This is a genomic window from Bremerella volcania (genome assembly GCF_007748115.1).
GTDB classification, from domain to species: domain Bacteria; phylum Planctomycetota; class Planctomycetia; order Pirellulales; family Pirellulaceae; genus Bremerella; species Bremerella volcania.
In genome coordinates this window covers 1,613,798-1,671,468 of sequence record NZ_CP036289.1, presented here as the reverse complement: position 1 = coordinate 1,671,468, position 57,671 = coordinate 1,613,798, and the positions used below count along the sequence as shown (strand labels likewise).

Sequence of the window (57,671 nt, the reverse complement as noted above, 5' to 3'; positions counted from 1 at the left end):
CGGATGCGCAGTGCTGGCCTGAAGGACGTCTTCTTCAAGCCATTCACTTTTGGTGTCGCAACTTTGTACGTGGGGACGAAATGAGCCTGCCCGTTGTCGTGGCAATCACCGGAGCAAGCGGGGCCGTCTATGCCAAGCGGCTTCTGAATGTGCTGCATCATAGTGGCTACGACGTCCAGCTCTCGATCAGCCCTTCAGGGAAGATCGTCTTGCAGCAGGAAATGGGCATTCGTCTGGAACTCGATAACTTCGATCCCGAAACGCTCGTTCCCCTGACGGTCAACGCCAACGACAAGCGGCTGCTCGAAACGATTGAACTGAACGAGGCCGACAAGCCTGGCGACTTTCAGTACTACCACTACACCAACTTCATGTCTCCCATGGCCAGTGGTTCGGCTCGTTCGGCCGGGATGGTCGTGTGCCCTTGTTCTGGCGGCACGCTGGCTGGCATTGTGGGTGGTACGTGTAACAATCTCATTCAAAGGGCAGCCGAAGTCCATCTGAAAGAACGCCGCAAGCTGATCCTCGTGCCACGAGAGACGCCCCTATCCTTGGGTTACATCGACAACATGAAACGGGCCACCGAAGCAGGGGCCGTCGTCATGCCGGCCATGCCGGGCTGGTATCACGGGGTGAACTCGCTGGACGACTTGATCGATTTCATGGTGGCTCGGATATTGGATCAGTTAGAAATACCACACGCTTTGATGCAACGCTGGGGAGAAGATGCCTGAGCGACTTCGTCACATTCTGGAAATGATCCGCTTCAGCCATACGGTCTTCGCCATGCCGTTTGCCCTATTGGCGACGATCATGGCCTGGTGCCTGCCGGCTCCGGAAGGGGAAACGGTCGCGATTACCTGGCAGGCAGGCCTGGGCATCGTACTGTGCATGGTCTTTGCCCGCAGCGCCGCGATGGCCTTCAACCGGTTGGTTGATCGAAAGATCGACGCCGAGAACCCACGGACCGCCACGCGACACCTGCCAGCCGGCATTCTCTCGGTGCAAAGCGTCGTGCTGTTCACCGTCGGTTGCAGCATCGGATTCGTGGCATCAACACTGTTGTTCTGGCCGAACTGGCTGCCACTGGCATTATCAGTGCCGGTGTTGGCCTTTTTGTGCGGATACAGCTACACGAAGCGGTTCACCTCGCTGGCCCACTATTGGCTTGGTATTTCGTTGATGCTGGCCCCTATCTGTGCCTGGGTGGCGATTCGAGGCGAAGTGGTCCTTTCGCACCCGGCCGATATCCTGCCAGCGTTGATGCTGGGGCTGGGCGTTTTGTTTTGGGTGGCCGGCTTCGACATCATCTATGCCTGCCAGGACGCCGAATTCGATCGCGATGCCAAGCTGCGCAGCGTACCAGCTAAGTTCGGTGTACCAGGAGCTTTACGGATTGCTGCGGTCAGCCATTTGCTGGCCGTGCTGGCATTCGCGGCCCTGCCCTTTACGGCGTCGTCGCTGGGCATCATCTACTGGATAGGCCTGGCCGCCGTCGCCGCACTACTCTTGTATGAACACGCTTTGGTTCGTCCGAATGACTTGTCGAAGGTGAATCTGGCGTTTTTCAATGTGAATACGATCATCGGAATTGGCGTGCTGGCGTTTACCAGCATCGATCTCCTTTGGAACTGACCCACCTTGCGGTAGAACGCTCAAATCGCGACCATAAACGTTAAGAATCGCGCCGGCAGTGCGGTTCCTACAACATCAGATGACTCTCTCCCTTATTACTGAGCCAAGCGACCTGGAATGATTCGAGCAGACAAGATTTCGTTGGATACCATCGGTAAGAAGGTCGAGAATGGCGAACGCCTGAACCTGGACGAAGGGGTGTTCCTGTACCAGGACGACGTTCCGCTGAACGAAGTCGCTGAGTTGGCCAACATGGTACGCGAGCGGAAGAATGGCAACTACGCGTATTACAACATCAATACGCACTTGAACCCGACCAACGTCTGTGTCTATCGCTGCAACTTCTGCGCGTTCCGGGCCGACCTCCGCGACCCACGCGGGTACCTGATGAGCGACGAGCAGATTCTTGCCCGCGGCCAGGAAGCAGTCGACAACGGCTGCACCGAAATGCACATCGTCGGCGGTCTGCATCACCAAAAGAAGTTCGACTGGTACGTCAACGTCGTGAAGATCCTGCACGACGCATTCCCCAAGCTGCACCTCAAAGCTTGGACTGCCGTCGAAATCAACTGGTTCGAGTTCCTCACTAAGAAGTCGGTTCGCGAAGTGCTGGAAGTGCTGCGTGACGCTGGCCTCGGCAGCATGCCAGGCGGCGGTGCCGAAATCTTCCATCGCGAGGTTCGCGATCAGATCTGCGAACACAAGGCCGACACCGGCAAGTGGCACGAAATCCATCGCACCGCGCACGAGATGGGCATTAAGACGAACGCCACGATGCTGTACGGCCACATCGAGAACGCCTATCATCGCGTCGACCACTTGATTCGTCTGCGAGAAACGCAAGACGTCAGCGGCGGTTTCCAAACGTTCATCCCGCTGGCCTTCCACCCCGACAACACCGAACTGGCCGAACTCAAAAAGTTGAAAAAGCCATCGGTGATGATGGACCTGCGAACGATGGCCGTCTCGCGCTTGATGCTGGACAACTTCCCGCACATCAAAGCATATTGGATCATGCTCGGCATCGGTACGGCCCAAACGGCCCTGTCGTACGGAGCTGACGACATCGACGGCACCGTGCGTCACGAACTGATCTACCACGACGCAGGAGCCACCACCCCGGAAGTCATGTCGGTCGAAGACATCCAGCGTCTGATCGTCGAAGCTGGCCGAGAACCGGTCGAACGCGACACCGTCTACAACCGCGTGATCCGCGACCCGCAAAACATGTCCCAGTGGACAACTGGCGAGCCGCTGGAAGTGGGTTAAGTTGACCCCCGATGGAAATTCTTCGCATAATGGATGGAATGCCATCCCGTAAGTTGCGGAGTATCCCCTCGGTGAGTGACCTGCTCGCGATAATTTTCGCCCCCCTGATCGCTTTCTTCGAAGCCTTACTGGGCCTCGTGATCGCCGTCGCGACGCTAATCGCCGAGATCGCCAATTTCTTTTTGGAACTTCTCATCACGGCGCTATTCAAGGGAATCACCTCGGCTCGCGAACGATATCGCCAAGGTCCACGCAAGGCCTCCGAGGTGCCGGGACCGGTGGTAACGGCGATCTTAACCGTGGGATTCTTGGTAGTCGTCGCGGTCGGCTTTACGTTTCTCATTCGAAACGGAATCCAGCACTCTCGGACCGCACGAACTCAGGATCAGGTCGACGCACTGGCCGATGCCTACATCGCCCAATTAGAAAAGGATGACGGAAGAATATTGGTCCCCGGCCCTTCGGACCAGCACGATGCCTGGGATAACGCGATCGTCCTGCAAGAAAATGATTACATCGTCGGTACCCAAGTGGTCGTCCGTTCGAATGGTCCCGACGGCCGGCCCAATTCCGCGGACGATATCTCAGCCGTTCGATACCATAAGACGACGGCGAAAGAAATTCGCGATCAATTCGTCGATAAGGCGGTCAGTGAGTTCGGGAGGTTCTTCAACAAGCAAGAGGAAGTTGAAGACCAGGCCAAAGTAGAAGAGCCGATCAAAAACGGGCCTGCGGACGCGACCGCTACTTCGGACGAGAACGATTCAACCTCCGAGGATGAGAAGAAAGAAGGTTGGAAACTTCCCTCCCTTAAATTCGGCTGGGATAAGAAGGAAGAGTAACCCAGTTTCTGAGCGCATTGGCAATCCGTTTTCGCTACAATCCGCTCCATGTCTTCGTCTCATCCTTAAGTACCCTCGTTCTAACCTGTTGCCATGCTCATCAACGCTTATTGCACGCATCGCAATCCGCCTTCATTGGAATTTCCTCACGAGTTGATCGGAAGCCGCGATCTTTCGGACCCGGAACTTGCCGAGCACTTAAACGGGTTCATCGGCTTCATAATGCAAGGTGGCGAGCGTGAAATGACGCAAACGCTGTATCACGTTTATCGCCATATCGAGCGTGTCCAGAACCACTTGAGCCTGGAAGTGGAAGACGATCACCTCGACGCGTTTGCCGCATGGGCCTGGGAAGCTAATGCGATTGTGTTTCTGCCGGATGGCTCGGTGTGTGATCCCAATGGTAACGTGCTGGTTTCGCCGGAAGATGGCGGCAGTGACCCCGAAGCCCAGGTCCCCTACCCCGACGATGCCCTTAAGCGCAAACAGGCCGTCTCCCAGGATCTGCACGCTTTGAAACTACAGCCGTACGAGGGCTTACCCCCAGTGATCGGCGAGAACGAAGTCGACCTGCGATCGGCGAAAGAGGTGGCCCGCCGGGCTATCGCCCTGATGGCGGTAGCGATTCGTGCGGAAAGTCTAGGCTCTGGCCAGCCCATCCCCGTCGAAGAGATTCGCGAGCGTTTGCCACAAGCATTTGAAGTCTTGTCGCCGGTCGAACAAGACTTCATGAATGCCGATTCGCCTGACCAGCAGTCGATCATCAATCATGCTTGGCGATATGAATGTCTGTACGTCTTGCAGTGGGCGCTGGGACACTTCGACGAGCTTCATTTTCCCTCGGCAATCTGCGACGTGCCGGAAGTGGCTGGCGACATTCTTCAACGCGATCGCGACGAAATGATCGCCGAGGCCCAGCTTCGCCCCGCAAGCGAGATCCTCGACGAGGTCGATCTGCACTTCCGTCTGCACTGGATTGCCCGACAGGCCAGCCAGGAAGGGACGCCACCTCCAGCGGGGCTCGATATCGGCGTGATTCAAGAACGCCGGGTCGCGCTCAACTGGCTGATCCGATTCGAGAACGCCGACTGGGATGACGTCGACTGCCCGACATAAGTGACGTCAGCGACTGGGCGAATGTCGACGCAATCGAGTATCCAACTCTTGAATCTTCTGCTGAATTTCAGGCCGCGAGTCGTGAATCAAATTGTGATTCTCGCTTGGGTCTTCCAGCAAGTCGAAGAACTCGTCGCACCCTTCGTTATGATCATCGCGCACGAGCTTATAGCGATCGGTGCGATAACACCGCAGCGAAGCGGTCGCGTAGTGGATCATGTCGTACTCGGCGTAAACGTCGTTGTTCCAGTCGCCTGGCCGTTCACCCTTGAGTAGCGGCAGGAGGCTACGCCCTTTCAGATTCGGATCTACACTGACGTCTGCAACTTGAGCAAGCGTCGGGAAGACGTCGAGTGCCGTTGCCGTGTTCGATACGATCGTGCCAGGAGCCACCACGCCTGGCCAGCGCACCACGGCCGGAACGCGGAGGGATTCGTCGTATAAGTTAGGGCGATACTTATCGGAGATCACTCGCGTTCCATTGTGGTATTCGCCTGGCGGCTGTTTTTTGGTCGCCCACAGGCCGTTCCCTTTGTGCCAGATGCCATGGTGCCCCATGTTGAACCCATGATCAGACGTGAAGATCACGATCGTATTGTCCGTCAGTTGGTTCTTATCGAGCGTGTCGAGCAGCCGCCCTAGATTTCGATCGACGCCGGACGTACTGGCCAGGTACTCGCGCATCATCTTCTTAATCCGCGTGACGTCGAGACCCGGATAGTCAGGAATCGTCGGATCTAACTCCGCGTATGGCTCCCAATCTTGCGGCGCCACCGGCAACCATTTGCCGTGGGGTGCCCTGGTCGCGAGGCAAAGAAAGAAGGGATGCTCTTTGTTCCGCTGAATGAAACCAATGGCTCGATCGGTCAGGATATCGGTCGTGAGCCCCTCGAACTTGCGAACGACTCCCTCTTCTTCCAGCATGGGGTTCTCAGGCGTCGTGCCACCGCCGGTGAGGCCCATGAAGTAATCGAACCCGTGCCGCGTGGGATGAAACTTCGCGTTGCCTGGCGCGGTCCAGTCCCCCAAGTGCCACTTGCCGACCAGGCCTGTTCGGTAACCGGCTTTCTTCAAGAGTTCCGCGATCGTGATGGTGCTGTCCGGATCCATGCGGACTTCGTGTTTGGGATCGTACAACTTGTGCCCCGGCTGGGGAATGAAATCGGGAATCCCCAATTCGCTGGCATACCGCCCGGTCATGAACGACGCGCGAGCTGGGCTACAGACAGGCGTCGTGCAAAAGAAGTTGCGAAAGACGGCCCCTTCGCTGGCAAGCCGATCCAAGTTGGGCGTCGCGGCAGTGGGCACCTCGCGATATTGCCCCGAACGAACCGCCGAACCAAACGCCCACGGCGCCTGATCGTCGGTCAGTACGATAACAATGTTCGGCTTGGCCGCCGACGCAGAGATCGCGGTCGCGATAGAAAGTAGCACCGCGAGGGCAAAGAACGTTACTTTCGACATGGAAGTAGCTCAACGTATGAAAGCTGCTGGTATCCCAGTAGTATACCAACTCTCGACCGGCACTCAACTTTCCCTGAGCGAGCTATCCCAAGTCGCCAATTTCGAGCGACTTTCCATAGCGAATCATCACCATCCGCTGCAGCTTTTCCCACTTCGCACCAGCGAGATTGGGGTCGCTGTCGGTAATGGAGAACGCATCCTCACGGGCCTTGGCCAGCAGTTCGCCATCGCGCTGTAAGTCGGCGATACGAAGCGGGGGCATGCCATGTTGTTTCCAGCCAAACAGATCGCCAGGGCCGCGAAGCTTGAAGTCGACTTCAGCCAACTCGAACCCATCGGTCGTGCCAGCAAACGCTTCCAGACGCTCGCGCGAGGCGTCGGTCGCGGGATTGGCGAAAACGCAGAGATAACCGGGATGCTTGCCGCGACTGATTCGACCGCGCAGCTGATGGAGTTGGGCCAAGCCAAAGCGTTCGCCACTTTCGATCGTCATCAGCACGGCGTTGGCGACATCGACCCCCACTTCCACCACGGTCGTGGCAATCAAGACGTCGATCTCGTGATTGGCGAAACGCTGCATCACGGCATCCTTTTCCGCTGGCGGCATGCGTCCGTGCAGCATCTCTAAGCGAAACTCTTCCAACTCGCCATTAGCCAGATGCTCGAGCAACTGCTCGACCCCGCCCAGCGTGTCGTCGCGGTTCGTTTCATCGACCAGCGGCGCGATGACGTACCCTTGCCGCCCTTCCCGCAGCTTCTTACGAAAGAAGTCCCACCACTTGGCCCGCTGTTCGTCCTCAGCGATATACGTGCTAACGGATTGCCTCCCTGGCGGGGCATTGCGAATGGTCGAGATATCGAGGTCCCCAAACATCCCTAGCGCCACGGTGCGAGGAATCGGCGTGGCGGTCATCACCAGGTAATGGGGATCGTTGCCGGCACTACGTAGTGCCGCACGTTGTCGGACGCCGAACTTGTGTTGTTCGTCGATGATCACCAAGCCGAGCTTCTGAAAAGTGATTTCCGTCGCGATGATCGCCTGGGTTCCAATTAGCAAGTCGATCTCACCGGCGGCAACATCGGCCAACAGCTTCGCGCGTTCTTTCTCGGTCAACGAGCCTGTCAGCACGCCGATCCGAACTTTCGCATGACTTAATAGCTTGCTCAGCGTACGTGCGTGTTGTTTCGCTAAAACTTCCGTAGGAGCCATCAAGGCTGCCTGAGTCTTGGCGGCCACCGCGGCCAGCATCGCATAGACCGAGACCATCGTCTTGCCGGTACCCACGTCTCCTTGCAGTAAGCGGTTCATGGGAATCGTACGATTCAAGTCATGGCAGATCTCGTGAATTGCTTTGTTCTGATCCTCAGTCAGCTCAAACGGAAGGAGCTTACGAATCCGCTCGTCGATACGAAAGTCAACGGGAATTGGCAGCGCACTCTTGCGTTCGTTCAGTTGGTGCTTTCGCAGCGACATGGCCAGTTGCAGGACGAGCAGTTCCTGGTAGATGAACCGCTTCCGGGCTGCTTCCATCTCTTCACGAGAATGCGGCCGGTGAATCTTGTTCAGGGCATCATGAACGGAAAGCAACTCGTGCTGTTTCAGGAACGAGTCGGGCAGTACCTCTTCCAGGTCGCTTCCATGTGTGTCGAGCGCCGTATGTACCATCTTCCGCATGAGGCCTTGGCGAATTCCTTCGGTTAGCGGGTAGATCGGCAGCAGCTTGCCCCCTTCGGGATGCTCACCTGGCTCAACGATATCGACCACCGGATGGGCCATTTCCCAGCGGTTCCCTTGCAGGCGTGGTCGGCCCGAGACGATCACGTGCTGCCCAACCTGAAAGCGTTTTCGCAGAAAGCACTGATTGAACCAAACGCCGCGCACGTACGACTGGTTATCGCGGACCAGAACCCCCAGGACGCTTCGACCAGGGCCAGTTCCGCGGAAGTCGACGTCTTCAATCACCCCGGTAATCGACGCCGGTTCGTCTTCCTTCAAATCATCGGCCGGAACGATCTCGAGCAGGTCTTGATAGTCGCGCGGAAAGAAAAAGATGAGATCGAGCGCCGTGTAAAGTTGCAGCTTCGCCAGTCGCTCGGCACGCTGCGGCCCGACCCCTTTCAGGAACTGAACCGGCGTTCGAAGACGCTGCAGCGGAGTCGATGCGCGGCTATCTGACATTCCTTCCTCACCAGGGCGATCCGTCGGGGTTATCGATAGGGCTGGTAGGCCGCGACGGCCAATTCATCGCAGCGATCGTTTTCTGGGTGGCCACTGTGGCCGGCAACCCGCGTGTATTTGACGCGATGTTTCTGCAACTGTTCGTCCAACTGTTTCCACAGGTCGTCATTCTTGACCGGCTTCCACTGTTTGCCTTCTTTGCGCTGCCAGTTGTTCTTCTTCCACTTCGGCATCCACTCGGTCATTCCCTTACCGACGTAGACGCTATCGGTAAACAGTTCGATGCTGCACGCTCGGCTGAGAGTTTGCAGACCTTGGATGACGGCCATCAATTCCATGCGGTTGTTGGTCGTCTCGCGTTCGCCGCCTGACTTCTCCATCTCTTTACCGGTCGATGGATGTTTCAAGATAAACGCCCAGCCGCCAGGGCCAGGGTTACCGCTGCACGCTCCGTCCGTGTAAAGAAGAACCTCAGGCTCGAAGGTGGCCGCCATGCACTGCTCCCAATAGATCGTTCGCTAAACGAGCGATTATGTCCCGGGACGCGTTCGGGATAAAGCCCCACCTGGAAGATGATCAGTTTCTCGTGGTCGAATCGATCGTTTCGGGCGTTTCGATCTGGCGAGACCCTTGAATGCGAACAAAGTCACCATGCTTAGCCTTGGTAATCTCGTCAATCCGCGACGTAAACGAATCTTCGCGAACGTCGGGACGATCTTCGATCACCCACGGGATGTCGACGAAAAAAGTGCTCCCCTTGCCCAGTTCGCTCTCGGCTCGCACGGTTCCGCCGAGCAGTTGGCATAGCTCGCGGACGATCGACAAGCCGAGGCCGGTTCCGGAGTACTCGCGGGTCAGCGTATCTCCTTGCGACACGGTCCCTTGGCGGAACTTCTCGAAGATGATTTCGCGGTCCTCTTCCGCGATGCCCACGCCAGTGTCACTTACGGAAAGCTCAAGACGATTGTTGATGCGATTCGCTTTGACGACGATGCGGCCCCCTTCCGGCGTAAACTTGATCGCGTTGGAAAGCAGGTTCGTCAAGATCTGCTGGAACTTGGATTGGTCCTGAAGCGCCGGCTCTTCGTTGGGATCAACATGGCAGGTCAGGTCGATGTTCTTTTCTTCCGTCAACGAGCGGACCATGTCGCAGGCACCACTGACCACCGAAGCGACCGAGAACTGCGACGGGCGAACTTCCATGCGTCCACTTTCGACCTTCGCCAGATCGAGAATATCGTTGATCATATCCAGCAGCAAACGTCCCGACTTCTGAATGTTTTCGACGTAGCGTTTCTGCTTGTCGTTCAAACTATCGATACCACGCAGCACGTCCGAGAAACCCAAGATGCTATTGAGTGGCGTCCGCAGTTCGTGGCTCATGCTGGCCAGGAAGTCACTCTTCAGGCAGTTCATTTCGTAAAGCTGCATATTGGCCTGAGCCAATTGATCGACCTTGCCGTCCAGATCTCGGTTGACGTAGGTCAACTTGTTTTGCGCATCGATCAAGTGAGCCAGCATCCGGTTGAACGACGTAGCCAGATCTTCAAATTCGTCACCGGTGTAAATCTCGGCCCGCACATCCATGTGCCCTTGGCTCACCTCGTCGCTCACGTCCCGCAAGTGCGTCAGTGGTTTCACGATGATGTACCGCACGATCAAGTAAAGTGCGATCATCGAAAGTGCCACCGTGATGATCGCCGTGGCCAACAGGTAAGCGCGGTTCTTCGTCAAGGCGATCTGCGTGATCTCGTCATCCTTGACGATCTTGATCACGTTGAACGGAAGTTCATTTTCCAATGGAAACCCGGTGGTCGAGACGGCCAGTTCCAGGTTCGTATTGTGGCACGCGACCGTGCAGTTTCGCTTCCAGTAGATGGGCTGGTAGTAAATGTACTTCTGACGCTGGGCATCGTAGAAAGCTTCCGACGCTGGTGAATAGGCGATCGTGTCTTCGTCATTGTCGGCATCCCCGCGGCCTAGCTCGACGAACTCGTCGGTCGTCTCCTGGGTGCTGATGCCAGGCGTGCTGAGGAACTTCTCGAGGATGTCCTTGTCGCGGGTTTGTTGAATCTCTTTCAATCGCCGCAGAATCTCGGCTTCCTCCTCGTTGGCTGGCAGCAGGATCCGCTCGTCCGGCCGACTGGTCGCCGCCAACTTGCGGTCGGCGGGGTCCAGCGTCATGACTTCCCAGTCGTACTTCATGTACTCCAGTTCGAGGCCTGTATCGCGAACGTGCTCGTCCCACCCTTCCGGGTTCTTCTGGGCCTGGGCATCGTGCTTCCAGTGGATCTTCATCAGCACGGCATCAACCAGGTGCCGGCCGGTACTCAGGTTATTGTTATGCACCAACTGTTCGGTCGATTGCCCATACCACCAGAAGCTGCCAGTAATCAGCAGCAGCAGGCACGTTCCGTATAGAAAGCGGCACTTTCGTTCGAGATTCGTCTCGCCGAGAACGCGCTTGATGGAACGATACGACATAACTAGTTTTCAGTGTTCAGTTTTCAGTGTTCAGCCAGAACACTTCTGGAAACGATTACCTTTGAATTCTAGGACTTTCCTACTTCTGAAACTACCCAGATTTCCTCCGTTGGCTTACATCATGTCGATCGGATCGACGTCGGCAATCCACAAAACATCGTCCGGAACGACCACCTTTTCGCGAACTCGGAGCACCGCGGCCCGCATCAGCAGTCGATCGAAACTATGTAGCAGCAAGTGATAGCGATAATTGCCTCGCAGTTTTTCAATAGGTGCCGGAGCCGGCCCCTGCTGCGAAATGTCCCCCCCCTGCTCTTGGGCGAAACGAGCCAGCTCTTCGGAAACCTGCTGCATGAACAGTTCGACCGCTGGCTGCGTCGGACCGCGAGCAATGATCCGAACCATATGCGCAAAAGGCGTCATTTGAAAGTCGCGTCGAAATGGCAGCTCTCGCTCGGCAAACAAGGCATAGTCATGCCGCGTCGCCGCTTCAATCGCCGGATGATCGGGGCTCAACGTTTGCACCAGCACTTCTCCCCCCAGGTCGCCTCGACCGGTTCGCCCCGCAACCTGGGTGATCAACTGAAAAGTCCGCTCGCCGGCGCGGACGTCGGGAAAGTGCAGTGCCGTGTCCGCATTGATCACTCCCACCAGCGTCACGTTGGGAAAGTCCAAACCCTTTGCGATCATCTGCGTACCGACCAGGATCTTCACTTCGCGATTGCGAAACCGCTCGAGCGCCGCTTCGTGCGAGCCAGGCTTCTTCATCGTGTCGGAGTCCATCCGAATGATCGGGTACGATCCAAACTTCGACTTCACTTCCTGTTCGAGCTTCTGCGTACCGATGCCGGAAAATCGAATCCCGCTATAGCGACACGTGGGCACGGGACAGACGCGCGGTGCCGAACTACGGTAGTCGCAGTAATGGCAAACGGTGCTGCCGTCGGTAATGTGATGTGTTAGCGGAATCTCGCAGTGAGGACACTCCACAAGGTGACCGCACGCCGGACATTGAATGTGCGTGCTGTGCCCTCGACGGTTGAGCAGCAGAATGATTTGCCCGTCCTGCTCGAGCGTTCGCTTCATCGAGTGATAAAGCTGACGGCTGATCGCCCCGCGAAAGCTGGTCGTCTTGTCGTAGCGCATGTCGACCGTGCGCACCGCCGGTAGAGGTCGATTACCGATGCGGTGCGGCATCGAGATCAACTCGTATTCACCTTGTTGAGCACGGTAGTAGGTCTCGAGCGACGGGGTCGCCGTCCCCAGAATCAGCGGGATCTTCTCGTATTCGGCCCGCTTGGCGGCAACTTCCCGGGCATGGTACCGAGGCACCGAGTCTTGCTTGAACGAGCTGTCGTGCTCTTCATCCAGGATGATCATCCCCAACTGTGGCGTCGGCGCGAACACGGCACTGCGTGCCCCGACCACTACGTTGACGATCCCGGACGCAATGCGTTTCCACTGCCAGTGCCGCTCGACGTCGCTCATATGGCTGTGCAGCACGGCAATCCGATCGAACCGTGAAGCGAATCGCTGTTTGGTCTGCGGGGTGAGACTGATTTCCGGAACCAGAACGATCGCCTGCTTCCCTTGATCGATCACGTGCTGAATGGCCTGGATGTAGACCTCAGTCTTCCCGCTGCCGGTGACGCCGTGCAGCAGGATCGGCTTCGGCTGGGGTGCATCGACCTGTGCGAGGATCGTCTTCAGGGCTGCCGTTTGGACCTCATTCAACGTCTTGGACGGTTCGCGTTCGATGTCGAGGTCATCAAAGTGGGCATGACTCACCCGGCGAACTTCCGAAGTAACGAGCTTCTTTTTGCGAAGACCGGTAATGGGTGCCTGGGTGCAGCGGCACTTATCGGCCAGGTCTCCCGGAGTCATCGGCTTGCTGGAAGCAGCCAGCGTCGTCAGCACGTGAAGCTGCTTCTCAGGCAGTTTAATCGTGGCGATGCGAACAGCGACTTCTCGGGGAACACTCAGCAGCGTCACTTCGCGTGTGCCGGCATTGCCGCGGACGGCCGCCGGGATGACGGCATCGAGAACCTGCCCCCAACTGGCGAGGTAATACTCGGCCATCCATTGGGTCATCTTCAGCATCTGCGAGGAGAGAAGCGTCTGCTGATCAAGAGCCGACAGCACGTACTTCAGCTTGCGGGTGCCGTACTCCTTCCGCTCGACGGCCACGCAGTACGCCATCACGCGGCGATTGGATCGACCAAGCGGGACATAAACCCTGCGGCCAGGCAAGATTTCGCCAACCAACGCATCAGGAACCAGGTAATCGAACGTTTGCTCTGGCCCGGTCGACATCACGACCTGCGCCACCAGCCCCGTTTGAGCGTCGTCTTGCTCCCAGGGGGTCGACTCGTCGCCGAAAAGTCCTTTTTGATTCTTCACAAAATCCCGAAATGCTGGCGGTCGAAGCGATGATTCTGGCCAATCGTGCCCAGGACCGATACGATAGCAGTTTGAAGGCGACCTTCCCACCACGCCGTTCCATCGGCCAGCAGCGAAAGGGGGAGACCCATGCGACTGGGAATTTACGGGGGTTCATTTTCTCCCATTCACAACGGCCATTTGCTTCTCGCAGAGTCTTGCCGCGAACAGTGCGCGTTGGATGAAGTCTGGTTCTTGCCGGCCGCCACCAATCCGCTCAAACAAGATGGCGTGCTCGCCTCGGATGCCCATCGCGTGGCGATGATCGAACTGGCGATTGCTGGAAACCATGCGTTCAAATGCAGCCCCCTCGAACTCGAACGTGGCGGTCTCAGTTATACCGTCGAGACGCTTCGTGACTTGCAGAAAATCGTTCCCCAGGCCGAGTTGTTCCTGCTGGTGGGTGGTGACTCGTTCGCGTCTCTCTTTCATTGGCACAAGATCGAAGAAATCTGCGAGTTGGCGACCATTTGCACGGTGGGCCGGCCTGGCAGCGACCTAAACGACTGGGGTCGCCTGCCGGAAGTTCTTAGTGACGATCAGATGGCTCATATCAAGCAGCACTTCGTCGAAATGCCGCTGATCGGCCTTTCGGCCACCGACATCCGAGCACGGATCGCTAGCGGCAGATCAATCCGCTATATGGTGCCTCGTAGTGTCGAGAAGTACATCGAAACGCAGCGCGTCTTCCATAAGCAAGTAGCGCCAGCCTAGATCGTTTTTACGCAGCCCGGCGGCGACCGAGCACCTGACCTAGTTGCGGCGTCAGGGGAGCTTGCTCTAAGGCGGGATCACTCTTGAGCGCTTCCAGAACCTGGTCGAGCTGTTCCATCGAGGACAAGCTCAGGTCAAGAAAGATCCACCGTTTACCGGCGATTTCGCAAACGCCGCCCCCTTGGCCGTCGAGCCATTCACGGCGAATCTGGTAACCGAGTTCCTTGGCGGTAGCGATGGCCTGGTCGAGTAGATCGAGGGTGTGCATCCTTGCGAACTCCGATGATCTAGGTAATTTGCATGAGCAACCATAAAGGTTGCCGATTGTTATGGCGCAAATTGTAGCGGTCAAAGGGGGATCGACGATAGACATATTACGGGCCAGTGCGACAAGGCCAACGATTTCGTCGAAAGGATTCTGCGATTTCGAATCGTGCCAGCTGCTAGCTCGTCCGCTCACCAGTCGCGATTAAACACGGAAGCAGGGTCAAGGATGAACCATTCGCAATCCCCCTCGGATGCTTCGCTGATTGAACGTCAAGCGAAGGAAATTGAAATCTTGAAGCGTCGCCTGCTTGAAGCGCAGAAACTGACCGCGATGGGGGAACTCGTCAGCACCACGACTCACGAATTCAACAACGTGCTGATGGCGGTGATCAACTATGCCCGGATGGGGCTGCGTCACAAGGACGAACAAACCCGCAACAACTGTTTTGAAAAGATCGCCGCCGCCGGGGACCGAGCCGCCAAGATCACCACCGGCGTGCTGGCCATGGCCAAAAACCGCGGAGACCGGATGGAGCCGACTGACCTGTCGAAGATCGTCGACGACACGATCGTGCTACTCGAGCGCGAGCTTCGCAAGTATCGCATCGAACTCGAATTCCAAAACGAAAATGCTCCCCTGGCGATGGCCAACGGCAACCAGATTCAACAGGTACTGTTGAACCTGATGATCAATGCTCGCCAAGCCATGCCCCAAGGGGGACGTCTGATTCTGAAGCTGTCGTACGACCAGGCGAACCACACCGTCGACCTATTGGTACGCGATCACGGCACCGGCATCCCCGCCGATCAATTGCCGCACATCTTCGACGCGTTCTACACGACCAAGACCGGTCCCGATGAAACGGGCAAAGGGGGAACGGGAATCGGTTTGGCCGCATGCCGTGACATCATCGAAGCCCATCACGGTAAGATCCGCGTGCAAAGCACCGTCGGGATGGGAACGGCCTTCACGATCCGAATTCCGGCCGCCGCCGCGAACCCAAGTGCGACCTCGACTGTCTCCAGCGGCGTACCGATCGCAGGCAGCGAAATGCTTCCCACGTCGCCTGTCCGGCACTAGGCAAGATTCCTGCTTCACGGCAAGTTCATGAAAATCGGACTTGTCACAAACGAAATCGCGCACATAATAAGCGATATGAACAGCTGGCAGTTTACTTTTGGATTCTACTTTCCTTACTTTCCGAGTAGGGCCGAGGATTCTGTGTAAACTGCGAACTGCAAAACGCGAGAACTCCAAAGCCCTGAATCGGAAAGCGATTCAGGGCTTTTTTTGTTTCCATTGCCAACTTTACGACTGACACCTCACCAAACTAAGCCTGGGAAGAGAAAGCAATGATCATCGTTATGAAACGGGAAGCCACCGGCGAAATGATTCAACACGCCGCCGAAAAAGTCGAGAAATTAGGGCTCAAAGCCCATGTTATCCAAGGGACCGAAAGAACCGTGATCGCCGCGATTGGCGACAAACGCGAAGAAATGCGTGAGTCGTTCGAGACCGTCGCAGGCGTCTCTAAGGTCGTGCCGATCCTGGCCCCCTATAAGGTCGCCAGCCGAGAAGTGAAGCCGGAGCCAACGCTGGTCAAAGCAGGCAGTTTGGAAGTCGGCAACGGCAAGTGCGGCGTCATCGCGGGTCCTTGCAGCGTGGAGAGCGAAGACCAGATTGTCGAGACTGCCAAGGCGGTCAAAGCCGCTGGTGCCACGGCGCTGCGTGGGGGGGCGTTCAAGCCACGTACCAGCCCTTACTCGTTCCAGGGACTGAAGGAAGAAGGCCTGAAGATGCTGGCCACGGCCCGCGAAGAAACAGGCCTGGCAGTGGTAACGGAGGTAGTCGCCTCGGAAGACGTCCAACTGGTGGCCAAGTACGCCGATGTGCTGCAGATCGGTGCCCGGAACATGCAAAATTACCGCCTGCTGGAAGAAGTCGGCAGAGTCGATCGGGCCGTGCTGCTCAAACGCGGACCATCGGCCACCATCGACGAACTACTGCTGGCCGCCGAATACATTCTTAACGAAGGGAACAGCCGAGTCATGCTATGCGAACGCGGGATTCGGACCTTCGAGTCACACACGCGTTTCACGCTTCCTTTGGCGACGGTAACCTACCTGCATCAGAAGACGCATTTGCCGGTGGTCATCGACCCGAGCCACGGCACCGGCCATGCTGCCCTGGTCCCCGATATGTGTGTTGCCGCCGTGGCGATCGGCGCCGACGGGATCATCGTGGAAGTGCACCCCGAGCCCGATGAAGCCATGAGCGACGGCTACCAATCGCTTGATTTGCCCACCTTCGCCGAAACGATGAAACGTTGCCGCGCCGTGGCCAATGCCGTGGGAATCCAATGCGGGGCCGACGTCTAAGCCCTGGAGGCGTTCAAGCTTGAAACCCAAGGAAGATCTCCGCGTCAGTTAGAGATCTTCCGCTGCAAAGCGAACTGCAATCGCTGGTGATCGTCTTTTGACAAAAGTGCCAACAGACGCTTGCTGACGGGATCATACTGCAGATCGCCGTAGCCTGTTTTCCGAAGATCGGTCAACTCGCGTTTGGCATTGTTGATCAGTGCGGCGGCTTCCGACTTACCCAACTGAAGCTTGCTGACGTCGTAGAACTCCAACCATGGCATGATCGGAGTGCTACGCTCGCTGACTAGTTGGACCGTCGTCGAATTGATCGGCAACGCTTCCAGTTTCCAGGCCTTGCAGAACTGCTCGAGCGCTTGCTGCATGCTCACGCCGGGCGCGGTTAACGTTACCGGGGTCGCAGGTCCCAGTTTGTTCATCGCCAGCGAGTCCCAGTCGCACAAAATCGTCAGGCCGCTCTTTTTCTCAAGCTGGTCGACCACTTTGTAAAACGGCGTTGGCACGACGACTTGCAGCTTCACGTCTTTCTGCAGCGCCGGTGAAAGCTGATCGCCGCGAAGCGTCAGATCGAACAGTTCGTCCGAAAAATTACTACGCTTGGGAAGACCGCGCGCGATCCGCAGCTTCTCCAAGAACACCACCGCTTTGAAGTGCGACACTTCACTTTGCGTGATCATGATCTTGCCTGGATCAATTCGATAGAGCCCGTCACCGCGCGACTGCTTCCACGAAAGGGGTTCAACCAGGTGCGTCATCAGGTAAGCAATATCGGCAACCTCCTTCTGATCTTTGGCCAGATCATCGACCAGTAGCTGGGCCACGCGTTTATGGCCATCCAGAGGCTGCGTAATTCGCAGTCGGGCACTCTTGTCGGTCGCTTTCACTTCCAGACCAAACGGGCGAACCGCCGAATTCAAAATACCTTCGACCGACGTTTGCGTTTGCTTTACGGAAATCGGCGTTTTGGCGTTGATGTCGGCCGATGCCAACGCAAGTGGATCAAGCGTAACCGGCACGGTGCTCATCTGCGTCACGAACGAAGCGAACTCGTTGAGCGGCATGTTATCGAACTCAATCCGCACAATCGGATCACGCAGCCGCTGAGCGACATCGACTTCTGGAATGGGGGGTACCAGCTCCGGGGCGGTCGAAACGTCGACTTGCGGCATAGCCGGAGCCGCTTCGGGCGGTCCCGGATTCATGCTTGCCGATGGCTCGAAGGCCTCGGGATCCAAAACAGGAAACGCCTCGCCAAAGACTTCATAGAGCGGGTCGTCCTTCAATTCCAAAATCGAAGGTTTCGCCTCGGCAACCTTAGGCTTGCCATCATCATCGCTCGGTGTTTCTACGGCCGGCTTCTCCGCTGGCGTGGTGGTATCCGGATCGTCGAACAGAAACGGATTCTCGTCGCGGGGCATCATCGGCTCAGGCGAAGCTTCAGTGGTTGCCTCGGGCGGGTTCGGCTCTTGGGTGGGTGTTTCCTCCGGGGCAGGTTCAGGTTCGACTGGTTCTTTCGCCGGTTCCGGAGCTTCTTCGACGGGGGCTGGCTCTTTCTCTGCGGGTGGTTCTTCCTCAACCGGCGGTTCGAATTGGGCTACCTGGGTCGGCTCCGGCTCTTCCGGAGTGACCGGCGCCGTGTTGTCGCTGCTGGAGAAGACGGCATATCCAATCACGGCGAATGTGGCGAGGGCCATGATCGACGTTCCGCCAATCAGTGCCATGTTGCGCATCTTGCTGACCGAAGCGCTGTCGGAAAATCGATGGATCTCGGTCGCTGCAGCTTCGGCAGGCTGGGGCGTTTCAGGAGTCGGCGACTGTGCTTCTGTCGCTGGCGATCCGGCCAACATCTCGTCGAGATTGTCGAACACCGCGTCGGAGCCGGAAACCTCGGCCGAGGTTATCGGAGGCTCGGCAGCCGGAGCTTCGGGCTTGGGTGTTTCCGGTGCCGCGGTCTCAGGCTGGGAAACTACCGGTGCAGCGACGGGTGCGGCCTTTGCCTTCGACTTTTCTGGCGATGCCGGCGAATCGGGCTCGGCGATCTCGACCATGCTTCCACACTTCGGACAGTTGACAATCTGGCCGATGAGGGAACGGCTGGTCACCTTCAGGCGAGCAGCACAGGTCGGGCATTGAACTCGGAATAGGGTCACGCGATTACTCTCGCACAAGAAGAGGCTATTTGATCTTGAACACGTCAGGCAACGTGTAGTTGTTCTTTTCCGCAGCGGCGCGGGTGGTGACTACCAGCTTCTTTGCTTCTTCGGGACCGTCCATGGGGTGAATCACATAAATCAGTTTTTGTACTTCGGTGTTGGCGCCCGGCGAGGCTTCGGGATTGGCCCGCACCAGGAGTTGGGCCAGGATCTCGCCGACCGGTTTATTGTCGTGCGTGAATTCCTTGATTTCCTTATTGCGGGTGATTCCGTCCAGTTGCAGATCCCCCCCTTTGATTTCGATCGGAATGCCTGCTTCTTCGCCAATGTCACGCAGAGCGAATTCGAGCGAATTTTGCGGGAAGGATATGCTCATCGTACTGGCCAGCTTCTCCTCGATCGTTTCCGGAGTTTTCGCCGCCGGCATCGGCGCGCCGCTTGCCGGACCGACCGCACCGGTCGAATTGGCCGCGAGCATCAGTTCGGCACCCGCCACGATGTTTTGACCGGCGGCCGAAGGAAGCATGATGTTGACGACCGCCTGGTTGGCATCGACCCCGGTTCGCGATTGCTGGTAAGCAAATTGAATCATGTTCGGAAAACGGGAAGCCAGTCGACGCCAATAGGGTGTGGGATTCACTGCCGGAATGGCATCTTCCAGCTTACGCGATACGCCGTTGATCTTCTCTTTGACCGAATTGGCCAGGCTCGGTGGATCCAAACTGAGCGACCCTATGCACCGCATCTCGAGGTACAGGTTTTGCCCCAGGTGACCACTCACCAGAACTGCACGAATGCCTTCGCCCAGGAAGTCCCTCAAGCCAGCGGAGCCAGCTGCCAGTTCACCTCGCATGACTTGGCTACCTGACGAAGCAAGAAACTGCGGTTCGACCAACAAGCTGACCGTTTGTTGATCGTCCGACTCGCGGCGAAGCTGTTCCAGCTCGCGCGTCAGCTGAGGCGCGGCTACGCCTCGTTGGGCGATCGCTTCGACAACGGCCTTCGAACCGGCGACGAACTGGCGATCCTCTTTGCCGGGGACGGGCATGACGGTCCAACCTTTGACGTCGTACATCGCCGGGATGCCGCTGGCGATCGGATTGGGATTGCCCCACAGCGAAAGCAGGTTCGTCCCCCCTTTGAGCTTCGCTACCAGGCACGGAGGTCCCCCTGCGGTCGACGTACCGAAGCTGACCGTAAGGGTCTCGAGTTGTTCGAAGCGAACTCCCAGCTCTCCTTCCAACTGCTCCCGCAATGCGGCAAAATCTGGTCCCAAGGCCCGCAGAATGCGGTCTCCTTCAGGGTTGCCGGTCAGGTCGCTCGTGCGCACGACCAAGGCCAGACGCGTATCGTTCGGCACGCCGGTCAGGTCGATTGGCTGCCCATCGGTCGGCGACGCCCACAACGTTTGGCCATCGTCTTGTACCAGTTGCGGCCCTGTTGGGGTCATCGGTGCCGGATCAACCTCGGGTGGCGGATCGACCGGCGGTGTATCAGGGTTTCCTTCGGGTGGGGTTTCGACTTGCTCTCCGTTATCGGCGATGTCATTCGACGGGAAGAGGATTCCGTAGCCGTATATCCCGCCGACGATCGCGGCAATTCCCATCACGCCCAGCACAACCAGGCTGGTGATCTTGCGCTGCAGCTTGCGTTTGCGAATGCGTTCCGTCAGTGCGGTCGCGCGACTGGCGCCACCCTCTTGAGCTGGCTGAGCCGCGGGAACCCCGGTTGTGACGGTTGCTTGCGGAACGGCAACCGGCGTAGCCACCTGGGTAGCCACTGGTTGAGGGGGAACCGCTTGCGGTGGTGCGGCTCCGGGAAAGGGCGCTGCCGCAGGGGGAACGGGCTGTGGAATCGGTGCGGCAGGTGGGGCCTGGCCAGGAAACGGAACCGCGGCCGGTGGTGCCGCGGCAGCAGGAGGCGTTGGCGGTGCCACGGGCTCGCTGGCACTCGTTGCCAAGTGCTGCAGGTAGCTTCCCATCGTCGGCAATGCATCGGCTAAGGGAGGCGAAAGCTGGCTGGCATCGACGAAAGGACGGAGCGCTTCGGCAACGTCCTGGGCGCTTTGGTACCGCCCGCCTGGGTTCTTGGCCAGCAGGTACTGAACAACCTGCATCAAGTTGCCGGGAATGTAAGGAGGGGAAGGAACTTTAGCGCTGGCGTGCTGCTGAAGTCGCTCGGCGATGCTCCCTTCGACAGGCGGCTTGCCGGTCAGCAGGTCGAACAAGATCGCACCCAATGCGTACAGGTCGCTCAACTTCGTAGGTGCTGTGCCCGCTTGTTGCAGTTCTGGTGCGGCAACGTTAGCCAAGGCATCAAGCCGTTCGGCCTGCGACTCGTCCGACCACGGGATCGCTTCGACGGGACGAACCGGCAGATGCAACAGCTTCAGGTTGCCGGTTGGTTCGAGCCATAGCTGATTCATGGTCAAGTCGCCGACGACCATGCCCTGGCTATGAATCTGAGTCGCACCGAGGGCCGCTTGACGCACCAGGCGCGCACAGTCAGGCGTCGGAATCGGTACCCCTTCGCCAGGTCGGCTTTCCGCCAGTAGATTGCCATCGAGTTGTTCGGTGACCAGGTAGCTTCGCTTGCTTCCCTGTCGCAAGTGGAAACAGCGAATCAGATGGGGATGAGGAACCGACGATCGCAGCTTGCACATTTGCTGCACGATCGGAAACCGAACGGCATCTTCCTGGATCTCAGCCGCGATCGGATGCAGCCACACTGGATGTCCTGTAGGAGCATGCTTGCCGGCGTACGTTCCTTGCAGCGGACCTTCTTCCAGTCGATCGGTGATTTGGTATTCACCAATGTTGATGGCTTTGACACGCCCGGCCAACAATAAGCGAGCTTGATATGTGGTGAGATGCCCCCCTTTCACTAGCCAGGTAGCCAGTGCCCGGGCATCACCATTCTTGGCCGTTTGCTGGTATTGATCATGCAGCGGCTTGCAGGCCTCTTTGGTCATGAGGCCAGATTCGAGGATCAGCTTCCAGAAGTCGTTCGTCTTGGTAACTTGCATGCTTGTTTGCGATCAGTCTCTGTTGTTCCATTACGACGCGGACCGCACGGCTACGTCACATCCCGCAGAAGAGCACCTGAAACGAGTGCTTCCTGTGGGCGTAAACCGTTTTCCGTCAACCTATTAGTGTACCGCGCAGGCTGCTCGAAGAGCAAAACTTCGGTCAGGTTTTCATGGCTTACCCAGTCCGTGCCTGAACGGCCCGAAATATCGGGAAAAGCGGCAGGATCCTACGGCAAAAAATGGCCTCCTAGCGGTGATAATCCTGAGATGGCCTCCTCCGCCGTGATTACGCCAAGGCAGGCAATGTTTGCTTGATAACTTCAATCGCAGCATCGACTTGCAGCATGGAAACATCCAAGTGCGTTACCATGCGGATCTTTTGGGGGGCGACCGAAAGAACCTCGACGCCACGCTCCGAGAGTGCCGCTTGAAGTTGCGCGGCCGTGCCCAGTTCCTTATCGATGCTAAAGATCACGATGTTCGTTTCGACCGGGTCGACGTCCAAATGGATCCCCTCGGTCTGGCGGACCGCTTCAGCCAATTTGGCGGCTTTTTCGTGATCTTCGGACAATCGAGTCACGTTATTCTGCAAAGCAAACAGGGCACCAGCCGCGATGATTCCCGACTGACGCATCCCCCCGCCAAATAGTTTTCGGGCTCGCTTGGCCTGACGGATGAACTCGGCCGGTCCTGCCAGAGCGCTACCAACCGGCGCCCCCAGACCTTTGCTGAAGCAGACACTGACGGTGTCGAACATGGCACTCCAATCGGCCACCGGGATGCCGGTGGCAGCGGCGGCATTGAAGAGCCGTGCTCCATCGAGATGAGTCTTGAGCCCATGGTCATGCGCCCAGTTTGTGATCTTCTGGACGACGTCAAACGGCTGCACTTTGCCTGAGCCACGATTGTGAGTGTTCTCCAGACAAACCAGCCTGGTCCGTACCAGGTGATCGTTCTCGGGGCGCACTTTGCCTTCAAACTGCTCTGGCTGCAGTACGCCGTGCTCGCCTGGCAACGTTCGTGCTACTACACCGCTTAACTGCGCGAACGCTGCCTGTTCGTAGTTGTAAACGTGGCAGTTCTCTTCACATAAGAATTCATCGCCGGGCCGACAATGCAGTCGAATCGCGATCTGATTGGTCATGCTCCCCGACGGCATGAAGATGGCGGCCTCTTTGCCGAGCATCTCGGCGGTGAGCTTTTCCAACCGCTCGGTCGTCGGATCGATATCGATGACGGCGTCACCCACTTCGGCCTGGGCCATGAATTGCCGCATGGCGGGACTGGGCTGGGTAACCGTATCACTGCGAAGATCGATGGGGTACGTCATGGCGACCGTGGGAACTTTCGAAGGTGGGAATGAAAAGGCCTCCCTACATTTTGCAGGGAGGCTTTCGAGGTGCCAAGCACATCGTCAGATTTCGACGGCATTCTTAGTCCCGCGGAAGCTGCAGCACTTTGCCGTCGTTTCGCTGGAACCAATTCTTCAGGAAGTCGGCATTCGCATTCTTGCTGATGAAACGGATGCTTGCGTCACAGCAGAGACCATTGAAGCCGCCCGGTTGGGCTTCGCCTAGCCCTTTCCAAACGTTCATCAGGTCGACTTCCAGGTCGCTTGGTTTGGTCCAGATAACGGCGGCGTCATCATTAACTTCGACACACATTGCCGTGTTGGAAGTTCCATCGGTGATGTCTCGGAACCTGGATCCGATCGTAATCTTCTGCCCTTCTGGGGTCGGCTTCGAGGTCGGCTCGAAGACCATGTTCTTCCCGACGGGGACCAGGTAGGTGGTGTACCCTTCCGGGGCAGTGCTATTGGGGCGGCGATAAATTTCGGGCATGTGCTTGATGAACTGCTTGTTGTGTTCGCTGTCCCAAGGTTCGTCCATATGGAATTGGTCGAACATTGGGCCTTGTTCGATGAACGGCAAGATCATCACGCGCCACGACAACAAAGGCTTCCCTTCGGCATCGGTCTTTGCCTGGGCCGGAAAAGCTCCGAACGTATCGTGGAAGTTATGCATCGCGATGCCGATCTGCCTCAGGTTGTTGGTCGATTGCACACGACGAGCCGCCCCGCGAGCCGCCTGAAGGGCAGGCAATAGCAACGCCACGAGCACACCGATCACAGCGACGTTCGCCCCCATGATGTTTTCTTCGCTCTGTTCAAACGTCAAGACAAGCGAGTTGCCCTCCTGCTTCGGACGAAGCGCATCGATCATGCTTTCTGAAACACGAACCTGGTAGCGTCCCATCGCGGCCTCTACTTCGTCTTCGCTTCGCACCATTTTGTCGGCTTCCGACAGCATGGTCTGCTTTGCCAATTCGAGGCCAAAACCGATCATGTCATCCAGTCGCCCCGTCGCGGCCTCGTCAATACCGTTGATCTTCATGGTCGCGGCCAATTTGCCGGTGCAGTGGCAACTCAGAGTGATCGATTCGGTGTAGTTGGGAACCTGCTTGTACATGGTGAACGGGGGAGGAATATTTTGCTTCGCCAGCATGTCGTTCAGTTGACCGCGAACCGGTTCCACGTTGAATGCGAGGTATCCATCGGCACCATCATTGGCTGCGGCCAAGATTTGGGCAGGCTTGGTCAGTTCGGCATTAGGACCGTTCCCGACGACCTCACCCATCACGCCGAGCGAACCCAGCATGAACGTATGCTCGTCCAACAGGTGGGCAGCCACATAATCGAGTGGATAAGCATCGGTGAAGAAAGCTTTCCCTTTAAGACCGGGAAAGAATTCCTTGATATCTTCTTCCGCGGCCATGCCGTCGACCAGTTCTTCGATCCCGGCGAAGAAAGTTTCTTCGTTCAATGTTTCGGAGGTCTTAATAATCGAAAACATGTCCGGTGACGGATAGTCCGGCGCAGGAGGCGTGATCACAAAGGTAATTGAAGTGATCTTCATGGGGTTGAGGCCCAAATACTTCTTGCCAAACGCTTCGGCAACTTCGACCGGATAGGCCTGTACCATGGGGTTGGTCAAAAATCGATCGGCCTGCACGAAACCCACGCCGACAGCGTTTTCCGGCACGTAATTCAAGCCCGGCAGCTTGCTCTCAGCAGCCGGGGCAGCGGCATCCTGGGCCATCAACAACTGCGGCGGAAAAGCCATAGTGGCCGTCAAAAAGCCGATCAATAGGGCACTTAGTAGATGTCTCATGGGTTACTCGCCTCCGCGTTTGCCTTGCTGCTGGTAGAAATAGATCACTCCACAAGCAGTTATTTATAAACCGATCGGCCAGGGGCTTCGAGCGATTTTTGATGAAGTTATTACGGCCATCAGCATGCCTGGCCGCACTATGCCTTCCGGCGACTGGCACGTACGATGAAGAATTCCCCGGAACTTGCCAGGTAACTTAAGCGCGTGAATCCATCCAGTCCCCTCCCACTTCTGGCCACTACGGCGTTCGGCATCGAAGCCGTCACGGCCCGCGAATTGCAGACGCTCGGCTACGAAACCGAGATCCTCGGTTCGGGTCGCGTACGCTTCGCCGGCAACTATACCGACGCGATGAAGGCCAACTTGCACCTGCGGACCGCCGATCGCGTGTTGATCGAAGTGGCCCAGATCCCTGCCGGTGACTTCGATGCCTTGTTCGACGGCGTGAAAGCACTCCCCTGGGAAACGTTCATCGATGCCGAAGGGGCTTTCGCCGTCAAAGGACGCAGCTACCAGTCGCAGCTGACCAGCGTTCCGGCCATTCAACGGGCAACCAAGCGGGCCATCGTCGAGCGACTGCAATCGGTCCATGGTGAGAAGCTCCCTGAATCCGGGGCGACGTTTACAGTGGAAGTCGCCATCGCCAAAGACGTCGCCACGCTGACGATCGATACCTCGGGCGCAGGGCTTGCGCGCCGCGGGTACCTAGACTCTGAGCGACACTCGCCCATGAAACCAACGCTCGCGGCGGCACTCATTCAGCTGAGTCACTGGAATCGCGAGCGCCCCCTGGTCGATCCGTTCTGCGGAAGCGGCGTCCTGTTGATCGAAGCAGCGATGATCGGCCGGAATATGGTACCAGGGCTGCTACGTGACTTCGCGTTGATCGATTGGCCGGCGGTCGATCAAGAGGCATGGCTCGATCTGTTGGAAGAAGCCAGGGCTCAGGTACTCGACGCATTGCCGGAATCGATTATCGGCTACGACGAAGACGCCTCGGCCCTGCGTCTGGCCCGTCAACAAGCGATCGCCGCCGGCGTCGACAGCAACATTCACTTCCAGCGGCAATCATTCAGCGAGCTAACCAGCAAACGCAAGTACGGCTGCCTGATCACCAGCACGCCATACGACGATCACTCGCGTGCCCGGCGAGCCCAATGGGATTTCTACCGCGGCTTTCCCGATGTCTTGCGGCAGCTACCCACCTGGTCGCACTTCATCCTCACGGCGTTTCCCGAGTTCGAGCGAGCGATGGGGCAGGAAGCGACCCGGCGTCGCAAGATGTACAACGGCCGGACCGAGTGTCATTACTATCAGTATCATGGACCTCCGCCGCCGAAAGCTGGCGACGAGGTCTCATCCGAATCGACCGAGGAAAAGCCGAAACGCACCTTTACGCCGGCCTTTGGCGGACTAGATGACAAGGCGAAAGAGCAGGCCCAACTGCTGAAGAACCGGCTCGCCAAGCGGGCACGCCATTTTCGCCGCTGGCCGAAGCGTGGCATCCATTGCTACCGCCTGTACGAGCGAGACATTCCCGAGATTCCACTGGTGATCGACATCTATCACGATTACCTGCACATCACCGACTACGACCGCCCGCACGATCGCACGCCGGCACAGTACGCCGACTGGCTCGATCACTTGACCGAAGCCGCTCGTGAGGTGCTGGAGATCCCCGAGGGGCACGTCTTCGTCAAACACCGCACGCGGCAGTCTGGCAGCACGCAGCACGAGAAAGTTTCGGACGAGTCGAAGATCGTCGTCGTCGAAGAAGGAGGCTTGAAGTTCGAGGTCAACCTTTCCGACTATGTCGACACCGGACTGTTCCTCGATCACCGCAATCTACGCAGTCAGTTCCGCGAAGAAGCCAACGGCAAGCGTGTGCTGAACCTGTTTTGTTACACCGGGGCATTCAGCGTCTACGCCGCGGCAGGCGGGGCAGCCTCGACGACCAGCGTCGACCTGAATGCCAACTACCTGGACTGGGCAGGCAGAAACTTCCAACTCAACGGCCTTTCGATCGCCAAGCATCACTTCATCCGTAGCGACGTGATGGAGTACCTCCGCAACCAAAAGCCGGAGCCGAAGTTCGACCTGGCGATCGTCGACGTGCCGACCTTTTCCAATAGCAAACGTACCGACGACGTGTGGGACGTTCAGGAAGACCACGTCGAGATGATCGGCCTGACGCTGAACCTGCTGAGCGAAGGAGGCATCCTCTACTTCTCCAATAACTTCCGCCGCTTCAAGCTAGACGAAGAAGCCTTGCAAAACGTGCAGATCCGAGAGATCTCGAAACACACCGTGCCGGAAGACTTTCGCAATCAGCGCATCCACCGGTGCTGGAAAATGGTGCGGAAGACGGGATAGTGACCACGGATGAACACGGATAGGGAGAAAGATTTGGTGCCATTGCGGGGCGAGCCAACGGTGACACCCGTTATCTAAATCAATCTGTTATTCGTGTATATCTGTGCCATCCGTGGTTAATCCCCTTCCCCAGAATCGGGAATCGCCAGAACTTCGCCCCTTTCCACTCAGTCCCCCGTGCAGCAAAATGGTATGTTTTCCCAGTACTGAGATCGTTTGCCGTCGAACCCCCAGAAAAGTGAAATGGATCTGAAGTCGAAAATCGCCCGGATCGATACCCGGCACGATGACGTCGAAGCGCAACTGCAACAGGTACGCGATAAGCTCAGCCCTAAGGGGGATGTCGTCAGTGAAGCAGGCCGCAAGCGGACGATGGAGGTCTTTGGCCAGCCCCTGAGCCCCCTGCAAGTGGTGCAACGAATCTGTTCCGACGTCGAAAAACGCGGGCTGGCTGCCGTACTCGAATACGGCAAGAGCCTCGATGGCAAGCAGTTGTACGCTTCGACGATTCGCGTTTCGGAAGAAGAGCTTCGCCTGGCTCACGAAGCAGCCGATCCTGAGTTTCTGCAAACGATCCGCGACATTCGCGAAAACATCCTCCGCTTCCAAACGGCCATCCTGCATCAAGACGTTGAAGTTCCCATCGAACACGGCGGCAAGCTGAGGCATCGTTACACGCCGCTGAAGCGAGTCGGTATTTGTGTCCCAGGCGGCGCGGCCGCGTATCCTTCCACTGTGCTGATGACGGCTGTTCCGGCGCTGGCAGCCGGCGTGGAAGAATTGGCCGTGATCGCTCCGCCGACTCCGTTTGGTTCGTATAATTTAGATCTCTTAGCTACCTGCGTCGAAATCGGGGTGAAGGAAGTCTACCGCGTCGGTGGCGCCCAAGGCGTGGCCGCCCTGGCGTATGGCGTCGAAGGGATTCCCAAAGTTCAGAAGATCGTCGGCCCCGGCAACTTGTTTGTCGCGCTGGCCAAGAAGCATGTCTTTGGCGAAGTCGATATCGACTCGATCGCCGGGCCCAGCGAAGTGGTCGTCGTGGCCGATACGACCGCCAAACCAGCGTACATCGCCGCGGACATGCTGGCCCAGGCCGAACATTCGCCGGGCAGCAGTGTCCTGATCAGCTGGGACGAGTCGCTGATCGACGCCGCTCTGACCGAACTCGAAAAGCAAGTCGCTGTTTTGGAACGCTGCGATTTGACGGTTCAAAGCTTGATCGACTTCGGCGCGGTCATCGTTGCCAAAGATGAAGACGAAGCTTGCCGCATCGCCACTGACCTGGCGCCCGAGCACTTGCACATTACCACGCAAGACAGCGAAGCAACCGCCGAGAAGATCCTTACCGCCGGGGCGACCTTCCTGGGCAACTACTCGCCGGTGGCCCTCGGGGATTATGCCGCTGGTCCGTCGCACGTTTTGCCGACCGGTGCCACGGCGCACTGGGCGAGTGGACTATCGGCCAACGACTTTCTCCGTTCACGTAGCGTGATCCACTTCACCGAAAACGGCCTGAAGGCGATTGCCCCACTGGTCACGACATTGGCCGACAAAGAAGGTTTGACCGCCCACAAGCGAAGCGTCACGATTCGCACCGAATCTGAATAACAAACTGGGAACACCATGGGCTACTTTCGTCCTGAGATTGAAGCAATCGCTGGTTACAAGCCGGGCGAACAACCGCAAGGCGGGAAGTTCATCAAGCTGAACACCAACGAGAACCCCTACCCTGCCTCGGGTAAGGTCGCCGAAGCCATTCGTCAGCGTCTGGATCAGGGCCTCGAGAAATACCCCGACCCGGTCGGCACCGCGTTTCGCATTCGTGCGGCGGAAGTACTTGGGGTTGAGCCTGATTGGATCCTCTGCGGCAACGGCAGCGACGACATCCTGACCATCCTGACTCGCGGCTTCGTCGGCGACGGCGAATGGCTGCGATTGCCCACCCCAAGCTACGTCCTCTATAAAACGCTCGCCGAGATCCAAGGGGCTGACAGCGAAGAGATTCCGTTCAACGAAGACTGGACGCTGCCAGAATCATTCGGCACGGCCAGCAACCACTTGAAGCTGGCCTTCCTGCCCAACCCCAACAGTCCCAGCGGCACGGTCGTCCCCAAGAGTCAGCTGCGAGAAATCGCCGACTCGCTTCCCTGTCCGATTCTGATCGACGAAGCGTATGCCGATTTCGCCGACGACAATTGCATCGATCTCGTCAAAGAGAACGAGAAGATCATGGTCTCGCGGACGCTTAGCAAGTCGTACGCGCTGGCTGGCCTGCGGTTTGGCTTCTTGGTTGCCCAGCCCCAGATGATCGAGCAGTTGACCAAGGTCAAGGATAGTTACAACTGCGATGCCCTTTCGCTGGCTGGGGCGCTGGCCGCGATCGACGATCAGAAGTGGGTCGCCGAGAACAAAGCCAAGGTGGTTGCCACCCGGGGGCGAATGACGGCGCGACTACGCGAGCTGGGATTTACTGTGCCCGATTCTCAGGCAAACTTCGTCTGGGCGACGAAGCCAGGCGTCAAACTCAAACCGATTTACGAATTCCTCAAGCAGAACCACGTTCTGATCAGATACATGCAATACCCGGGAATTACCGAGGGAATTCGAATCTCAGTCGGTACTGATGGCCAAACCGACGTATGCTTGGACTTGATCGAGCAGTACCTTCAGCAGAACTCTTAGAACCCGCATAATCGCTCGCCCATGACCCGCACCGCCAAAATCGAACGCGACACAACCGAAACGCAGATCAAGCTCGAGTTGAACCTCGACGGATCCGGCAACTTCACCGGAAGCACCGGCGTGGGATTCTTCGACCACATGCTGCAGCTATTCACGCGGCATGGCTGTTTCGACTTGTCGGTCGAAGTCAACGGCGACCTGCACGTCGATCAGCACCACACGGTCGAAGACACCGGCATCTGCGTCGGCCAGGCCATTCGCCAGGCGATCGGCGACAAGAAGGGGATCCGCCGATACGGTCATTTCACGCTGCCCATGGAAGAAACACTGTGCAGCACCGTGTGGGATTTAAGCGGTCGCTATTATCTGGTGTTCAATGCTCCGTTCACGACCGAAAAGATCGGCGAGTTCGACACCGAACTGGTGGAAGACTTCTGGCAGGCCCTGGCCGCCAACGCCCTGTGCAACTTCCACGTGAACATCCACTACGGACGCAACAACCACCACATCAGCGAGGCGATCTTCAAGTGCGCCGCGCGTAGTTTGCGCATGGCGGTGGAACTCGATCCACGTTCCCCTGGCGTGCCGAGCACCAAGGGCACGTTGAACTAGTAGGCTTCGACTAGCCCCCTTTTGCCATCGCTTCCTTGAGCATCGGCGAATCCCACGCAGACAGCGACTTCACTTCTTCCAGGGCTGCTTCATTCTAAAAGCCTGCCGGCCGCACCGCTGTTATTTCAAGATTATGAAATTGGCATCTTAACTCTAGCAAATAAAACGCACTCACCATCGGTCCAAAACCGAAATGAACTTGACTTCGTCTTTATCTTAAGACGTTTTCATGTACCAATCGGACAACTGAATCCCTCTCCCAGGCACCTCGCCATGTTCAAGCTATATGTGTTGGTCCTTGCCGCTTCCAGCTTCTCGATATCGCTGCTTCTTTCCACCATCCTTCCTGCCCAACCGCCTGTCGATGAGAAGAAAGTGATTTCAATTCCCCTCGATCCGCTGGCGGAAGCGAAGAAAGATGGCGACCTCTTGGCCTGGATTCACTTCGGGTCGGTCAAGTTTGGCGGAACCGATCCTCTCTACCAGTTGCGCGTGCTGAAGGATGGAACGGCGATCGCCCCCAAGGACTACCGCCAGCGCGAGTCACGGCTGAAGCTTGCCGACGAGGAAATCAAGACGCTAAGGAAAACCTTACTGAAAGAAATCGCGATCGAGCAGATCGCTGGCCCTTGGTTTAATAGCAAACCGAATCGCTGGGATGGCAGTCAAGATTGTTATCTCGTGCGTGATGATCAAAAGGTCATCACGCTAACGTGCGAATATGGCTGGCCGTCGGCGACTGCCAACCAGGATCTCATGATCCGACAATACCTTGACGTCATGCAAACGTATACGGACTTGATTCAACTGGTCCGGGCCGGCGGCAAAGAGGCCGTTGCCCGGCAACTTCCCCTGGCCAACGAGGGCCTGAAGAAGTACTCGCCAGAGTCCGCCCCATTCTCGATCGAAGACTTCACCTTTGGCGAAGACTTCCCCGATGGGCATCGCCGATTGACCTTCCTGCGCGAGAAGAAGCTCGAAAAGGATCAGTGGGAGAAAGTACGCGTCGAGGTTCTGGTGCCCGACGAAGGAAAGCCTCGCCTGGGAGACGTCACCATCAACGGCAAACGCCATAAGTCGTAGCGAACGCTTCACAAACACAAAACAGACCAAATAATTGCACGCAATTCTCCCCTCGGCTAGGGTAATGTGGTATCCGCTCCCCTCCCCTACTCCCAAGCCAGGAGTTTTCGATGCGCGCTTTTCTTTGGACTGCTCTGTTGGTGTCATTTACTGCCGCTCCCCTGATGGCTCAACAAGAGTCGAGCGATGCGATCGGCCCGATCACGATTGTCCCGAACCAGGCCTCTCAATCTTCCCTGGCGGAGGTTCAGCGTTGGCAAGAGAAGTTGCAGTCAGCAACCGCCGAGATCGACTTCATTGAAACACCCTTGAGCGATGCGCTGCAGTTCGTCTCCGAGCAAATCGACGTCCCCATTCGCATCGATCAGCGCGCCCTGGACGACGTCGGTTTTGACATCGAAACGGAGGTTACGCTGAAAACGCCGCAACTCGCAGCCAATACGCTATTGCAGCTTCTTCTGCGTGAAGTCTCGCTGACCTATCTCGTCGACTCGACCGGCGTGGTGGTAACGACCTGGGAAACCGTCGAATCGCGCCTGGTTCGCCGCGTCTACCCCATTGGCGATCTGGTCCACGAAGGTCCTTTGTCGGATCCCGATTACCTGATCAAGGTAATTACCTCGACCGTCGAGATTCCGCTGTGGGAGAATGTGGGGGGCCCCGCTTCGATGAACCACTATCAAAATACCCTGATCGTCGATCAGACCGATGAGGCCCACCGGAAAATCGAGAGCTTGCTCGCACGGCTGCGTCAGGTGAAGCAGCAGCCCAGCGACGCGTACGCCACGGCGGCTCTGTCCGTCCATCCCCTTGGCGACCAGGCCAAAGACGTCGATGCCAAATTGAACTCGGTCCGTGTTCCGATCGAGTTTATCGAAGTACCACTGGAAGACGTAACGGAATTTCTGGCCGATATAAGCGAGATCCCAATACATCTCGACGGACATGGGCTCTCCGACATCGGCATCCACGGCGATTGCACCATAACTCACCGTCCCAGCAGGACTTCCATGCGGTAGTCATCGCCCCAGCCGCATTTTAATCGTTTGTTCTTCACGCCGACCTTGGCTGTCTTGTTGTTCTTCAGCAGGCTCAGGCTCGTCCTTCGTAGCAGGCTAAAGTTGGCGTCGGCGTGCCCTTTGCGGATGCGAGATTGATCTTCACCGAACGTCACGTCCAGTTGCCAGTGCAGGCTGTTTTCAATGCCCCAATGACCGCGAACGGCCTCGGCGAAACGCTTGCCGGAAAGGTACTTGCTCAGGATATAGTATCGCACCTCGCTCGTCTCGTTCCCGCCTTGCTTCACGATATTGATCGTCATCCCGATCGCCCTCAAGTTCGACCAACGATCTCGTGTGATGATCTCGTCGTTCACAGGGCAGATATAATAGGAACGCGACTCCTCGCGACCATGCCCTTTCTCGTGCGTTTCGTGACGGTGTACTTTGGCTCGCTTGAAATTGCTTTCCTGCTGCGCGACAAAAAAATCTTCGATCGAATCGTGGAGGGTCGGCTGATTGCGCTTCACGGCCAGGCAATAATCGGCTCCCTGGTCGACGATCTTCTGAGCGATGTCCTGTTGGCAACCTTGAGCGTCAATCGTCACTAAACTGCCGGAAACCTCGACGATTTCAAGCAGTTTGGGAATGGCGGTGATCTCGTTGCTCTTCGCGTCGGTTACTACCTGGCCGAGACTCACATGATTGGCAGTCGCCCAGGCACTGACCATGTGAATGGCCGCCTTGCTGCTGGCCTTGTCGAAACTCCGCCGCAGCGTCTTGCCGTCAATCGCGATGATCTGCCCGTCGGTGATTTCGTGTAAGGCGGTGATCCAAGTCAGCAAACACTTCTCAAACTCAGCCGGATTCAGCGAAGCCAAGATCGCATTAAAGCGATCGTGCGAAGGGATGCCGGAACTCAAATCAAGGAACTTACCCAGCCACTCCTTCTTCATCTCGGCCCAGTCGGCGATAGCCACAAAATCATCCGCCCCACTCATCACCGCACACAGCGCGATGGTCACGATATTCGTTAACGGATAAGTCACCTTGCGAGTCCGCGGATCGGTCAGATCGGCAAAGCACTCTTGAAGGGAAACAGGCGAACGTGACGACATGAGAAAGGCACCTGAGAACACCGGATCAGGCCGCGACAACCTCCGTCACAAAATCGCCTGACCGCCATTGCCTCAGTGTCGCAGATAACCCATCATGGCGCAATCGCCGTGCATCGGCATCACCTCGGATCAGCCAATTTCGATCCAGTCGAAAGAGCTATCCGCGAAACAAACGCTCTCGATTCTTTCCCAGCAGTATGACCTTGTCTGGTACTCGGTCCGGGGAATGATCGTCGTGACGGCGGCCGCGGAGGCTGAAAGCGAGTTGGAAATCCGCGTCTATCCGGTGCGCGACCTCGTTTGGCACGGTCTCGACATTCGTGATGCGAATCTCCGAACGAGGCTCTGGCAGTTGACTCGCTGGTCTCCCGAAGACCTATTCCATGCGGCAGGCAGAACCGATCTTAAATCGACCGATCTGCCCGAGATGCCCGACTTCGACAACCTGATCAGGTCGATCACCTCGTCCATCCAGCCTGACTCGTGGGAAGAATACGGCGGACCAGGCGCCATCGCCGATTGCCCCTTGGGCGACTGCCTGGTGGTGGCGCAAACCCGTGAAATACACGAAACAATTGCCGAACTGCTCGAGCAAGTCCGCACACAGAGAAACCCGTCTGACGCAGCCAAATTGACGCAGCAAATCGAACAACTCGGCAAGCAGGTAATCACGGCCCAGTATCAGCCGTACCAGGTAAGTGATTCCAATTCCGATCTCAACCGCGAAGACTTCCAGGCGATTGCCGATCAAGTCAAACCGTTGATCGAGCCTGATACCTGGGACAATACGGACCACTTCATCATTGCGACGCAACGAGGCCTGATCGTCCGACATCAGCGGGATGTTCACGAGAAGATCTCAAAATTCTTCGACCAAATCGGCGTCGGCCTGCCCAGTCCTCCGCTGGCGCCTCCGGCAACCTACTCCAGCGATGGAACCAACAGCACCCAGAATCCGTCCCCCAACAAGGAGCCAGGCGGCTTTGGATCGTCATCCCAGGCCCCGGCCGACGGTCAGCAAGGCGGATTCTTTTAATTCGCGTTCGTTGGAATCTTTCCGTTTAATCAACCGCTGTTAGTGGGTGCCGCATGTTCCCCGATCTGACTCCCGTTAACTTATTACGATTCACGCTTCGGATACTGCTCTTCTTTTTACTTGCTGCCCCTGGCTTCGGTCAGCAAGTGAGCTCCGAAGAGACACCAACCATTCGAACAATCGCTGACCCATCGGCCCTTTCCGAAGTACAGCGCATCGCGAAGATCGAAACCCAACTTCGGACCAGCCGGGCCAAGCTGGACGTTCAAGACCTACCACTGCAGGAAGTTACCCAGCTCCTTTCGGCCCAGTTCGGCATCCCCATTCGCCTGCACGATCGCGGGCTCGAAGATATCGGCTTGTCCAAGGATACTCCGGTCTACTTCACACTAACTGAGGTTTCGGCCGATACGCTCCTGCGGCTGCTGCTGAAAGAGTACGACTTGACGTACGTTATCGAAGCGGAAGGAATCGTCATCACCACTCCTAATGAGGCCGAGGAGAAGGTTCTCGCCAGATTCTATAACTTCGAAGAAATCATTCCTGGTCCGAATCGCGATTACGACTCAATCATCTATTTGTTGACGTCTGTTATCGAACCGGAGGCGTGGTACGAAGAGACTGGGCCCTCATCGATCATGCCCTACCAAAATGGAATCATCCTACGGCAAACGCTGGAAGTCCATCAAAAGATTGTAGGCCTGCTGGCCGTCTTACGCGAGGCCAAACGCTTGCCCGCAAATGAATACCCAACCAAGGCCCTGATCGCCACTCCATCAGGCCAAGCATCCGCGGCCATTCGAGACAAGCTTCTCCACACCAAGATGAATCTGGAAGTCGATCAGTTACCACTGGTCGAAGTCTCCCAGCTTTTCGAAAAGCAAACTTCCATTCCCTTCTATATCGAGCGCCGTGCCCTCGAAGACGTCGGCGCAAGCCTCGAAGACTCCATCAATTTATCGCTACAAGATACCAGCATTCACCACGCATTAAACGTGCTGGCAGAGCAGTTCGAGCTGGCTTGGTTCACTACAGGGGAAGTGGTCGTTATCACCACGCCCGAAGAAGCGGAGAGCGAACTCGAGGTGCGGGTCTATCCCGTTCGTGATTTGACCTGGAATGGATTGAACCCGGAAAATAGCGACGTACGCAAGCTGATCGATGCGACCGCGAAATATAATTCCCAGGGATTTGGAGGGGGCTTTGGGTACGGCGGTTGGCCTTCAAGCTTACGCGTCTGGGACATTCCTGAGCTTCCCAGTCGGATCGAAGACGTGGGCCAAGCGATTGCCATTCACGTCGAATCCAATTCGTGGGAAGAACTCGGTGGCCCTGGTTCGATCACCTACTTTCAAGCGGCCGATTGCCTGGTCGTTTCGCAGTCCCAACAAGCTCATCAACAGATCGCCGCTCTGCTGCAATCGATTCGCAACCATCAAAAGCCACTCGATCCGAAGGAACTCGCCGAAAGAATTCGCCTGGCAGACGAGACGATCCTGATGATGTTTTACACCGTCCCGCGTGATCGTCAGGGAAACCCCAAGTTCACCTCAGAAGAATTGAACGCAATCTCCCTTCGAATTCAAAAGCTCATTGGCCAAGGCACCTGGAACGATGATTCCTATTTCATCGATGTCACCCAAACCAAGATGATTGTCCGGCATCGGCGTGATATCCAACGGCAAATACAACAATTCTGGTCGCAACTAGGAACGGATGAATCGAAGCGTTTCCCTTGGCAAAATGATTCCGGCAACCTGGGAAATCGCATAGGAAACAACGACAACAATAACTCGACTCCTCAACCTGCACCGTCGCATGATCCCACGCCCGCCCCGGCAAGCAGCACCCCTGTTCCACAGTCAGGCGGAGTTTTTTAAAAGACAATGGAAAGTCGCATGTCACCAACGCCATCCTTTGCACAAAGCCCATACCGCTCCGTACTGATCGCTTGCCTGCTCGGTTTTCTGCCATGGGGCGCTGCGATGGCTCAGTTTGGCCCAGCGTTTCAGATCGAAGCCAATCCTCTCGACTCTCCCCAGCCTCCTGCCCTTGTCCCACCACGGTCCGAATCGCTGGAGTATCAGCAAGTCGACGCGATCGAGAAGCGAGTTCAAGCCGCGCGGTTGGGGCTGCAGGTCGTCGACATGCCGTTGGACCAGGTGGCTCAAATTTTTACGCAGCGGACGGGCATTCCAATGCGGATCGATGAGCGGGCGTTGGAAGACGTCGGGCTCAGCACTGATACGCCCGTCACGTTCAATCTTCCCGAGGTTGCGGCGGAGACGCTCTTGTACTTGATGCTGAAAGAATTGGACCTGGTCTTTGTGATGGATACCGGTAGTGTCATCATCACCACTCCGGAGGAGGAAGAGTCGAGCCTGCGTACCAGGTTTTACGCCGCCGAAGACATCTTCAACGATCCCAATCCAAACTATGACTTTCTGATCCAGATGCTCACGACTTGCATGGACCCCGAATCGTGGGAAGAGTTAGGCGGCCCAGGTAGCATTGCCCAGCTTCGCAATGGAGTCATCATCTCTCAGACCTATCAAAACCATCGCCATATCCAAGGGCTGTTTGCCGCACTAAGGCGCGTGCAGAAGTCTCCTCGCCAAGGGGATCTGCCGGTGATGATGTCGGTTTCTCCCTATGCCCAGCAAGAGGCTCAAGTGGCCCGGCGACTACGTCAGGTACGCACCACGATCACGCTGACCGACGCCCCGCTCGGAAGTTCGATCGCGGCGATGTCGAACTTCAGCCGCATACCGATGTTCATCGATAACCGGGCACTTGAAGACGTCGGCCTATCGAACGATGTGCCTGTCACGATGCAACTGAGCGATGCGAACATCGACTACATGCTCGACGTCATGCTGGAGAGGCTTGAGCTGACGACGATGATCCTGGGAGAAGTCGTGATCGTCACCACTCCCGAAGAAGCCGAGAGCGAGCTTAAAACGTTTCTTTATCCGGTAAAGGATCTCGTGCGGTACGATTCGATCACCGGAAGAGAGTTGACCAAACGCGGCGTGACTGGTGAGTTCGATCGTTTGATTGACGCTATTACCACCACGGTCGAACCGGAATCGTGGGAAGAGCTCGGGGGCCCAGGCTCCCTGGCCCCTTTCCCTTACGCCGATTGCCTGGTGGTCTCGCAGATAGGGGACGTGCATCGCAAAGTGGCTGAACTACTGGAACAGGTCCGCAAAGCTCAACCGAAAGTAAGCCCAGCCGAGCCGCAAGCGAGCTATCAACCGTTGACGCCAGCCCCCATTAGCCGCCCGGAAAACGCGCCGGAACCGGCCGCTGGCGAGAGCATCATTGTGGTGTCGTATACCCCGGAGAAATCGCGTGCCGGGGAGTTCTCACGAGAAAAGTTCGCGCGCATCGCCGAGCGTTTGAAACAAGTCGTTGCTCCGCAGAGTTGGGCTGGCGAAGAGTACTTCGCCGACGCGACCCACAATGGTGTGTTCGTGCGTCAGAGCCGCGACGTGCAGCGAACGGTCGCCAGTTACCTGGCCAGCCAAGGCCTCATCGCGCCGCCAATTGAAGAAGAGGAATCTCAACCTCAGCCAATGCCTGCTTCTGGCCAGCCACTGCAAGCACCAGGCGAAAACCCGCCGACGGTCGATTCAACCGCGGGCGGGAGTGGTATCTTTTAGGGGACGCGGATTAAAAAGTACGCGTCAGAAGAACGGCAATTTCGCTGTCGAACAGCTTGTTCTCGCCATCTTTCAGCGGAGCCACGCCTGCGACCGTTAGCAGGTAGTCGTTGCCCAGCTGAAAGCGAAGACCAGCCGTTGCATTGAGCACGTCAATGCGATTGAACGGGTTGGTCACCACGTCGCCAACCGAAGGACCGGCACTGGTCAAGTCGGTGTCGTTGATGGTGGTCGAATAGTGAAGCTCACCAATGACGGCTGCGCGGCGAATAAAGCCGCATCCAGAACAATCTTCGTAGAACCAGTGACCAACCGAGTAGTCTAGGTACAGGAAGTTCTGTTCCTGATAACGGCCAAACTCGATGTCGCTTGCAGTATCCGGCAGAAGGAACGTCGAACCATTCAGGTCGAAGTCGAGTTGCATGATGGCCGTCGACCAGGTCCGTGACGAGTGCTGACGAAAGTAGGCAACAAAGGGAAGCAGGTGGACCGATTGATTGTCAACCACTGCGATCGTATTGCCCGTACCATCCAGCAGGTGACCATCCCTTGCCGTTGGCAGGTTCAAGGTCAGACCGGCAGTCACGGCCGACTGATCGCCACATTGATAGAGGATACTCTTGAAGACCAGGTTCATGTTGCCGAATTCGACGTCCGATTGATCGCCCGATGCGTTGAGCTGTTGCGACGAATCGAGACCACCCACGATCGGCAAACGAAATTCGATCGAAGACGAACCGTCTAGGATGGTCTTTTCAAAACCGAGCGTCACACGATCAACGTCAATGCCCTCGCGGCTGATGTTGCGGACCGGCTGGCTGAAGTGGTTATAGTTGACGAACCAACGATCGACAGGGATCGGGCTCACATTTTCGGTAATCTTGTAGCGCCGATCGCCACCACCAATTGGGACGTTAAAACCATTTTCGGGCAAGGTACCGCCATAGCTGGGGCCCGCAATGCGTGCCGTGTTGCCGAAGAAGTCACCAATGGTCGCGTTGCGGAAACCAACGCCTTCTGAAGCAGAGGCAAACTGGGTGGATGTGGCAAACGTGGTCGCCGGCGATGGCATCGGCGGAAGATCATCGGCCGGCTGCGTCAGGTCATCCGTCATGGGCATGTCGTCCATGGGGATCATGGGGGCCTGGGAATCGTCGTCGCTTGGAGCCTGATAGTAAGGGCTCGGCTGGCATGGCGACGGCGGACAAGGACTGACGCATTGGCATTTCTTTGGTGCGCAACCACAGTCGGCTGCCAGACTCGTTGAAGTCGAGACAACAGACGCCATCAGGGCAGCCAGCGCCACCATCCAAAAGCGGCAATCCATGGGTTCGTCCTTGATTTGATTCACAGGCGATTAGGGGGTTCGCTACGTCCATGCGCAAACGCAGCCGTTGTAGTCATTTCTCGGCATCCCCCACAGTGACTCTTCATGCTTGCATCATACGAATCATTGGAGAAATCGGAATTTGTCGACTTCTCGATCGTGCCAATCGGGAAACCTTATCCAGAGCCCTCACTCGCAGCCCTTTGCTAGCAGACATCCAAGCGGAGATGAAAGCGGATGAGGCCGCGCCGCGACGACCGGTCAAGAAAGCTCGCTAGAAATAGAAAGAGGCCCGACGAACGATCTTAGCCGGGTCTCTTGGATGCGCGGTGCCGGTTACTGCTTCTTATTCGTAGGCCGGGCAGCGGGAAACTCGCACAACGGAATACTGGTCGTCGGTTCGGCGATCACTTCGGCCAGCGTCGTGTCACGAAACGCTTCTTCCACACTGGCCATCGCGTTATCCAAACGGCGATGAAGCGGACACAGGTTCTTGCCGTGCGCCTTCAATCCCAGCGGACACGTCGAAATCCGCACGATCGGGTCAACCGCGTTGACCACTTCCAGAATCGTCAACTCTTTGGGCGACTTGACCAGCGAGATCCCGCCCCCAACCCCCCGCTGAGACTTCACGACCCCGGCGCGGACTAATCCCTGCAGCACTTTCGACAGATATGCGATCGGTACCTTGGTACTGTTGGCGATTTCTTCGGTAGTCGAACTTCCGGGAGCTGTATAGGCCAGGTGGCAAACAGCTCGCAATGCATACTCAACGGTTTGTGAAAACATCGGTTTCCCACACCAGGAGCCAAACTGGACATTGACATCCAATTATTCTGATCGTAGATTGAAATAACAAACAGGACATCGGTATCCTGAATTGTAACCGCCCCATCCAGTTTAGCCTAAGATTGTCACTTACTCGATTGGGTTAGCCATGAAACAGATCGACGAAGCACGTTTGGAATCAGATTTGGCCTATCGTTTCGGCTATTTGCTCGAATTCGTGGGTTTTGGTGGGGATGATATCGAAGCCATTCACGGCGCGGCCGGGGCACTTGCTCCGCTGGTCCCTTCCTTGGTCGACGCCGTTTACGACAAACTGCACGGCTACGATGCCACCTGGCGACACTTCGTACCCCGCCAGCACGGCTATGAAGGGGACGTTCCCACGTCGGTCGAAGACCTCTCGATGGATCACGAGCAGATCCAGTTTCGCAAGCAGCACCTTGCTCGTTATTTGGAATCGCTGGTTACCAAGCCGTACGATGAAAAGATGTTGATGTACCTGGACATGGTCGGCAAGATCCACACGCCGGCCGCCGGCAGCAAAGAACTGGATGTACCGCTGGTACAGATGAACGCGTTGATGGGTTTTGTTGCTGATGCATTGATCGCCACGATCACCGGGCTGGGGCTCGATCGAGAGACGGAAGTCAAAACCTTGCGTGCGTTCAACAAATTGCTTTGGCTGCAGAACGATCTGATCAACAAACATTACGTACCAGCGCGCGAAGCCGTGGCCTAGGAAGGGCCATCCCGCGCACCAGCAAGACAACCAGGCAATTGTCTTGGCCCCACATTAAAAGCGATTACCGACAAGACGACGGTAATCGCTTTTCTATTTCCCGGGTGCGTTCCATCCAAATCTTGGAGTGGCCCAGAGAGATTTTTCTCTGGGTGGCCAACGGCCACAAGCGGCTCGTGCATCATGCACAAACAGAATAGAACATTTCCCTCTTCAACAAGCTCCACTGATGAGCCGCTTGTCGGCAGTGCCGACCCAGAGATCCTCTCTGGGGCACCCTAAGTAGGCCCTAAGCGGGTTGCTTTTCCGTTTCCTGAAACAGATGCACATCGCGTTGCGGGAAAGGAATATGAAATCCTCGCTCGTCCATGCGAACCTTGATCTCTTCCACAAGATCGCATCGTGTTGCCCACCAGTCGGACGTCACCACCCAGCCGCGAACCTTAAAGATGATCGCGCTATCCCCCAGTTCGAACACACGCACTTCGATCGCCGGGTCCTTCAAGATGCGCTCGTCCGCTTCCAGAATCTCGATAAACAGCTGCTTCACGGCGCGAATGTCGTCGTTGTAGCCGCAACCGATTTCTAAATCGACCATGCGTGTCGCATGGCCGGTAAAGTTGGTGATGACGTCACTGGTGATTTCGCCATTGGGGATGATCACCCGCTTGTTGTCGATCGTGCGCATCACGGTGTGAAAGATGTGCACTTCCTGCACGATCCCGGTCGCTCCTCCCACTTCGACAAAGTCCCCCACGCCAAACGGCCGGAACAGAATCAGCATGATGCCTGAGGCAAAGTTCGACAGCGAATTTTGTAGCGCCAGACCAATGGCGAGCCCCGCGGCACCCACCACCGCCGCCAGGGACGTGGTATTGATCCCTAGTTGATTGAGCGCCGCGATCACCACCAGCCCGATCATCAGGGCGTATGCGATGTTCGACAGGAAGCCTGAGAGGGTGTCATCGATGCGGCTTCGCTTCAGACCTCGATTGAACAAGCTGCGAAAGACACGCGCGGCAACCCACCCCAGAAAGAGAACCACAATCGCCGCCACCACGTTGGTGATCCAGATCGGTCCCTGTTCAAATACAAAGTTCGAGGCTTCCGTGTAAAACTCGGAAAGGCGGGTAATCGCGTCCTGGGGTGCTTTCTCGTCGGGAGCAGCCTGGGCAAATAGCAGCATGGATCGTTCTCCGTTCAATCAAATAGGCATGGCGCATGGGCAATGCCTTCGATTATCTGCAAGGCGCGCGCCAAGCCAAGATCAATCCAAGAAACGAATCAGGCCGCTGCGTAGGAACACAGCGGCCTGAACGAAATTCTTTCACTTGGATGGATCTTGGTTACTTCGAGTTCTTCGTGACGCCATCCCAGTCATCGGTGCGGAACGGAGTGGCTGGCAGCCCTTGCGAGTTCTGCAGGTTCGCCACCGGGTTATCCCCCCAAGCGTAGCGAACGGCTACCGGCTGTTTCACTTGATCACTCGAAACGCGAACATGCGTGCCATCGACGATATCCGCTTTCGCGTTCACGAACTTCTTGTCTTCACCGGCGATCGTGAAGCCCTTCAGGGCACGCGTGTCGAAATAGTCGAGCTGGCTGCCGTAAGTATCAAACTCGAGCACGATCGCATTACCATCGACCTTCATCGACTTGTAGCGTGGGCTCTGGCTGATGATCTTGTAGCCATACTCGTTCGCCAATGCCAAGCGAGCCAAACGCTTGGCGACGTCTTGCTTGTTCTTGGGATGAATGTCTTCCGCTTCACCCAGGTCGATGATCACGGCCTGCCCGGTATGGGGCAGCTTATCGAGGGTCATCGTCTGTGCTTCGCGAAGTTCGGCCCAAGCGCTGTCGCCCGGCTGATCGCGTTCCTGCAGGAAGTCGGCCAGCTGAACCCAATAGAAGGGAAATTCATCCTGGCCCCACCTATCGCGCCAGTTCTGAATCATCAGCGGGAACAGGTCACGATACTGATACGCGCGACCGGCGTTCGATTCCCCCTGGTACCAGATGACGCCACGAATGCCATAACCGATGATCGGATTCAACACGCCGTTATAAAGGTTCGCGGGACGATGCTGATTGGTCAGCGGGTTACGTGGCGCACGAGGCTGACCGCCTGGCTGTGGCTTGCCTTCCTTCTTTGCCTGGGCCGCCTTTTCTTTCCAAGCTTCCAGGTTCTGCTTGTACTGCTGGACCGCTTGCTCGTGATTGTAAGTCGCTTCGGTCTTTTCCCAGCGGGCCAACAGTTCGTCGAACTTGCCGCTGCTCTTGAGTAGATCACGCTCGACCCAGGCTTCGGCGGAAGAACCACCCCAAGCATTGTCGATCAAACCGACCGGCACATTCAGAGTTTGCTGAAGCTGACGTCCAAAGAAGTAACCCACCGCCGAGAAGTTGCCGACCGTATCCGGCGTGCAGGCTTCCCATTTACCATTGAAGTTATCTTGCGGCTCTTGCGTGCCGACTTGAGGAACGCTGATGAAGCGAAGCTGTGGGTAGTTGGCCGTTAGCTTCTCGAGGTCGGCATCGTTCGACGAATTCACGTCCCACTGCATGTTCGATTGGCCGCTGCAGACCCAGACTTCCCCAACCAGAACATCAGTGATCACCTTTTCGGCGTCCCCGCTCCGGACAACCACTTCATGCGGACCACCAGCGGGCAGCGGCTTCAGTTCGGCCTTCCACTTACCATTGTCGTTGGCCGTGACGGTCGTCTTCTGATCACCCAGCGTGACGGTCACTTCCGCGCCTTTGTCGGTCGAGCCCCAAATAAAGATGGGCTTGTCGCGCTGCAGCACCATGTGATCGGTGAACAAGTTCGGCAAAGCCAGTTCCGCTTGTACGGAACTAACCACAAGCAGTGCGAATAACGTGGCAAGCGTGCCACTTTTCATCCAATGCGAAATCATGCAGATATCTCCAGGTAGGAAAAGGGAACAGTAGTTGCGGCAAGACCGATCACTATAGCACAGCCGGAATCGAGAAACAGCCAGTTGTCGGCAGCGGATCGGTCCCCTAGGCTGAGTTTCGCGACGACTCTTTTGCTCGAAGAACTCTCATCAGGCCAGTCATATGGACGATAAGGCGCAAGAACAAGAATATTACCTCATGTGGAAGACCCGCGGCCCCATTCGCCGCTTGATCTATCCGCTGGAAGGGCTCATCTCGGATGCTGCCTGGGGGGGCGTGCTGCTGATGATCTGCACCGCGATTGCGTTGTACCTGGCCAACAGCGAGTGGGCTCACGATTACCATGAATTCCTTAACGCGCCGGTCGATGTCGGCCTGGGAAACTCGCATCTGGTTCTCGACGTACATCATTTCATCAACGATGCGCTGATGGCGATCTTCTTCTTCGTGGTCGGCTTGGAGATCAAGCGGGAAGTTCTTGTTGGCGAGCTTTCCAAAGTTCGAGAAGCCACGTTGCCGGCCGTCGCCGCGCTCGGGGGCATGATCGCGCCGGCTCTTCTCTTCTTGGCTCTGAACTTCAACGCTGAAGGAAGGCATGGCTGGGGCATCCCAATGGCAACCGACATTGCGTTCAGCCTCGGTATCCTTTCGCTGCTGGGCAGAAGGGTTCCTCTTTCGGCGAAAGTGTTTCTCACCGCGTTTGCGATCGTCGATGACATCGGCGCGTCGCTGGTGATCGCCTTTTTCTATACCGAATCCATCTCGTGGACGATGCTGGGGTTGGCAGGCATCTTCTTCGGACTGTTGGCCTTCTGCAATTTCACCGGCATACGCCGCTCGGCACCTTACATCATTCTTTCCATTTTGCTTTGGTTCTGTTTCCTCAAGTCAGGCGTTCACCCGACGATCGCGGGCGTCCTGGCTGCTTTGACCATTCCGGCACGGCCGCGACTTCAGTCGGACGAGTTTCTCATCTCGACACGCATGCTCTTGAATCGCATTGAAGAGAAACGCGAGGAAGAAGAAGACGTTCTAAAGAATAAAGAAAAGCATTCACTGATTTCTGACGTCGAACTCGCCAGTCGATTGACGCAAACGCCGATCAAACGATTTGAAAACGCGTTGCACCACTGGCTCACCTTCTTCATCATGCCGGTCTTCGCGCTCGCCAACGCAGGCATTGCGTTGGATGGGGACATCGTCAGTAAACTAACGCACAACGTCACCATCGGCGTGATGCTGGGGCTGCTGTTGGGCAAACAAATCGGGGTGACTCTGTTCTGCTGGATCGCCGTGAAATTGGGCTGGGCCCAACTGCCACGCAACGTTTCGTGGGGAATGCTGTACGGCTTGTCCTGGCTGGGTGGGATCGGCTTCACGATGTCGTTGTTCATCACCAACCTCGCTTTCGGACGAGAGTCCATTCATCGCGATGACGCCAAACTAGGGATCCTGGTTGCTTCGGCCATCGCAGGCATCGGCGGCTGCATTGTGGTCTCCCTTTTCCTGCCTGAGAAAGCCGAGGAGACAAATGCTGACGTGGAAACCGATTCCGAGCTGTGAGATCGGCCCATAACCCCGAAAACCAAGGGATGGACACCGCACAGAAACTCAACTATTCTGAATTCGGTTAGCACCCTCATCCCAAGCACATCCCCAACAAGATCAGTAAGGAAATTTCCCCCATGAACCGACTTTGGATCACCCTCCCCTGCTTGACCCTGATGCTTCTGGCCGCCGGGACCGCGGTTGCCGAGAACGATGAGAAATTCGTTCCGCTGTTCAACGGCGAAAACCTGGATGGCTGGGTTCAAAATGGCGGCGAGGCCAAGTACACCGTGGAAGACGGTGTGATCATTGGTACTTCGGTCCCTAAGACCCCCAACAGTTTCCTGTGCACGAAAAAGATGTACGGCGACTTTATTCTGGAAGTGGAATACATGGTCGACCCGCTGCTCAACTCCGGCATCCAGATTCGGAGCAACGTTTACGACGAACCAAAGACCTATAAGACCGACGCAGGCAAAGAAGTGAAGGTCGCTGCCGGTCGCGTGCATGGTTACCAGGTCGAAATCGATCCTTCCGATCGCGCTTGGAGCGGTGGCATCTACGATGAAGGACGTCGTGGTTGGTTGTTCAACCTGAAAGACAAGCCCGAAGCCCAAAAGGCCTTCAAGCAAAACGAATGGAATAAGTACCGCATCGAATGCCGCGGCGACTCGATCAAGACTTGGATCAACGGCGTGCCTGCCGCCGACCTGACCGACGACATGACCTCGGAAGGTTTCATTGCCCTGCAAGTGCATGGCGTGGGTGGCGACGAAAAGAAAGTCGGCAAGCAGATCAAGTGGCGCAATGTGAAGATCCTCGAACTGGAAGACTAGTTTCGATTGCCTCTCAGACGCAACGACCCACCAGGCCAGGTCGCGAAGTGAATTCGCGGCCTGGCTTTTTTTGTGGGTCAGCATTCAATTGGACAAACGAAAAACGTTAAGATGCCCAAATCATGATCCCCATCGGCGCCCTTTGACGCGTAAGTCATTAAGCGACGATGGACCAGTTCCCCCGCGAAGAAGAAACATCGCCGTATGTTCCTGACCGAACCGAATCAAACTCCCTACGATCTCCACTTCTCGTTGTTCAACGTCCCCATCCGCGTCCATCCGTTGTTTTGGTTGGTCTCGCTGCTGATGGGATTCAACGGAGGAGATCCCAAGACAGTCCTTTTATGGGTCGCGGCGGTCTTCGTTTCCATCCTGGTGCACGAGATGGGACACGCATTGGTCATTCAATGGTACGGCTGGTCCCCCAGTGTCGTGCTTTACTCTTTTGGTGGATTGGCCATCCATAACCCGCATGTTCAATCAAACTTCGGTCCTGGGCGGGGGAGGCGAAACCAGTGGACGCAAATCATCATCAGCCTGGCCGGCCCCGGGGCAGGCTTCCTGCTGGCAGGACTGATCGTGGCGGTGACGTGGGGCACGGGAATTGCTCATTTTGAGGTATTCACCTTTGGCGAGACCTTAATTCCCAACGGATACATGTTGATCCCCGGCGAACGATTGGCCCAATATCCCTACGTGACGACTCTTTTAATGCAGATGCTGTACATCAACATCTTCTGGGGCCTGGTCAACCTGCTGCCAATATGGCCGCTGGATGGAGGCAAGATTTCTCGCGAACTGTTTCAAATGGCGGACGGCGGGATGGCCATTCGCAACTCGCTGATCCTTTCCCTGATTTGCGCCATTGGAATGGCGCTGTGGGGTTTTCAAAGTGGTAGCCGCTTCATTCCGATCTTCTTTGCGTTCATGGCCATTCAAAACTATCAGGACATGAGCGGACCCAATCGAACCGGAGGCAACCCTTGGTAAGCGAAGCCAGCGAACAACGCGAACGACATCGTTTGATTGTGCTCGGCGCAAGCAACGTGGCGAAGAGCTTGGAAGTACTGCTCAACGTTGCTCCGCAAATGATTGCCAAGCCGCTGGAAGTCTACGCCGCGATCGGTCGTGGACGCTCTTACGGCACCCAATCCAAATTTCTTTTTCGAAGACTTCCAGGAATTTTAGAAAGTGAACTTTGGCCTACTTTGGAAAGCGGGGCAAACTTCGCCAAGACAAGTTGCGTCATCACCGACATCGGCAACGACCTTCTCTACAGTCGCACCGTCGATCAAATTATCGATTGGTTAGAGCAGTGCATCATTCGATTGCGACTTACCGCAGGGCCGATTGCGATCACCGGAATTCCATTGGCTGGCGTTCGAAATTTAGCCCCCTATAAATTCCGCGCACTACGCACGTTGATGTTCCCCGGTTCGACGTTAGAGCTAAGCACGGTGCAGCAGCGTGCCGAAGACTTAGACCTGCGTCTGCAAGCGTTCGGCAAAGAGGACGACATCACGTTTATCCCGCAAAAACCCGAGTGGTATGGCTTTGACCCGATTCATTGGAAGTCGCGCAAACGGCCTGAAGTTTGGCACACTATTCTTACCGCATTGGGGCATTCCTCGTTCGATTACACGCGCGTGCGATCGAACTTCTTTCACGAGATGAAGCATTGGATGACGCGCCCTCACAAGCGCACTCTCTTTGGACGCGAGCAATCGAAAACGCAGCCGGTGATTCAGCGCGGCGAACACTTGACCGTCGCGCTTTACTAAGCGCGCTGCGCGACGCGCTATCGCGTTGTTGTTACCAACGATCACTCTTAGCGCGCGTTGTTCTTCTTGACGCGATCGCCATTTTTTCTCAAAGAACTTTCAAGATGCATGCTTTGAGATGTGGAAAACGTGTTGCAAAAAAAACGAATATACGTACAACTTACCTCAGCTTCTTTTGTGAATGGCCTTATTAAAGGCACCGGGCTGCATCGGAAGCTGCACTGCCCACAGGGCGCCCGGCTAGATTTTTAAGTTTGTTGCATCGTCGCGAAGTGATGAACAAGTTCGATCGGTTCGACTTCTGTTTCATGACCAAGCGCACCGCAACGTGATCTTACGGAGGACGTTTAAGTGGCCACAAAGAAGAAAACTGTGAAGAAGGCGGCACCGAAGAAGAAAGCAGCACCTAAGAAGGCTGCCAAGAAGACCGTCAAGAAGAAGACCGTCAAGAAGGCTGCTCCTAAGAAGGCTGCCAAGAAGACCGTCAAGAAGGCTGCTCCTAAGAAGGCCGCCAAGAAGACCGTCAAGAAGAAGACCGTGAAGAAGGCTGCCCCCAAGAAGGCCGCTAAGAAGACCGTCAAGAAGAAGACTGCCAAGAAGAAGTAGTCGCAAGACTCGCTTCAAAGAAAAGTAGGACCACGGTCGTCCAACTTTTCCCTCAGCAAGATCACAACGAGACAGAGCCGTTTTCTAATTTAGAAGACGGCTCTAATATTTTCTTGCGATCACTCTCTAGTGCCCTCGCCCCTTGGGGGAAAGAGTTAGGGTGAGGAGCGAAGCGGGTACCGGCTTTCCAACCCTCACACCAGCCCTCTTCCTTGGAAAGGGAGAGGGGACTAAAACCCTTGTCTACAATACAGTTAGCGAAGGGATCGGCGGCTTTTCGGCGGCCGAATCGGCCAACTGCTTGACCAGGTTATAGGCCAGCTGCTCGAACCTCGGGGCGGTGACTTCATTCTGCAGGACGTCACTCGTCTTTCCGGCGTCCCCCTGCTGGCGAATCGACATCGTAATCGGCACGTCGCCCAGGAATGGGACGTCCAGTTCCTGCGCTTTCCGCTGGGCACCACCACGTCCGAAGATGTCCCACTGCTTGCCGGTGTCGGGGCAGACGAAGCCGCTCATGTTCTCGACCATCCCCAGCACCGGGATCTTCACCTTCCGGAACATGGCCACCGCTTTGATCGCATCCAACAAGGCAACCTCTTGCGGCGTGCAAACCACCACGCTGCCGGTCAGCGGCAACAACTGGCTGAGCGTTAAAGCAATGTCACCGGTGCCTGGTGGCATATCGATGATCAAGTAATCGAGCGGTCCCCAATCGGTATCGCGTAGAAACTGCGTGACCGCGCCGTGCAGCATTGGACCGCGCCAGATCACCGCTTCTCCCGGCTCCACGATCAAGCCCATCGAGATGACCTTCATCCCGTCGACTTCTTTTGGTTGGATTCGTTTCTCGATTACCTCCGGACGACCACCAACGCCCAACAGATGCGGAATGCTAGGTCCGTAGATGTCGGCATCCATCAAGCCAACCTTCGCGCCCGACTTCTTCAAAGCGTACGCCAGGCACGATGCAACGGTGCTTTTGCCAACGCCCCCTTTGCCGGAACCGACCGCAATCACGCTGCGTGCCGTTAAACCAATCTGACCGATCGGTTCGATCTTGCGCTGATGCTCCCGCAATTGAACGTTCACTTCCTTCAGCTCAGGCACCTCTTTCAGCACGTGTTGTTTGACCCGCTCTTTCGTTTCTTCCCACAGCGGAGCACTATGCGTGGTCAACTCTAGAATGAACGATGCCGTCGTGCCGTTGACGTCGACTTCTTTGACCTGGTCGGTGGTGGTGATCGAACGACCGCAATAAGGGTCTTTGATACCTTCAAGGGCTTTGATGACTTGTTGGACATCAGCCATGGAGAACTCTCCTTCGAGCGGAAGCAATGGCAAAACCTATAGGCCGTGCCGGAAGCGCATTGGGTTGGATTGTTTGTTGTTGGGGTTACCAGGGAAGCCAGTCGAGTGGATCGTTTTGTTCGGCCGGTGTGTCTTTAGGCTCAGGCAGCCGCGAAAGGAAACGTTCGATCGTGCGGCGGATTACCGGCAGCGATCTCGGCCCGATGAACACCAGTCCGCTGCCCATCTCCCAGCATGCGGGATGCCATGCTTCCATTCGCTCGTCTAAAAGCAGAAACACATGACACGCCGGCCAACGCTGGCGAACCTCAGCCACCTGCCGCAATCGAGCCGCGACCTGGGCCGCCGTCATCGAACTTCGCAGGGCAACCATCAACAACCGCTGACTCTCTTCCGAAAGCAATTTCATCACCTCGGACGCCACACGGACCTCGACCAAACCAGCCGTTGAGGTTGGCGCGAGCCCCCGTAAACGGGGAGCCCAGCAAGGTTGAGGTTCATACAGTACACACCGGCCGGCTAAATCCATGACAACCCTTATTCATCGTAAGAAGGGAGGCCACCAGTGACAACCACGCGACGCGTCATCGTACCACTCATTCGAGCCCCCACTGTTCGATCCGGCGATGCAGCCGAGCCCGCGATATGCTGAGCATGTTGGCGGCCTGAGTCTTGTTTCCCTTGGCCGCTTTGAGCGTTCGCACTAGAATCTCGCGCTCGTATGCTTCCAGGGCAGCGTCCAGATCGATCGACTCCGGCTCCTTCGCTTCGATCTTCTTGTGGGGTGCCCGCGAGACAACTGACGGGAAGTCGGTCACATCCAGCGTAAACCCGCTGGCCGTTTGATGGGCCGCCGTCAGCATCTCGTTCAGCTGATCGATATTCCCAGGCCACTCTTGTTGCTGCAAACGATCAATCGCCTCGGCCGAGATCGATTGCAGCTGTCGATCGGATGGAATGTTCAGTTCTTCCACCACAGCCTGGGCGATGTAGGGAATGTCTTCCGGTCGATCGCACAGCGGCGGCAGTTCAATCTCTAAGGTTGAAATCCGAAACGCGAGGTCTTCGCGAAATTGCCCACGTCGCGCAAGCTCGAGCAATGACTCTTCGGACGTTGATAGGATCCGTAGGTCGACCCCAATTAAATCCAACAGGTGCAACAGTTCCGTTTGCGCGCCCAGGTCCAGTTTATCGGCGTTCAACAGCACCAGCGACGCGTGACCGGCGTCTTCGTCATCTTGGCAGCGGTTGGCAAACGCGCGAATCGTGGTCTGCATGATCTCGGCGTCCATCAGTTGCCCTTCAATGGTAATCACCGGGCCTGCGTGACCAGGGTTGGAAGCATAACAAATGGTGCGAGCGACCTGCTCGCGTCCGGTTCCTTGCTCGCCGATCACCAACACCGGCACGCGCGACTGCGAAGCCAGGTCGACCAGCCGCCGCACGCGAATCATCGCCGTGCTGATTCCCACCAGGTGACTGACGGAATAACGACCGCGATACTCATGGCGCAGTGCCTGCAGCGTGGCGTGAATCTCTTCCTGCGGCTGCAGCGGCCCCCAGTGCGGAAACTTATCAGGCGGGGCGAGCATCACCACCACGTTGCGAACCAACGCTATCGATTCCGTGTCCGGCGCGTCGGTGATCGGTGTGAAGACACCCCGCCAACTCGTTTCGGCGGCATCCACGCCGGAAGCCAGCGTGATGTCGCGGGTAGCCACTTCCCCCAACCACACGTTGGAAGCGGGACATAGGTCGGAGACTTGCTGCAGGGCCTTGGGCAATTGCCCCAAACCATGGTACCGGGCCGTTTGTTCTAACAGTTCGTCGCGCGAGATCCCCAGCGTCTTCTCGGCGGCGGCGTTCAAGTAACGAACCGTATTCCCTTCCCCAAACAAAACGACCGGCCAAGCCGAAAGGTCGAACGCCTGGATCAGAAACGTCGTCGGTTTACGAGGAGTCGATGGCACCAGTTACCGTCCACGGGGCTTTAGGCAACGAAACAAACCAGATTTCGCCAAACTTCGTATTATAAACCACCTCAACAAACCGCGTGGGATGCTTGTGAGAAAACCCGCTAACGCGAACAATGGGTAGTTTTCAGTGTGAAGTGTTCAGTTTTCAGTGCAGAAACGTTACCCTTCTCTCTTTGCTGAAAACGGAACACTGAAAACTTCCAACTTAAATCCGAAGGATTCCACAATGGATGTCGTGGAGCTGACGCAGCGACTCGTTCAGATTCCCAGCGTCAACCCGATGGGGCACAAAGTCGATCAGCCTGAGATCCAATTCGAGCATCGCCTGGGCGATCTACTGGAGCAAATCTTCGAGGAGATCGGCGTCGAGTACGAACGGATCGAAGTCGCTCCGCAGCGAGACAACGTCATCGCCTGCCTGCCGGGCACATCCGACAAGATCATCGTACTGGAAGCCCACCAAGATACTGTCCCGGTTGAAGGGATGACGGTCGATCCATTCGGCGGCACCCGCATCGAAAACCGCATCTACGGTCGCGGTTCGTGCGATGTGAAGGGAGGCATGGCGATGTGCCTGGCCGTTCTGTCGCGGCTGAAGGAGAACCCAGGCGAGAACCTGCCCACCGTGCTGGTCGCTTGTACCGTCAACGAAGAGTGCGGCTTCACCGGTGCCCGGCACCTGGCCAGCACCTGGAAAGATGGCAAATCGAATTTGATTTCGCGCAAGCCGGATGCTGTCTTCGTCGCAGAACCAACGTCGATGAACGTCGTCGTATCGCACAAAGGGGTCATTCGCTGGCGATGCCACGCCCTGGGCCAGGCCGCCCATAGCAGCAAACCTTCGGTCGGCGACAACGCCATCTACCGCATGGCCAACGTCCTGAACATCATTCGCGAGTACGAACAAACCGTTCTGGCGAATGCTCCCGAGCAAGGTCCGCTGGGCCCACCGACGATCAGCGTCGGCACGATTACCGGGGGCGTGAGCGTGAACACAGTGCCGGATTGCTGCACGATCGAGATCGATCGCCGCGTTCTGCCGGGCGAATCGCAAGAGGAAGTCCGCCAGGAGGTGATCGACTTCATCGCCGCCAAGATCGACGACCCCGAGAAAGTCCAGCACGATCCGCCGTACATGAGTTCGCCAGGCTTGCCGCTGGCCGAATCGAACCAGGCGCTGGCCAGCCACATTGCCGACGTCGCGAAAGAGTTCGGCGTCACCAGCGAGTTCATGCAGGTAGCCTACGGAACCGACTCGCCGGCCTTCTTCGCGATAGGCGTCCCCTCGGTCGTCTTCGGCCCCGGCTCCCTCGCCCAGGCCCACACCAAAGACGAGTTCATCGAGATCGAGCAGTTACACCAAGCCACCGACATCCTGGAAGCCGTCTGCCGCAAGTTCGGCTGATGCAACACGGCGCAAACCTTTCAAAAAAAATTCCCAAGCGCACTATCTCACTGAAGCGCTGCGCCTCTAAATTACACGCATCAGACCTCGAAGCCATCTCGCTTGGGGACAACAGAAGTATTGGCACGCAATGGATGCGTGTTTCCATTGCCTACCAAATCTAACCCAAACCCTCTTAGCCCCGTTGGGGCTGAGGAAAATTTACTCACAGACGTAACGAGCAAAACCATGTCATCCAACCATCGCCCTGAACAAAACGGAGCGCTCTCACGCGAACGCAAACCGCAGGTCGTGGTGCGCGCTGGCAAGACTTACGTTTGCTCGTCGTGCGGGACGTTGGTCGAAATCCCGGCCGACGTCGTCGGGCAATTGGTCATCGCGGTCGATCCTTCGCAGTCGGATGAAACGGTCGAGCCATCGCCTGTCAGCGAGAAGCCTTCCCGGACAACGCCCATTGCAAAGGCACCGCCAAGGCCGAAGCGTCCGCAACCACCCAAGCGCGTTTCTTTCACCGGCGAGACCATCGACGGACTCCGCGTGCCGTCTGCCAAGCAGTTGGATCGCGCATTCAGCTGGGTCACGTTTCATTTGAAGGTGCTCGACCGGCAAGGGAGCGAGATCAAACGGCTGAAGAACCTGCTTTCGAAAGAGCGGGTGCCATGCCCACGTCCGCGTGGGCATGCGATGAAAGCGCCTGCCGTAGAATCGATTGGGGGTCACGATCCGCATAGCGAACGGCATGCCCACGAAGACGTGGGCATGGTACCCGAACGAAGACCAAACTGCGCGAGCCAGACGTCAGAACGCGGCCCACCAAAAAATCCTGTCCCCTCTCCCTCGCAGGGAGAGGGCTAGGGTGAGCGACTGTGTTTAATTTCAAGCCGTTTGGGGCGTGGTCTGCCATGTTTTTTGTTCTCGAAGCATGGCGTTGAGGATGCACAGTAGCTTTCTCATGCACGCCACGATGGCAACTTTCGCACGCTTTCCGGCGTCTCGCAGTCGACGGTAATACGGTTTAATCTTGGGATTGTGGCGGATCGCTGAGAGCGTCGCCATGTAGAGCGCGGAGCGAACGGTCGTACGCCCTCCCCACGTGGTGCGCACTCCGCGGAACTTGCCGCTGTCGCGATTGATCGGGGCCACGCCTGCCAACGCCGCGATTTGATGCCGCGAGCAGCTGCCAAGTTCGGGAAGTTCCGCCAAGAGAGACAGTGAAGTATGGGGACCGATGCCAGGAACACTTTTGAGCAGATCGTCTTTGGTTCGCCAAACAGGCGTCTGCTGAATGGTTTGCTGGAGGTCGCCATCTAGTTGATCGAGCTGACTTTGGAGCGTTCGAATCACGGCCTTAATGCTGCGCTGGACAAGCTTGTCATCCGACTGTTGGAGGCGGTTCTTCTCCGCCGTCAGCATGCCAATCAATTGTCGTCGACGAGCGATTTGCTGCTGCAAACGCAGCTGTTCTTTACTGGGAATCGGCCGAAACGTGAGGCGAACGGCTTGGCCAAACTCGGCCAGGATGCACGCGTCAATCTCGTCGGTCTTGGCCAACTTGCCGGTCGCGCGAGCGTAGTTTCGTACTTGCCGTGGATTGACGACTGCCACCGGAAGTAATGCGGCGCCCAGTTCACCAACGATGGCTTTCTCGTATCCACCAGTGCCTTCCAGAACGACTCCGTCAATCGAGAGCGACTTCAGCTCTTGAACAATTTGTTGATGGCCTTCCGGCGTGTTGGGCCATTGCCGTACGGCGTCACCGATCGCAACATCAAGTTTGTCTTTCGAGACATCAATTCCAATAAACATCAAATTCGAGCTTCTCCCTTCCTTGCTAATGCGGGCTTGCCAGGCAGCGGCCCCAGCGACTGTTCGGGCTAAATCTCAAAAAAGCGGACCGGTATCTAGCTCACCCACGGCCTCTGACGACCCGAGGGTTATCGATCTCGCGATCCGCAAAGCTATCCCACTCCGTTCGCTACGCTCACTACGTGGGATAGCTTGATTCCAATGTAAATCTAAACAGATTTCAACATACAAGGGTTTCTTGTGCGAACCTTCACCCAACATCGCCGAGTAGAGTACCGCATCGATGGGAACTCAGTTCGCGCATGCGCTGCTAGTCTGCGATTAACCCCCTCACCCTAACCCTCTCCCCCGCAGACGGTGGAGAGGGGACAAGGTTGTGCTGCGCGCATGCAAAAAGACGAGAGCCTGTGCGGGCAAGCTCTCGCCTTTTCGTATGTTCCACTTAAAATTGCTCAGCTCAGGAGAAACGCAACGTTCCCTCCGACTGAAAGCTGAACACGGAAAACTTCCAACTGGTCTTTAAAACACGTCCAGCAGGAAGTGGTGGCCGGAGTGATACAGACGGCCGTTGGGATACGGGTTCTGCCACTGTTCGTTGTAAACCGGAATCCGCATTTCGGTCGGATAGCGGTAGTACAGGCTCTCGCGGCTGCGATAGTACTCAGCGCCCTGGAAGTTCTGGGGATAGTAGACGTAGGGATAGTGATAGAAACGTTCCCAGTCGTAGCTACCGTACGTTCCGCCCCAAACGCGGCTGAATGCTTGGTCGCCAGCTTCGGCGCTGGAGAAAGTAACCGACATCGAAGCGGCAATGATCAGACCAAATACGATGCGTCGAAACATCGATGATCCCCCTAATACGCAGTTGTGGTTCACTGGAAGACGTGGCCAATCACCCACGCTCCCCACGGACACGGAGACATGCCGCACCTTAAGCATCGGCGAGTCGGGAAGCAGGAATTAAGCGAAAATCCCGCAGAACCGGTACCACAGTCAAATTAGGGAGAACGCTGCGCTGCTAGCTCGTGGCAAACAGCGCGTTGCAGAATGCTTCGGGATCGAACCGCGTCAGGTCTTCCGGCTTTTCACCCACGCCAATAAACTTGACCGGGAGCTGGAATTCCTTGCGGATCGGCACCACGACACCACCCTTGGCGGTTCCGTCGAGCTTGGTCAGCACGATGCCGGTGCACTGGGCTGCTTCCGAGAAGCCCTTGGCCTGGCTGATCCCGTTTTGACCGGCGGTGGCATCCAGGACGAGCAGCACCTCGTGCGGAGCTGCTTCGATCTTCTTGCTGATGACGCGGCGCATTTTGTCCAACTGCGTCATCAGGTTCTTCTGCGTTTGCAAACGGCCGGCCGTATCGATGATCACCACATCGGCGTTTTGATTGATTCCTTCGTCGACCGCACGAAACGCGACGCTGGCCGGGTCGCTGCCTGCCTCGCCGCGGACGATCGTCGCGCCGAGCCGTTCGGCCCAGATCGAAAGCTGCTCGGAGGCCGCGGCACGGAACGTATCGCCAGCCCCCAGAACCACGGAGTTTCCTTGATCGATGAACCAGCGCGTTAACTTGGCGATGGAGGTGGTCTTACCGGCACCATTGACGCCAACCACCAGAATCACCGTCGGACCTTCGGCGGCCATGCGGATCGGCTCTTTGTCCTGCTGCATCAGGCCGGAGAGTTCGTCCTGGATGTTCTTCAGGATGTCCTCGGTATGGACGACGCGGCCGCGGAAGTCATGGGCAATGCGATCTTTGATCTGGTTGGCGGGGCCGGCCCCCATATCGGTACGAATCAGAATCGCGAAGATCTCGTCAAGCAGTTCTTCGTCAACCAGGCGTCCTTCCGCTTTGAAGAGGTCGCGGATGTCGGTGTTGAGCAGGCGGCGCGTCTTCTCGAGACCTTGCCCCAGACGG

General features: G+C 56.8%; 47 protein-coding genes (2 of these 47 running past the window's edge). 26 read left to right on the top strand and 21 right to left on the bottom strand.

Features of this window, described 5'->3' with window-relative positions:
• From ubiE to Pan97_RS06735, 6 genes are all read left to right on the top strand, one after another.
• Nucleotides 1-84, top strand: the end of a protein-coding gene (ubiE, locus tag Pan97_RS06760; RefSeq protein ID WP_144971357.1) for a bifunctional demethylmenaquinone methyltransferase/2-methoxy-6-polyprenyl-1,4-benzoquinol methylase UbiE. The gene continues 627 nt to the left of window position 1, outside the view; only the last 84 of its 711 coding nucleotides appear in the window; its start codon lies beyond the left edge, outside the window; its stop codon occupies nt 82-84.
• A complete protein-coding gene (locus Pan97_RS06755) occupies nt 81-734 on the top strand; it encodes a UbiX family flavin prenyltransferase (protein WP_144971356.1) in 654 nt (217 codons plus the stop codon). Before ubiE ends, Pan97_RS06755 begins: the two co-directional genes overlap by 4 nt.
• Nucleotides 727-1,635: a UbiA-like polyprenyltransferase gene (locus Pan97_RS06750; protein WP_144971355.1), complete on the top strand. Its 909-nt coding sequence runs from the start codon at nt 727-729 to the stop codon at nt 1,633-1,635. The genes Pan97_RS06755 and Pan97_RS06750 overlap by 8 nt, the downstream gene beginning before the upstream one ends.
• A gap of 117 nt (nt 1,636-1,752) precedes the next feature.
• Entirely contained in the window at nt 1,753-2,904 is a 1,152-nt protein-coding gene (gene mqnE, locus Pan97_RS06745; RefSeq protein ID WP_144971354.1) for an aminofutalosine synthase MqnE, read from the top strand.
• Nucleotides 2,905-2,942: 38 nt separating this feature from the next.
• Nucleotides 2,943-3,746, top strand: coding sequence for a hypothetical protein (locus Pan97_RS06740; protein ID WP_144971353.1), 804 nt, complete (start codon nt 2,943-2,945; stop codon nt 3,744-3,746).
• A 93-nt stretch (nt 3,747-3,839) separates the two neighbouring features.
• Entirely contained in the window at nt 3,840-4,862 is a 1,023-nt protein-coding gene (locus Pan97_RS06735) for a DUF4272 domain-containing protein (RefSeq protein WP_144971352.1), read from the top strand.
• A gap of 6 nt (nt 4,863-4,868) precedes the next feature.
• On the opposite strand, the gene Pan97_RS06730 is transcribed toward Pan97_RS06735, so the two are convergent.
• The 5 genes from Pan97_RS06730 to priA all read right to left on the bottom strand — a co-directional run bounded on the left by Pan97_RS06730 (nt 4,869) and on the right by priA (nt 13,389).
• Nucleotides 4,869-6,326 (bottom strand): sulfatase family protein, encoded by a 1,458-nt coding sequence (locus tag Pan97_RS06730; protein WP_144971351.1) that lies wholly within the window; start codon nt 6,324-6,326, stop codon nt 4,869-4,871.
• Between the two features lie 82 nt (nt 6,327-6,408).
• Nucleotides 6,409-8,505 (bottom strand): ATP-dependent DNA helicase RecG, encoded by a 2,097-nt coding sequence (gene recG / locus Pan97_RS06725; RefSeq protein ID WP_144971350.1) that lies wholly within the window; start codon nt 8,503-8,505, stop codon nt 6,409-6,411.
• Between the two features lie 29 nt (nt 8,506-8,534).
• Nucleotides 8,535-8,999, bottom strand: a complete 465-nt coding sequence (gene rnhA / locus Pan97_RS06720) for a ribonuclease HI (RefSeq protein ID WP_144971349.1) — start codon at nt 8,997-8,999, stop codon at nt 8,535-8,537.
• Between the two features lie 82 nt (nt 9,000-9,081).
• Complete coding sequence (locus Pan97_RS06715; protein ID WP_144971348.1) at nt 9,082-10,989, bottom strand: sensor histidine kinase; 1,908 nt, start codon at nt 10,987-10,989, stop codon at nt 9,082-9,084.
• A gap of 114 nt (nt 10,990-11,103) precedes the next feature.
• Nucleotides 11,104-13,389 (bottom strand): replication restart helicase PriA, encoded by a 2,286-nt coding sequence (priA, locus tag Pan97_RS06710; RefSeq protein WP_196782302.1) that lies wholly within the window; start codon nt 13,387-13,389, stop codon nt 11,104-11,106.
• A gap of 129 nt (nt 13,390-13,518) precedes the next feature.
• Here priA and nadD point away from each other — a divergent pair, with 129 nt between their 5' ends.
• Nucleotides 13,519-14,142 carry a nicotinate-nucleotide adenylyltransferase gene (gene nadD / locus Pan97_RS06705; protein WP_144971347.1) on the top strand — a complete coding sequence of 208 codons (624 nt, stop codon included), beginning with the start codon at nt 13,519-13,521 and terminating at the stop codon, nt 14,140-14,142.
• Nucleotides 14,143-14,149: 7 nt separating this feature from the next.
• Here nadD and Pan97_RS06700 read toward each other — a convergent pair whose 3' ends face one another.
• The gene (locus Pan97_RS06700) at nt 14,150-14,410 is read right to left on the bottom strand and encodes a hypothetical protein (RefSeq protein ID WP_144971346.1); all 261 of its coding nucleotides are present in this window, start codon (nt 14,408-14,410) and stop codon (nt 14,150-14,152) included.
• 225 nt (nt 14,411-14,635) lie between these two features.
• Here Pan97_RS06700 and Pan97_RS06695 point away from each other — a divergent pair, with 225 nt between their 5' ends.
• Nucleotides 14,636-15,490: a sensor histidine kinase gene (locus tag Pan97_RS06695; protein WP_144971345.1), complete on the top strand. Its 855-nt coding sequence runs from the start codon at nt 14,636-14,638 to the stop codon at nt 15,488-15,490.
• A gap of 272 nt (nt 15,491-15,762) precedes the next feature.
• On the top strand, nt 15,763-16,788 hold the full coding sequence (gene aroF / locus Pan97_RS06690) for a 3-deoxy-7-phosphoheptulonate synthase (protein ID WP_144971344.1): 1,026 nt from the start codon (nt 15,763-15,765) through the stop codon (nt 16,786-16,788).
• A 44-nt stretch (nt 16,789-16,832) separates the two neighbouring features.
• Here aroF and Pan97_RS06685 read toward each other — a convergent pair whose 3' ends face one another.
• From Pan97_RS06685 to Pan97_RS06670, 4 genes are all read right to left on the bottom strand, one after another.
• Nucleotides 16,833-18,938: a hypothetical protein gene (locus tag Pan97_RS06685; RefSeq protein ID WP_144971343.1), complete on the bottom strand. Its 2,106-nt coding sequence runs from the start codon at nt 18,936-18,938 to the stop codon at nt 16,833-16,835.
• A gap of 25 nt (nt 18,939-18,963) precedes the next feature.
• Nucleotides 18,964-21,966, bottom strand: a complete 3,003-nt coding sequence (locus Pan97_RS06680) for a serine/threonine protein kinase (RefSeq protein WP_144971342.1) — start codon at nt 21,964-21,966, stop codon at nt 18,964-18,966.
• A 289-nt stretch (nt 21,967-22,255) separates the two neighbouring features.
• Nucleotides 22,256-23,299 carry a threonine aldolase family protein gene (locus tag Pan97_RS06675; protein ID WP_144971341.1) on the bottom strand — a complete coding sequence of 348 codons (1,044 nt, stop codon included), beginning with the start codon at nt 23,297-23,299 and terminating at the stop codon, nt 22,256-22,258.
• Nucleotides 23,300-23,402: 103 nt separating this feature from the next.
• Nucleotides 23,403-25,139 (bottom strand): DUF1559 domain-containing protein, encoded by a 1,737-nt coding sequence (locus tag Pan97_RS06670; protein ID WP_144971340.1) that lies wholly within the window; start codon nt 25,137-25,139, stop codon nt 23,403-23,405.
• A 204-nt stretch (nt 25,140-25,343) separates the two neighbouring features.
• Here Pan97_RS06670 and rlmKL point away from each other — a divergent pair, with 204 nt between their 5' ends.
• From rlmKL to Pan97_RS06640, 6 genes are all read left to right on the top strand, one after another.
• Entirely contained in the window at nt 25,344-27,512 is a 2,169-nt protein-coding gene (gene rlmKL, locus Pan97_RS06665; protein WP_144971339.1) for a bifunctional 23S rRNA (guanine(2069)-N(7))-methyltransferase RlmK/23S rRNA (guanine(2445)-N(2))-methyltransferase RlmL, read from the top strand.
• Nucleotides 27,513-27,755: 243 nt separating this feature from the next.
• Nucleotides 27,756-29,120 (top strand): histidinol dehydrogenase, encoded by a 1,365-nt coding sequence (hisD, locus tag Pan97_RS06660; RefSeq protein ID WP_144971338.1) that lies wholly within the window; start codon nt 27,756-27,758, stop codon nt 29,118-29,120.
• Nucleotides 29,121-29,135: 15 nt separating this feature from the next.
• Complete coding sequence (gene hisC / locus Pan97_RS06655; RefSeq protein WP_144971337.1) at nt 29,136-30,194, top strand: histidinol-phosphate transaminase; 1,059 nt, start codon at nt 29,136-29,138, stop codon at nt 30,192-30,194.
• A gap of 21 nt (nt 30,195-30,215) precedes the next feature.
• Nucleotides 30,216-30,806, top strand: a complete 591-nt coding sequence (gene hisB, locus Pan97_RS06650) for an imidazoleglycerol-phosphate dehydratase HisB (protein ID WP_144971336.1) — start codon at nt 30,216-30,218, stop codon at nt 30,804-30,806.
• Nucleotides 30,807-31,079: 273 nt separating this feature from the next.
• On the top strand, nt 31,080-31,889 hold the full coding sequence (locus Pan97_RS06645) for a hypothetical protein (protein ID WP_144971335.1): 810 nt from the start codon (nt 31,080-31,082) through the stop codon (nt 31,887-31,889).
• Nucleotides 31,890-31,999: 110 nt separating this feature from the next.
• Nucleotides 32,000-32,908: a hypothetical protein gene (locus tag Pan97_RS06640; protein ID WP_144971334.1), complete on the top strand. Its 909-nt coding sequence runs from the start codon at nt 32,000-32,002 to the stop codon at nt 32,906-32,908.
• On the opposite strand, the gene Pan97_RS06635 is transcribed toward Pan97_RS06640, so the two are convergent.
• The gene (locus Pan97_RS06635) at nt 32,878-34,005 is read right to left on the bottom strand and encodes an ISAs1 family transposase (RefSeq protein WP_144970136.1); all 1,128 of its coding nucleotides are present in this window, start codon (nt 34,003-34,005) and stop codon (nt 32,878-32,880) included. The genes Pan97_RS06640 and Pan97_RS06635 overlap by 31 nt on opposite strands.
• Before the next feature lie 94 nt (nt 34,006-34,099).
• Here Pan97_RS06635 and Pan97_RS06630 point away from each other — a divergent pair, with 94 nt between their 5' ends.
• Genes Pan97_RS06630 through Pan97_RS06620 form a run of 3 tightly spaced genes read left to right on the top strand, consistent with a single transcriptional unit; the run spans nt 34,100 to nt 38,706 of the window.
• Nucleotides 34,100-35,041, top strand: a complete 942-nt coding sequence (locus Pan97_RS06630; RefSeq protein ID WP_144971333.1) for a hypothetical protein — start codon at nt 34,100-34,102, stop codon at nt 35,039-35,041.
• A 53-nt stretch (nt 35,042-35,094) separates the two neighbouring features.
• Complete coding sequence (locus Pan97_RS06625) at nt 35,095-36,921, top strand: hypothetical protein (protein WP_206668923.1); 1,827 nt, start codon at nt 35,095-35,097, stop codon at nt 36,919-36,921.
• 18 nt (nt 36,922-36,939) lie between these two features.
• Nucleotides 36,940-38,706 carry a hypothetical protein gene (locus Pan97_RS06620; protein ID WP_144971331.1) on the top strand — a complete coding sequence of 589 codons (1,767 nt, stop codon included), beginning with the start codon at nt 36,940-36,942 and terminating at the stop codon, nt 38,704-38,706.
• A gap of 10 nt (nt 38,707-38,716) precedes the next feature.
• Here Pan97_RS06620 and Pan97_RS06615 read toward each other — a convergent pair whose 3' ends face one another.
• Both Pan97_RS06615 and Pan97_RS06610 read right to left on the bottom strand, forming a co-directional pair.
• Nucleotides 38,717-40,033 (bottom strand): hypothetical protein, encoded by a 1,317-nt coding sequence (locus Pan97_RS06615; RefSeq protein WP_144971330.1) that lies wholly within the window; start codon nt 40,031-40,033, stop codon nt 38,717-38,719.
• A 336-nt stretch (nt 40,034-40,369) separates the two neighbouring features.
• On the bottom strand, nt 40,370-40,822 hold the full coding sequence (locus Pan97_RS06610; RefSeq protein WP_144971329.1) for an RrF2 family transcriptional regulator: 453 nt from the start codon (nt 40,820-40,822) through the stop codon (nt 40,370-40,372).
• 148 nt (nt 40,823-40,970) lie between these two features.
• Between Pan97_RS06610 and Pan97_RS06605 the strand changes: the two genes are divergently transcribed.
• The gene (locus Pan97_RS06605) at nt 40,971-41,561 is read left to right on the top strand and encodes a protoglobin family protein (protein ID WP_144971328.1); all 591 of its coding nucleotides are present in this window, start codon (nt 40,971-40,973) and stop codon (nt 41,559-41,561) included.
• Between the two features lie 289 nt (nt 41,562-41,850).
• On the opposite strand, the gene Pan97_RS06600 is transcribed toward Pan97_RS06605, so the two are convergent.
• On the bottom strand, nt 41,851-42,747 hold the full coding sequence (locus tag Pan97_RS06600) for a mechanosensitive ion channel family protein (RefSeq protein ID WP_144971327.1): 897 nt from the start codon (nt 42,745-42,747) through the stop codon (nt 41,851-41,853).
• A gap of 160 nt (nt 42,748-42,907) precedes the next feature.
• Entirely contained in the window at nt 42,908-44,479 is a 1,572-nt protein-coding gene (locus Pan97_RS06595; protein ID WP_241676366.1) for a sialate O-acetylesterase, read from the bottom strand.
• Between the two features lie 199 nt (nt 44,480-44,678).
• Here Pan97_RS06595 and nhaA point away from each other — a divergent pair, with 199 nt between their 5' ends.
• The 5 genes from nhaA to Pan97_RS06570 all read left to right on the top strand — a co-directional run bounded on the left by nhaA (nt 44,679) and on the right by Pan97_RS06570 (nt 49,251).
• Complete coding sequence (gene nhaA, locus Pan97_RS06590) at nt 44,679-46,043, top strand: Na+/H+ antiporter NhaA (RefSeq protein WP_144971326.1); 1,365 nt, start codon at nt 44,679-44,681, stop codon at nt 46,041-46,043.
• Between the two features lie 122 nt (nt 46,044-46,165).
• Nucleotides 46,166-46,864: a 3-keto-disaccharide hydrolase gene (locus Pan97_RS06585; RefSeq protein ID WP_144971325.1), complete on the top strand. Its 699-nt coding sequence runs from the start codon at nt 46,166-46,168 to the stop codon at nt 46,862-46,864.
• A gap of 204 nt (nt 46,865-47,068) precedes the next feature.
• Nucleotides 47,069-47,854 carry a metalloprotease gene (locus tag Pan97_RS06580; RefSeq protein ID WP_144971324.1) on the top strand — a complete coding sequence of 262 codons (786 nt, stop codon included), beginning with the start codon at nt 47,069-47,071 and terminating at the stop codon, nt 47,852-47,854.
• Nucleotides 47,848-48,645 (top strand): hypothetical protein, encoded by a 798-nt coding sequence (locus Pan97_RS06575; protein WP_144971323.1) that lies wholly within the window; start codon nt 47,848-47,850, stop codon nt 48,643-48,645. The genes Pan97_RS06580 and Pan97_RS06575 overlap by 7 nt, the downstream gene beginning before the upstream one ends.
• A gap of 351 nt (nt 48,646-48,996) precedes the next feature.
• Nucleotides 48,997-49,251 carry a hypothetical protein gene (locus Pan97_RS06570; protein WP_144971322.1) on the top strand — a complete coding sequence of 85 codons (255 nt, stop codon included), beginning with the start codon at nt 48,997-48,999 and terminating at the stop codon, nt 49,249-49,251.
• A gap of 243 nt (nt 49,252-49,494) precedes the next feature.
• Here Pan97_RS06570 and Pan97_RS06565 read toward each other — a convergent pair whose 3' ends face one another.
• From Pan97_RS06565 to Pan97_RS06555, 3 genes are all read right to left on the bottom strand, one after another.
• Nucleotides 49,495-50,562 (bottom strand): Mrp/NBP35 family ATP-binding protein, encoded by a 1,068-nt coding sequence (locus Pan97_RS06565; protein WP_144971321.1) that lies wholly within the window; start codon nt 50,560-50,562, stop codon nt 49,495-49,497.
• Nucleotides 50,563-50,647: 85 nt separating this feature from the next.
• A complete protein-coding gene (locus Pan97_RS06560; protein ID WP_144971320.1) occupies nt 50,648-50,971 on the bottom strand; it encodes a hypothetical protein in 324 nt (107 codons plus the stop codon).
• 187 nt (nt 50,972-51,158) lie between these two features.
• Nucleotides 51,159-52,532, bottom strand: a complete 1,374-nt coding sequence (locus Pan97_RS06555) for a sigma 54-interacting transcriptional regulator (protein ID WP_144971319.1) — start codon at nt 52,530-52,532, stop codon at nt 51,159-51,161.
• A 232-nt stretch (nt 52,533-52,764) separates the two neighbouring features.
• On the opposite strand from Pan97_RS06555, the gene Pan97_RS06550 reads away from it, so the two are divergent.
• The gene (locus Pan97_RS06550) at nt 52,765-53,943 is read left to right on the top strand and encodes a M20 family metallopeptidase (protein WP_144971318.1); all 1,179 of its coding nucleotides are present in this window, start codon (nt 52,765-52,767) and stop codon (nt 53,941-53,943) included.
• Between the two features lie 228 nt (nt 53,944-54,171).
• Entirely contained in the window at nt 54,172-54,798 is a 627-nt protein-coding gene (locus tag Pan97_RS06545) for a hypothetical protein (protein ID WP_144971317.1), read from the top strand.
• A gap of 21 nt (nt 54,799-54,819) precedes the next feature.
• Here Pan97_RS06545 and Pan97_RS06540 read toward each other — a convergent pair whose 3' ends face one another.
• The 3 genes from Pan97_RS06540 to ftsY all read right to left on the bottom strand — a co-directional run.
• Nucleotides 54,820-55,749, bottom strand: a complete 930-nt coding sequence (locus tag Pan97_RS06540) for an IS110 family RNA-guided transposase (protein WP_144971316.1) — start codon at nt 55,747-55,749, stop codon at nt 54,820-54,822.
• A gap of 519 nt (nt 55,750-56,268) precedes the next feature.
• Nucleotides 56,269-56,592: a calmodulin-binding protein gene (locus tag Pan97_RS06535; protein WP_144971315.1), complete on the bottom strand. Its 324-nt coding sequence runs from the start codon at nt 56,590-56,592 to the stop codon at nt 56,269-56,271.
• A 175-nt stretch (nt 56,593-56,767) separates the two neighbouring features.
• Nucleotides 56,768-57,671 carry the 3' portion of a signal recognition particle-docking protein FtsY gene (gene ftsY, locus Pan97_RS06530; RefSeq protein WP_144971314.1) on the bottom strand. Its footprint extends 89 nt past the window's final position, so the window shows 904 of its 993 coding nt (coding positions 90-993); its start codon lies off the right edge, out of view; the stop codon is at nt 56,768-56,770.

What these genes read in the sequence shown, in the direction of transcription:
- Pan97_RS06755 (WP_144971356.1), top strand. Translation starts at nt 81, where the DNA reads ATGAGCCTGCCCGTTGTCGTGGCAATCACCGGAGCAAGCGGGGCCGTC.
- Pan97_RS06750 (WP_144971355.1), top strand. Translation starts at nt 727, where the DNA reads ATGCCTGAGCGACTTCGTCACATTCTGGAAATGATCCGCTTCAGCCAT.
- mqnE (WP_144971354.1), top strand. Translation starts at nt 1,753, where the DNA reads ATGATTCGAGCAGACAAGATTTCGTTGGATACCATCGGTAAGAAGGTC.
- Pan97_RS06740 (WP_144971353.1), top strand. Translation starts at nt 2,943, where the DNA reads ATGCCATCCCGTAAGTTGCGGAGTATCCCCTCGGTGAGTGACCTGCTC.
- Pan97_RS06735 (WP_144971352.1), top strand. Translation starts at nt 3,840, where the DNA reads ATGCTCATCAACGCTTATTGCACGCATCGCAATCCGCCTTCATTGGAA.
- Pan97_RS06730 (WP_144971351.1), bottom strand. Translation starts at nt 6,326, where the DNA reads ATGTCGAAAGTAACGTTCTTTGCCCTCGCGGTGCTACTTTCTATCGCG.
- recG (WP_144971350.1), bottom strand. Translation starts at nt 8,505, where the DNA reads ATGTCAGATAGCCGCGCATCGACTCCGCTGCAGCGTCTTCGAACGCCG.
- rnhA (WP_144971349.1), bottom strand. Translation starts at nt 8,999, where the DNA reads ATGGCGGCCACCTTCGAGCCTGAGGTTCTTCTTTACACGGACGGAGCG.
- Pan97_RS06715 (WP_144971348.1), bottom strand. Translation starts at nt 10,989, where the DNA reads ATGTCGTATCGTTCCATCAAGCGCGTTCTCGGCGAGACGAATCTCGAA.
- nadD (WP_144971347.1), top strand. Translation starts at nt 13,519, where the DNA reads ATGCGACTGGGAATTTACGGGGGTTCATTTTCTCCCATTCACAACGGC.
- Pan97_RS06700 (WP_144971346.1), bottom strand. Translation starts at nt 14,410, where the DNA reads ATGCACACCCTCGATCTACTCGACCAGGCCATCGCTACCGCCAAGGAA.
- Pan97_RS06695 (WP_144971345.1), top strand. Translation starts at nt 14,636, where the DNA reads ATGAACCATTCGCAATCCCCCTCGGATGCTTCGCTGATTGAACGTCAA.
- aroF (WP_144971344.1), top strand. Translation starts at nt 15,763, where the DNA reads ATGATCATCGTTATGAAACGGGAAGCCACCGGCGAAATGATTCAACAC.
- Pan97_RS06680 (WP_144971342.1), bottom strand. Translation starts at nt 21,966, where the DNA reads ATGCAAGTTACCAAGACGAACGACTTCTGGAAGCTGATCCTCGAATCT.
- Pan97_RS06675 (WP_144971341.1), bottom strand. Translation starts at nt 23,299, where the DNA reads ATGACGTACCCCATCGATCTTCGCAGTGATACGGTTACCCAGCCCAGT.
- Pan97_RS06670 (WP_144971340.1), bottom strand. Translation starts at nt 25,139, where the DNA reads ATGAGACATCTACTAAGTGCCCTATTGATCGGCTTTTTGACGGCCACT.
- hisD (WP_144971338.1), top strand. Translation starts at nt 27,756, where the DNA reads ATGGATCTGAAGTCGAAAATCGCCCGGATCGATACCCGGCACGATGAC.
- hisC (WP_144971337.1), top strand. Translation starts at nt 29,136, where the DNA reads ATGGGCTACTTTCGTCCTGAGATTGAAGCAATCGCTGGTTACAAGCCG.
- hisB (WP_144971336.1), top strand. Translation starts at nt 30,216, where the DNA reads ATGACCCGCACCGCCAAAATCGAACGCGACACAACCGAAACGCAGATC.
- Pan97_RS06645 (WP_144971335.1), top strand. Translation starts at nt 31,080, where the DNA reads ATGTTCAAGCTATATGTGTTGGTCCTTGCCGCTTCCAGCTTCTCGATA.
- Pan97_RS06640 (WP_144971334.1), top strand. Translation starts at nt 32,000, where the DNA reads ATGCGCGCTTTTCTTTGGACTGCTCTGTTGGTGTCATTTACTGCCGCT.
- Pan97_RS06635 (WP_144970136.1), bottom strand. Translation starts at nt 34,005, where the DNA reads ATGTCGTCACGTTCGCCTGTTTCCCTTCAAGAGTGCTTTGCCGATCTG.
- Pan97_RS06630 (WP_144971333.1), top strand. Translation starts at nt 34,100, where the DNA reads ATGGCGCAATCGCCGTGCATCGGCATCACCTCGGATCAGCCAATTTCG.
- Pan97_RS06625 (WP_206668923.1), top strand. Translation starts at nt 35,095, where the DNA reads ATGTTCCCCGATCTGACTCCCGTTAACTTATTACGATTCACGCTTCGG.
- Pan97_RS06620 (WP_144971331.1), top strand. Translation starts at nt 36,940, where the DNA reads ATGTCACCAACGCCATCCTTTGCACAAAGCCCATACCGCTCCGTACTG.
- Pan97_RS06615 (WP_144971330.1), bottom strand. Translation starts at nt 40,033, where the DNA reads ATGGATTGCCGCTTTTGGATGGTGGCGCTGGCTGCCCTGATGGCGTCT.
- Pan97_RS06610 (WP_144971329.1), bottom strand. Translation starts at nt 40,822, where the DNA reads ATGTTTTCACAAACCGTTGAGTATGCATTGCGAGCTGTTTGCCACCTG.
- Pan97_RS06605 (WP_144971328.1), top strand. Translation starts at nt 40,971, where the DNA reads ATGAAACAGATCGACGAAGCACGTTTGGAATCAGATTTGGCCTATCGT.
- Pan97_RS06600 (WP_144971327.1), bottom strand. Translation starts at nt 42,747, where the DNA reads ATGCTGCTATTTGCCCAGGCTGCTCCCGACGAGAAAGCACCCCAGGAC.
- Pan97_RS06595 (WP_241676366.1), bottom strand. Translation starts at nt 44,479, where the DNA reads ATGATTTCGCATTGGATGAAAAGTGGCACGCTTGCCACGTTATTCGCA.
- nhaA (WP_144971326.1), top strand. Translation starts at nt 44,679, where the DNA reads ATGTGGAAGACCCGCGGCCCCATTCGCCGCTTGATCTATCCGCTGGAA.
- Pan97_RS06585 (WP_144971325.1), top strand. Translation starts at nt 46,166, where the DNA reads ATGAACCGACTTTGGATCACCCTCCCCTGCTTGACCCTGATGCTTCTG.
- Pan97_RS06580 (WP_144971324.1), top strand. Translation starts at nt 47,069, where the DNA reads ATGTTCCTGACCGAACCGAATCAAACTCCCTACGATCTCCACTTCTCG.
- Pan97_RS06565 (WP_144971321.1), bottom strand. Translation starts at nt 50,562, where the DNA reads ATGGCTGATGTCCAACAAGTCATCAAAGCCCTTGAAGGTATCAAAGAC.
- Pan97_RS06560 (WP_144971320.1), bottom strand. Translation starts at nt 50,971, where the DNA reads ATGAAATTGCTTTCGGAAGAGAGTCAGCGGTTGTTGATGGTTGCCCTG.
- Pan97_RS06550 (WP_144971318.1), top strand. Translation starts at nt 52,765, where the DNA reads ATGGATGTCGTGGAGCTGACGCAGCGACTCGTTCAGATTCCCAGCGTC.
- Pan97_RS06545 (WP_144971317.1), top strand. Translation starts at nt 54,172, where the DNA reads ATGTCATCCAACCATCGCCCTGAACAAAACGGAGCGCTCTCACGCGAA.
- Pan97_RS06540 (WP_144971316.1), bottom strand. Translation starts at nt 55,749, where the DNA reads ATGTTTATTGGAATTGATGTCTCGAAAGACAAACTTGATGTTGCGATC.
- Pan97_RS06535 (WP_144971315.1), bottom strand. Translation starts at nt 56,592, where the DNA reads ATGTTTCGACGCATCGTATTTGGTCTGATCATTGCCGCTTCGATGTCG.